The organism is Variovorax sp. J2P1-31, from assembly GCF_030317215.1.
Lineage (GTDB): Bacteria > Pseudomonadota > Gammaproteobacteria > Burkholderiales > Burkholderiaceae_C > Variovorax.
In genome coordinates this window covers 1-55,919 of sequence record NZ_JASZYA010000007.1, presented here as the reverse complement: position 1 = coordinate 55,919, position 55,919 = coordinate 1, and the positions used below count along the sequence as shown (strand labels likewise).

At 69.8% G+C, this 55,919-nt stretch carries 50 protein-coding genes and 1 riboswitch (1 of these 51 running past the window's edge); of the genes, 23 read left to right on the top strand and 27 right to left on the bottom strand.

Features of this window, described 5'->3' with window-relative positions; genetic code table 11:
* On the top strand, positions 1–1,015 hold the 3' portion of the coding sequence (gene lnt / locus QTI20_RS30630; RefSeq protein WP_286556384.1) for an apolipoprotein N-acyltransferase. It extends 563 nt beyond the left edge of the window; only the last 1,015 of its 1,578 coding nucleotides appear in the window; its start codon lies off the left edge, out of view; its stop codon occupies positions 1,013–1,015.
* 3 nt (positions 1,016–1,018) lie between these two features.
* Here lnt and QTI20_RS30625 read toward each other — a convergent pair whose 3' ends face one another.
* The 7 genes from QTI20_RS30625 to QTI20_RS30595 all read right to left on the bottom strand — a co-directional run bounded on the left by QTI20_RS30625 (position 1,019) and on the right by QTI20_RS30595 (position 8,073).
* On the bottom strand, positions 1,019–2,383 hold the full coding sequence (locus QTI20_RS30625; RefSeq protein ID WP_286556382.1) for an FAD-binding oxidoreductase: 1,365 nt from the start codon (positions 2,381–2,383) through the stop codon (positions 1,019–1,021).
* Positions 2,384–2,389: 6 nt separating this feature from the next.
* Positions 2,390–3,196, bottom strand: a complete 807-nt coding sequence (locus QTI20_RS30620; protein WP_286556380.1) for an ABC transporter permease — start codon at positions 3,194–3,196, stop codon at positions 2,390–2,392.
* Positions 3,193–4,011, bottom strand: a complete 819-nt coding sequence (locus tag QTI20_RS30615; RefSeq protein ID WP_286556378.1) for an ABC transporter ATP-binding protein — start codon at positions 4,009–4,011, stop codon at positions 3,193–3,195. Before QTI20_RS30615 ends, QTI20_RS30620 begins: the two co-directional genes overlap by 4 nt.
* Before the next feature lie 70 nt (positions 4,012–4,081).
* Positions 4,082–5,065, bottom strand: a complete 984-nt coding sequence (locus QTI20_RS30610) for an ABC transporter substrate-binding protein (RefSeq protein ID WP_286556377.1) — start codon at positions 5,063–5,065, stop codon at positions 4,082–4,084.
* 50 nt (positions 5,066–5,115) lie between these two features.
* Entirely contained in the window at positions 5,116–5,979 is an 864-nt protein-coding gene (locus QTI20_RS30605; RefSeq protein ID WP_286556375.1) for a creatininase family protein, read from the bottom strand.
* A 15-nt stretch (positions 5,980–5,994) separates the two neighbouring features.
* Positions 5,995–7,257 carry an amidohydrolase family protein gene (locus tag QTI20_RS30600; RefSeq protein WP_286556374.1) on the bottom strand — a complete coding sequence of 421 codons (1,263 nt, stop codon included), beginning with the start codon at positions 7,255–7,257 and terminating at the stop codon, positions 5,995–5,997.
* A gap of 138 nt (positions 7,258–7,395) precedes the next feature.
* Positions 7,396–8,073 carry a TetR/AcrR family transcriptional regulator gene (locus QTI20_RS30595; RefSeq protein ID WP_257624588.1) on the bottom strand — a complete coding sequence of 226 codons (678 nt, stop codon included), beginning with the start codon at positions 8,071–8,073 and terminating at the stop codon, positions 7,396–7,398.
* A gap of 149 nt (positions 8,074–8,222) precedes the next feature.
* On the opposite strand from QTI20_RS30595, the gene QTI20_RS30590 reads away from it, so the two are divergent.
* Positions 8,223–9,293, top strand: coding sequence for an asparaginase (locus QTI20_RS30590; protein WP_286556372.1), 1,071 nt, complete (start codon positions 8,223–8,225; stop codon positions 9,291–9,293).
* A gap of 15 nt (positions 9,294–9,308) precedes the next feature.
* Here QTI20_RS30590 and QTI20_RS30585 read toward each other — a convergent pair whose 3' ends face one another.
* On the bottom strand, positions 9,309–10,127 hold the full coding sequence (locus tag QTI20_RS30585; protein ID WP_286556370.1) for a phosphatase PAP2 family protein: 819 nt from the start codon (positions 10,125–10,127) through the stop codon (positions 9,309–9,311).
* Positions 10,128–10,280: 153 nt separating this feature from the next.
* Between QTI20_RS30585 and glyQ the strand changes: the two genes are divergently transcribed.
* From glyQ to QTI20_RS30555, 6 genes are all read left to right on the top strand, one after another.
* Positions 10,281–11,195 (top strand): glycine--tRNA ligase subunit alpha, encoded by a 915-nt coding sequence (gene glyQ, locus QTI20_RS30580; protein ID WP_286556368.1) that lies wholly within the window; start codon positions 10,281–10,283, stop codon positions 11,193–11,195.
* 9 nt (positions 11,196–11,204) lie between these two features.
* The gene (gene glyS, locus QTI20_RS30575; RefSeq protein ID WP_286556391.1) at positions 11,205–13,358 is read left to right on the top strand and encodes a glycine--tRNA ligase subunit beta; all 2,154 of its coding nucleotides are present in this window, start codon (positions 11,205–11,207) and stop codon (positions 13,356–13,358) included.
* Between the two features lie 25 nt (positions 13,359–13,383).
* Positions 13,384–13,716, top strand: a complete 333-nt coding sequence (locus QTI20_RS30570; RefSeq protein WP_286556366.1) for a hypothetical protein — start codon at positions 13,384–13,386, stop codon at positions 13,714–13,716.
* 48 nt (positions 13,717–13,764) lie between these two features.
* The gene (gmhB, locus tag QTI20_RS30565; protein ID WP_286556365.1) at positions 13,765–14,346 is read left to right on the top strand and encodes a D-glycero-beta-D-manno-heptose 1,7-bisphosphate 7-phosphatase; all 582 of its coding nucleotides are present in this window, start codon (positions 13,765–13,767) and stop codon (positions 14,344–14,346) included.
* Positions 14,346–15,080 (top strand): lysophospholipid acyltransferase family protein, encoded by a 735-nt coding sequence (locus tag QTI20_RS30560; RefSeq protein ID WP_286556364.1) that lies wholly within the window; start codon positions 14,346–14,348, stop codon positions 15,078–15,080. Before gmhB ends, QTI20_RS30560 begins: the two co-directional genes overlap by 1 nt.
* A gap of 110 nt (positions 15,081–15,190) precedes the next feature.
* Positions 15,191–16,153 (top strand): M48 family metallopeptidase, encoded by a 963-nt coding sequence (locus tag QTI20_RS30555; RefSeq protein ID WP_286556362.1) that lies wholly within the window; start codon positions 15,191–15,193, stop codon positions 16,151–16,153.
* Positions 16,154–16,169: 16 nt separating this feature from the next.
* Here QTI20_RS30555 and QTI20_RS30550 read toward each other — a convergent pair whose 3' ends face one another.
* From QTI20_RS30550 to QTI20_RS30535, 4 genes are all read right to left on the bottom strand, one after another.
* Positions 16,170–17,048, bottom strand: coding sequence for a carbohydrate ABC transporter permease (locus QTI20_RS30550; protein ID WP_183027460.1), 879 nt, complete (start codon positions 17,046–17,048; stop codon positions 16,170–16,172).
* The gene (locus tag QTI20_RS30545) at positions 17,045–17,953 is read right to left on the bottom strand and encodes a carbohydrate ABC transporter permease (RefSeq protein WP_503011462.1); all 909 of its coding nucleotides are present in this window, start codon (positions 17,951–17,953) and stop codon (positions 17,045–17,047) included. Before QTI20_RS30545 ends, QTI20_RS30550 begins: the two co-directional genes overlap by 4 nt.
* A 110-nt stretch (positions 17,954–18,063) precedes the next feature.
* Complete coding sequence (locus tag QTI20_RS30540; protein WP_286556360.1) at positions 18,064–19,392, bottom strand: ABC transporter substrate-binding protein; 1,329 nt, start codon at positions 19,390–19,392, stop codon at positions 18,064–18,066.
* Between the two features lie 59 nt (positions 19,393–19,451).
* Entirely contained in the window at positions 19,452–20,525 is a 1,074-nt protein-coding gene (locus QTI20_RS30535; protein ID WP_286556358.1) for an ABC transporter ATP-binding protein, read from the bottom strand.
* 170 nt (positions 20,526–20,695) lie between these two features.
* On the opposite strand from QTI20_RS30535, the gene QTI20_RS30530 reads away from it, so the two are divergent.
* The 4 genes from QTI20_RS30530 to QTI20_RS30515 all read left to right on the top strand — a co-directional run bounded on the left by QTI20_RS30530 (position 20,696) and on the right by QTI20_RS30515 (position 25,009).
* Positions 20,696–21,466 (top strand): FadR/GntR family transcriptional regulator, encoded by a 771-nt coding sequence (locus QTI20_RS30530; RefSeq protein ID WP_286556356.1) that lies wholly within the window; start codon positions 20,696–20,698, stop codon positions 21,464–21,466.
* Positions 21,467–21,482: 16 nt separating this feature from the next.
* Positions 21,483–22,499 (top strand): D-erythronate dehydrogenase, encoded by a 1,017-nt coding sequence (denD, locus tag QTI20_RS30525; RefSeq protein ID WP_286556354.1) that lies wholly within the window; start codon positions 21,483–21,485, stop codon positions 22,497–22,499.
* Between the two features lie 2 nt (positions 22,500–22,501).
* Positions 22,502–24,364, top strand: a complete 1,863-nt coding sequence (locus tag QTI20_RS30520) for an IlvD/Edd family dehydratase (protein ID WP_286556352.1) — start codon at positions 22,502–22,504, stop codon at positions 24,362–24,364.
* Positions 24,365–24,439: 75 nt separating this feature from the next.
* Positions 24,440–25,009, top strand: a complete 570-nt coding sequence (locus QTI20_RS30515) for a DUF4124 domain-containing protein (protein WP_286556351.1) — start codon at positions 24,440–24,442, stop codon at positions 25,007–25,009.
* On the opposite strand, the gene QTI20_RS30510 is transcribed toward QTI20_RS30515, so the two are convergent.
* From QTI20_RS30510 to QTI20_RS30500, 3 genes are read right to left on the bottom strand one after another with little or no spacing between them, the layout of a single operon-like run.
* Entirely contained in the window at positions 25,006–25,776 is a 771-nt protein-coding gene (locus QTI20_RS30510) for an SDR family oxidoreductase (RefSeq protein WP_183027455.1), read from the bottom strand. The two genes, QTI20_RS30515 and QTI20_RS30510, sit on opposite strands and share 4 nt — an antisense overlap.
* A 57-nt stretch (positions 25,777–25,833) precedes the next feature.
* Positions 25,834–27,162: a leucine-rich repeat-containing protein kinase family protein gene (locus QTI20_RS30505; protein WP_286556350.1), complete on the bottom strand. Its 1,329-nt coding sequence runs from the start codon at positions 27,160–27,162 to the stop codon at positions 25,834–25,836.
* A 33-nt stretch (positions 27,163–27,195) separates the two neighbouring features.
* Entirely contained in the window at positions 27,196–28,269 is a 1,074-nt protein-coding gene (locus QTI20_RS30500) for an MBL fold metallo-hydrolase (protein WP_286556348.1), read from the bottom strand.
* 120 nt (positions 28,270–28,389) lie between these two features.
* On the opposite strand from QTI20_RS30500, the gene QTI20_RS30495 reads away from it, so the two are divergent.
* From QTI20_RS30495 to QTI20_RS30455, 9 genes are all read left to right on the top strand, one after another.
* A complete protein-coding gene (locus QTI20_RS30495; protein ID WP_286556347.1) occupies positions 28,390–28,812 on the top strand; it encodes a MerR family transcriptional regulator in 423 nt (140 codons plus the stop codon).
* Between the two features lie 66 nt (positions 28,813–28,878).
* A complete protein-coding gene (gene can, locus QTI20_RS30490; protein ID WP_183027451.1) occupies positions 28,879–29,667 on the top strand; it encodes a carbonate dehydratase in 789 nt (262 codons plus the stop codon).
* Positions 29,648–31,468: a bifunctional isocitrate dehydrogenase kinase/phosphatase gene (gene aceK, locus QTI20_RS30485; protein ID WP_286556344.1), complete on the top strand. Its 1,821-nt coding sequence runs from the start codon at positions 29,648–29,650 to the stop codon at positions 31,466–31,468. The genes can and aceK overlap by 20 nt, the downstream gene beginning before the upstream one ends.
* 158 nt (positions 31,469–31,626) lie before the next feature.
* Complete coding sequence (locus QTI20_RS30480) at positions 31,627–32,811, top strand: acetyl-CoA C-acyltransferase (RefSeq protein ID WP_183027449.1); 1,185 nt, start codon at positions 31,627–31,629, stop codon at positions 32,809–32,811.
* Between the two features lie 29 nt (positions 32,812–32,840).
* Positions 32,841–34,082 carry a glutamate carboxypeptidase gene (locus QTI20_RS30475; RefSeq protein ID WP_353507305.1) on the top strand — a complete coding sequence of 414 codons (1,242 nt, stop codon included), beginning with the start codon at positions 32,841–32,843 and terminating at the stop codon, positions 34,080–34,082.
* A 37-nt stretch (positions 34,083–34,119) separates the two neighbouring features.
* The gene (locus QTI20_RS30470) at positions 34,120–35,250 is read left to right on the top strand and encodes an acyl-CoA dehydrogenase family protein (RefSeq protein ID WP_183027448.1); all 1,131 of its coding nucleotides are present in this window, start codon (positions 34,120–34,122) and stop codon (positions 35,248–35,250) included.
* Complete coding sequence (locus QTI20_RS30465; RefSeq protein ID WP_286556340.1) at positions 35,247–36,230, top strand: tripartite tricarboxylate transporter substrate-binding protein; 984 nt, start codon at positions 35,247–35,249, stop codon at positions 36,228–36,230. The genes QTI20_RS30470 and QTI20_RS30465 overlap by 4 nt, the downstream gene beginning before the upstream one ends.
* 47 nt (positions 36,231–36,277) lie before the next feature.
* Entirely contained in the window at positions 36,278–36,733 is a 456-nt protein-coding gene (locus QTI20_RS30460; RefSeq protein ID WP_286556339.1) for a YchJ family protein, read from the top strand.
* A 119-nt stretch (positions 36,734–36,852) separates the two neighbouring features.
* Positions 36,853–37,644, top strand: a complete 792-nt coding sequence (locus tag QTI20_RS30455; protein WP_286556338.1) for a DUF3047 domain-containing protein — start codon at positions 36,853–36,855, stop codon at positions 37,642–37,644.
* Positions 37,645–37,668: 24 nt separating this feature from the next.
* On the opposite strand, the gene QTI20_RS30450 is transcribed toward QTI20_RS30455, so the two are convergent.
* The 10 genes from QTI20_RS30450 to QTI20_RS30405 form a co-directional block, all read right to left on the bottom strand.
* Positions 37,669–38,544, bottom strand: a complete 876-nt coding sequence (locus QTI20_RS30450; protein ID WP_286556337.1) for a hypothetical protein — start codon at positions 38,542–38,544, stop codon at positions 37,669–37,671.
* A 100-nt stretch (positions 38,545–38,644) separates the two neighbouring features.
* Positions 38,645–39,430, bottom strand: coding sequence for an ethanolamine ammonia-lyase subunit EutC (eutC, locus tag QTI20_RS30445; RefSeq protein WP_286556333.1), 786 nt, complete (start codon positions 39,428–39,430; stop codon positions 38,645–38,647).
* Positions 39,427–40,833 carry an ethanolamine ammonia-lyase subunit EutB gene (locus QTI20_RS30440; protein WP_286556331.1) on the bottom strand — a complete coding sequence of 469 codons (1,407 nt, stop codon included), beginning with the start codon at positions 40,831–40,833 and terminating at the stop codon, positions 39,427–39,429. Before QTI20_RS30440 ends, eutC begins: the two co-directional genes overlap by 4 nt.
* 19 nt (positions 40,834–40,852) lie before the next feature.
* Positions 40,853–41,629, bottom strand: a complete 777-nt coding sequence (locus QTI20_RS30435) for a DeoR/GlpR family DNA-binding transcription regulator (RefSeq protein ID WP_286556329.1) — start codon at positions 41,627–41,629, stop codon at positions 40,853–40,855.
* Between the two features lie 22 nt (positions 41,630–41,651).
* Complete coding sequence (locus tag QTI20_RS30430) at positions 41,652–43,307, bottom strand: ABC transporter permease subunit (RefSeq protein WP_286556327.1); 1,656 nt, start codon at positions 43,305–43,307, stop codon at positions 41,652–41,654.
* Complete coding sequence (locus QTI20_RS30425; RefSeq protein WP_286556325.1) at positions 43,304–44,311, bottom strand: ABC transporter ATP-binding protein; 1,008 nt, start codon at positions 44,309–44,311, stop codon at positions 43,304–43,306. Before QTI20_RS30425 ends, QTI20_RS30430 begins: the two co-directional genes overlap by 4 nt.
* Positions 44,312–44,346: 35 nt before the next feature.
* The gene (locus QTI20_RS30420) at positions 44,347–46,470 is read right to left on the bottom strand and encodes a phosphocholine-specific phospholipase C (RefSeq protein WP_286556324.1); all 2,124 of its coding nucleotides are present in this window, start codon (positions 46,468–46,470) and stop codon (positions 44,347–44,349) included.
* 17 nt (positions 46,471–46,487) lie between these two features.
* Positions 46,488–46,796 (bottom strand): hypothetical protein, encoded by a 309-nt coding sequence (locus QTI20_RS30415; RefSeq protein ID WP_286556323.1) that lies wholly within the window; start codon positions 46,794–46,796, stop codon positions 46,488–46,490.
* Positions 46,793–48,877 (bottom strand): LamG domain-containing protein, encoded by a 2,085-nt coding sequence (locus QTI20_RS30410; RefSeq protein WP_286556322.1) that lies wholly within the window; start codon positions 48,875–48,877, stop codon positions 46,793–46,795. Before QTI20_RS30410 ends, QTI20_RS30415 begins: the two co-directional genes overlap by 4 nt.
* Positions 48,878–49,001: 124 nt before the next feature.
* Positions 49,002–50,024 (bottom strand): ABC transporter substrate-binding protein, encoded by a 1,023-nt coding sequence (locus QTI20_RS30405; protein WP_286556320.1) that lies wholly within the window; start codon positions 50,022–50,024, stop codon positions 49,002–49,004.
* Between the two features lie 195 nt (positions 50,025–50,219).
* On the opposite strand from QTI20_RS30405, the gene hisN reads away from it, so the two are divergent.
* Complete coding sequence (gene hisN, locus QTI20_RS30400; protein ID WP_286556318.1) at positions 50,220–51,026, top strand: histidinol-phosphatase; 807 nt, start codon at positions 50,220–50,222, stop codon at positions 51,024–51,026.
* Between the two features lie 60 nt (positions 51,027–51,086).
* On the opposite strand, the gene QTI20_RS30395 is transcribed toward hisN, so the two are convergent.
* Together QTI20_RS30395 and QTI20_RS30390 are read right to left on the bottom strand one after the other, a co-directional pair.
* Positions 51,087–53,276: a phosphocholine-specific phospholipase C gene (locus tag QTI20_RS30395; RefSeq protein WP_286556317.1), complete on the bottom strand. Its 2,190-nt coding sequence runs from the start codon at positions 53,274–53,276 to the stop codon at positions 51,087–51,089.
* A gap of 31 nt (positions 53,277–53,307) precedes the next feature.
* The gene (locus tag QTI20_RS30390) at positions 53,308–53,517 is read right to left on the bottom strand and encodes a hypothetical protein (protein WP_183027433.1); all 210 of its coding nucleotides are present in this window, start codon (positions 53,515–53,517) and stop codon (positions 53,308–53,310) included.
* Between the two features lie 197 nt (positions 53,518–53,714).
* Positions 53,715–53,823: riboswitch (TPP riboswitch) on the top strand.
* An 80-nt stretch (positions 53,824–53,903) separates the two neighbouring features.
* On the opposite strand from QTI20_RS30390, the gene thiC reads away from it, so the two are divergent.
* Positions 53,904–55,781 carry a phosphomethylpyrimidine synthase ThiC gene (thiC, locus tag QTI20_RS30385; RefSeq protein ID WP_286556316.1) on the top strand — a complete coding sequence of 626 codons (1,878 nt, stop codon included), beginning with the start codon at positions 53,904–53,906 and terminating at the stop codon, positions 55,779–55,781.
* The last annotated feature ends 138 nt before the right edge of the window (positions 55,782–55,919 follow it).

Genomic DNA, 55,919 nt, shown 5'->3' with positions numbered 1-55,919 from the left:
GGTGGCGCTGGCGGCGCTGCGGCGCGCGGTGCGTGGCCTCGAGTTCGGCGTGGCGCTGTTGCTGATGGCGCTGGTGTTCGCGCTGCCGCAACTGGTGCCCGCGCTGGGCGCCGACGTGCAGGGCGACAAGGGCGCGACCGGCAGGCTCGACGTGGCTTTGCTCCAGGGCAACATCCCGCAGGACGAGAAATTCATTCCCGGCGGCGGCATCGAGACCGCGCTGCGCTGGTACGGCGAGCAGCTGCGCGACGCCAAGGCCTCGCTGGTGGTGACGCCCGAGACCGCCCTGCCGCTGCTGCCGCGCCAGCTGCCGCCCGGCTACCTCGAGGCGATCCAGGCCCGCTACAGCCAGGGCCAGCAGGCGGCGATCGTCGGCCTGCCCATGAGCGACACGGCCGGCCCGGGCACCTACAGCAACGCGGTGCTGGGCTTCCAGCCGCAGGCCACGCAACCCTATGTCTACAGCAAGCACCACCTGGTGCCCTTCGGCGAGTTCATTCCCACGGGCTTCCGCTGGTTCATCGACATGATGCACATCCCGCTGGGCGACTTCGCGCGCGGCGGGCTCGGGCAGGCGCCCTTCCTCTGGCAGGGCCAGCGCATCGCGCCGAACATCTGCTACGAGGATCTGTTCGGCGACGAGATCGGCGCCAACTTCAAGGACGAGGCCACGGCCCCGACCATCCTGCTCAACGTGAGCAACATCGCATGGTTCGGCGACTCGGTGGCCATCGACCAGCACCTGTCGATCTCGCGCATGCGCGCGCTCGAATTCGCGCGGCCGATGGTGCGCGCCACCAACACCGGCGCCACGGTGGTGATCGATGCACAAGGTCGTGTCACGCACGAGTTGCCGCGGCTCACGCGCGGCGTGCTCGAGGCCAGCGTCGAAGGCCGGCGCGGGCTCACGCCCTATGCGCGCTGGGTCGCGCCCTTCGGCCTCTGGCCGCTGTGGATCCTCGCGCTGGGCACCGTGGCCGCGGCCTTCGTGCTGGGCCGCCGCCGCCCGCGCTGAACCTCAGGCGCCGGTCTTCACCGGCCAGTCGCGCAGCTTGCCGGGGTTGAGCAGGCCCAGCGGATCGAAGCGATGCTTGACCGCGATGACCTCGGCCGGTAGCGGGCCGCCGGCCTTGCCGTCTTCCACGATGTTCACGTGCGGGTTGTTGATGTGCACGTCGTGCGCGCGGTGGATGTCGATGATCTCGTTGAGCCGTTCCTCGGTGCGAAAGCGCACCAACTGCAGCCCGCTGCAGGTCATGAGCCCCGCCACGTTGCGGATGAACTCGGTGTGCATCATCACCTCTCCGCCCAGCAGCTTCTCCATCTCGAGGATCTGCTCGACATGCCGGCCGGGGATGAAGCCGCTCTGCAGGTAGGTCAGCGTCGGGTCGATCTTGAGCGCGTGCAGCGTGGTGTGGTTCCAGGTGAACTCCATCAGCGTGCGGTTGCTCTTCTGCACCTCGGCCGCGGTCTTGCGGTAGCTCACCGTGCCGCCGTGCGCCTCCACCAGCAGCAGCATCGCGGGCTCCGACGACTCGGCCACCAGCGACAGCACCGTGTGGCAGCCCTGGGGCAGGTGCGCGGCCAGCTGCGCCAGGTGGTCGGCGATCGGCGCCGCGAAGAAGGAGACGCCGCGCTTCACGATGCCCGGCGCGTTGGCCAGCTTGTCGGCGAAGTTCAGCGCGCGCTCGAAGTCGTCGAAGGTCACGAGCGTCTCGAGCCACGGATGCGCGGGCGCCAGCGCGAATTCCAGTTCGAGCACCAGGCCGTTGGTGCCCCACAGGTGGTGCATGCGCATCGCCTCGGCGCCGCGCAGCTCGATCATCTGCGGCTCGGCCTCGATGGTCATCGCGCGCAGGCCGAGCACGTTGCCCGGCGCGCTCAGCGGCCCGTGGTTGATCGAGCCCACGCCGCCGAAGCCGCCGCCGAACAGGCCGCCCAGCGTGGCGCTGCGGTAGGTCGAGGGCACGCAGCGCAGTTCCTGGCCGGTGGCCTTGGTCTTCTTCTCCAGCTCGCCCAGGCGGATGCCGGCCTGCGCGCGCACCACGCCTGGCTGCACCCAGAGGCAGGCGTTGTAGCCGGTCATGTCGAGCACCACGCCGCCCGCCAGCGGCGTGGTCTGGCCGTAGTTGCCGGTGCCGCTGCCGCGGATGGTGATCGGCACGCCGCGGCGCGCGCAGGCGCCGACCACCGCGCGGATCTCGTCCTCGGTGCGCGGGCGCACCACCACGTCGGCGCGCTTGCCCTCGAGCTGGCGCACCAGCACCGGGCTGAACCAGGAGAAGTCCTGCGACAGCCGCGTGACGCGGCCTTCGTCGGTGATCCATTCGAGGTCGGGGAGTTCGAGCAGCAACTGCTCGATGGCGGAGGCGGGAGCGTTCATGGTCATTCAGTCCTGGGAAAGTTCGCTCGCGTGCCACGAGCCCAGCGCCAGCTTCGAGAGCCAGGCCATGAGCACGAAGAGCGCGACGCCGGTGAGGGAAATCAGCAGCAGGGCCGCGAACATGCGCGGGATGTTCAGCTGGAAGCCCGCCTGCAGGATCTGGTAGGCCAGGCCCGCGCCCGCGCCGCCCGTGCCCGCGACGAATTCGGCCACCACCGCGCCGATCAGCGCGAGGCCGCTGGAGATGCGCAGGCCGCCGAAGAAGTAGGGCAGCGCGCTCGGGATGCGCAGCCGCACCAGCTGCTGCCAGCGCGTGGCGCGGTTGAGCTTGAAGTAGCTCTGCAGGTCGGGGTCGATGCTGCGCAGGCCCAGCGTGGTGTTGGCGATGATCGGGAACAGCGCCACCAGCGCGGCGCACACGGTCATGGCCGCCACCGGGTTCTTGACCCAGATGATGATCAGCGGCGCCACCGCCACGATGGGCGTGACCTGCAGCAGCACCGCATAGGGAAAGAGCGCGGTCTCGATGCGCTTGCTCTGCACGAACAGGAAGGAGATCAGCACGCCCGCCACCGTGGCCAGCCCGAAGGACAGCAGCGTGATCTTGAGCGTGACCAGCAGCGCGTTGCCCAGCGGCACCCAGTCGGTGATCAGCGTCTGCAGCATCAGCCAGGGCGAGGGCACGAGGTAGGGCGGCAGCTCCATCGCCACCACCATCCACTGCCACAGCGCGACGAGCACCACGCCGATCAGCACCGGGTAGAGCACGCGCTGCACGCGCGGCTGGTTCAGCCAGGGGGTCCGGGCCTTCATCGCGCGGCCTCCTCTTCGAAGCTGCTGGCGCGCAGCAGGCTGTCCTGCAGCTGCTTGGCGTGGCGCGCGAACCCGGGCGTGACCATGAAGTCGGCGCTGCGCGGATAGGGTTCGTCGATCTGGAACTGCTCCACCACGCGGCCCGGCCGCGCGGCCATCATCACCACGCGGCTCGAGAGGAACACCGCCTCGTGGATCGAGTGGGTGACGAAGATCACCGTGAGCTTCTTCTTGCGCCAGAGCTCGAGCAGGTCGGCGTCGAGCTTGTGGCGCGTGATCTCGTCGAGCGCGCCGAAGGGCTCGTCCATCAGCAGCAGGTCGGGCTGCGTGACCAGCCCGCGCGCGATCGACACGCGCATCTGCATGCCGCCCGAGAGCGCGCGCGGCAGCGCGTCGGCGAACTTCTCCAGGCCCACCAGCGCCAGCGATTCCATCACGCGGGCGTCGGCCTCCTTGCGCGGCACGCCGGCCAGGTCCAGCGGCAGCCGCACGTTGGTGCGCACGCTGGCCCAGGGCATCAGCGTGGGCGACTGGAACACGAAGGACATCTTGTGCGGGCAGTCGTGCAGCTGGGCCACCGGCCGGCGCCACACCAGCAGGCGCCCGTCGCTGGGCTCGAGCATGCCGGCCACCATCTTGAGCAGCGTGCTCTTGCCGCAGCCCGAGGGGCCAAGCAGCGTGACGAACTCGCCCTCGGCGATCGACAGGTCCACCGGCAGCAGCGCCTGCGTGCCGTTGGGGTAGGTCTTCTCGGCCGAGAGGATCTCGACGGCGGGCACCGCGGGAGCGAGCGCCTGGGGTTCGATGCGATTCATGCCAAAGGCCTTTCGAGCACGGCCGCCACGCGCGGCCGTCGGGTGTCAGGGCTGAACGAGGTCCAGGCGATCAGGGCAGGACCTTCAGGTCCTTGACGAACTCGGTCGTGTAGGTCTTGGCCACATCCACCTTGGCCGGGTCGAGCAGCTTGGCGCTCACCAGGAAGTCGTAGCTGGCCTTGGCGCGTGCATCGGTGATCACGCCGATGCCCTGCTTGGCCGCGTCGCCGCCGGTGATCATTCCCAGCTCCTTCAACTTCGCGACGCTGTAGGCCAGCTGTTCGTCGGTCATGTTGGGGTTGTCCTTCTTGATCAGCGCGTTGGCGGGCGCGGGATCGGCGAGGTAGCTCTTCCAGCCTTCGGCCGAAGCCTTGACGAAGGCCGCGACCTGCTTGCTGCGCTCCTTCACCGTCTTGTCCATGCACGACACCGTGACCGCGTACGAGGGATAGCCGTGGTCGCTGAACATCAGCACCGTGCTCTTCACGCCGGCCTTCTGGATCGCGTAGGGCTCCGAGGTCAGGTAGCCCTGCTGCGCGGCGTTCTTGTCGGCCACGAAGGGCTGGATGTTGAAGGTGTAGGGCCGGGCCTGTTCGTCGGTGAAGCCGAATTTGGCCTTGAGCCAGGGCCAGTAGCCGCGGTTGGCCTGCGCGCCGATCAAGAGGGTCTTGCCCTTGAGGTCCTCGAACTTCTTCACGTCCTCGTGCGCGATCAGCACCTGCGGGTCCTTCTGCATGAAGGCCGCGACGTTGACCACCGGCACGCCGCCTTCGCGCACCTGCATCATCTGGATGTCGCTCGAACCCATGATGCAGTCGGCCTGGCCGGCCGCCATCATCTGCGTGATGTTGACCTGCGGGCCGCCCATCTTGATGGTCACGTCCAGGCCGTGCTTCTTGTAGAGGCCCTGGGCCACGGCCTGGTAGAAGCCGCCGTGCTCGGCCTGCGCGTACCAGTTGGTCATGTAGGTGAACTTATCGTCGGCCTGCGCGGACGCGGCGGCGAACAGGGCGATGGCGGCGGCGCCGACCAGGGAAGGTGCGAGAGAGCGCATGGCGTGGACCTCTTTTTTGAAGATGAAGGGGAAGAAAAAGGAGCGCCGCTTCAGGCCGGCGTGAAGCTCTGCTGGATGAAACCCTGCTGGTGGCCGCGCTCCCAGGTGGCTTCCTCGCGCACGATCCACTGCAGCGCATGCAGCTCGGTCAGCGCCTGGGCCCAGCTGTCGGACAGCGTGTCGAGGATCGCGTGGCCCTGTTCGCGCGTGGCGGTGGTGGGGTCGCCGATCACGCCGCTGGGGCCGAAGTCGCGCGCGGTCCAGGCGCAGGCCGGGCGGCCGTCGGCGGACAGCAGCTTGATCGGGAAGGGCGGCGGGAAGTTGGCGACCGCGCGCTCCATGTGCACGGTGTCGGGCGCGAGCGCGAGCATCAGCGCGGTCTCGGAATGGCCGGCGTGCATCGCGAGCTTCTTCTCCTGCTCGCCGACCTGCTGGCTGGCCGCGCTCGGCAGGCGCGACACGCCGTGCGGCACCACCACGAAGTCGCCATGGCGCAGCCGCAGCTCGCGCGCCGCCATCTCCAGCACCTGCGGCTGGCCGCCGTGGCCGTTGGCGAACAGCAGCTTGCGAAAGCCCGAGCGGTAGACCGACTCGCCGATCTCGATCACGGTCGAGAGCAGCGTGGTGCCGGTCAGGGTCATGGTGCCGGGGAAGTGCAGGTGCTCTTCCGACTTGCCGTAGGTGAGGGTGGGCAGCGCGAAGGCGCGCACCTCGGCCGGCAGCTTCTCCAGCGCCTTGCCCATCACGCCCGAGCTGATCACGCTGTCGACCGAGCACGGCAGGTGCGGGCCGTGCTGCTCGATGGCGCCGCAGGGCAGCACGATGACGGTGTTCTCGCGGTCGGGCAGCGCGGCGATTTCGGTCCAGCTCAGGTAGGGCAGGAAGCGGTGGGGCGGGATGTAGCCGTGGAGCATGGGAATTCCTGTTCGTCAGGTCGGGAGAAAAGGCGTGGCGTCGCCGTGCGTCACATGGCCGTCGCGCAGCACCACGCGGTTCGCGCTGCGCGAGGGCCAGCCGTGGCGGTCGGCGTCGGTGAAGAGCACCAGGTCGGCGCGTTCGCCGACCAGCGTGGGGCGCGCGGGCGCCGGGCCGCGCCGCAGCCAGTCGGCGCGGCACAGCGCCTGCGACCAGGTGTCGAAGGGCGCGTCGAGCTGCGCCACCAGCGCGGCCGTGCCCAGCGCCTCGACCGGGTCGAAGCTGCCGAGCCGGCAGAAGGGGTCCTGCACGTTGTCGCTGGCGAACAGCAGCGGGATGCCGCGGGCCTGGGCTTCCTTCACCAGCGTGAGGCCGCGCAGCCGCGGGGTGCGGCCGGTGACCGCGTCCTGCAGCAGCAGGTTGGTGGCGGGCAGCGACACCACCGTGATCGGTGCGCGCGCCACGGCGTCGAGCGTGGCGAAAGCCTGCGCCTCGGGCTGGACCGCGAGCGCGCAGATGTGGCCGCAGACCACGCGGCCCTCGTAGCCGATTTCGCGCAGGAGGCGTGCGGTGGTCTGCAGGCCCACCGCCGCGGCATTGAGTTCCTCGTCGACGTGCAGGTCGACGTCCAGGTCGCAGGCCTGCGCGGCGACCAGCAGGTTGCGCAGCGCGTTCTCGCTCCAGTTGGTCGAATGCACGAAGCCGCCCAGCAGCGCGTGCGGGCCCGTGGCCTTGACCTGCTGCGCGAGCCGCAGCGCCTGCGCCGCGTCCTCGAACAGCGGCAGCTTGATCAGCGCCACCTGCTCGAGCCGCACCTTGCCGGCCCAGTCCTGCGCCAGCTCGGCCATCACCGGCCAGGCCATGGGCACCGAGTCGGGCTCCCACCAGTCGACATGGGTGCGCACATGGGTGGTGCCGCATGCCCAGGCCCACTGCAGGCCGCGGGCGGCGCGCTCGCGCACGTCCTCGGGCGTCCAGTGCGCGCGGTCGGCGAGCATCGCGTCGATGGCGCCCAGCAGGCCGGGCTGCACCGCCTTCATGCGCGGCAAGGTGAAGGCCTTGTCGAGATGCGTGTGGGCATCGACGAAGCCGGGCAGGGCCAGCCGGCCGCCGAGGTCCCAGGCCGAAGGCGATGGCGCGGCCGGCTGCACCGAGCGCACGCGGCCGCCCTCGATCGCCACGCCGGCCAGCACCGGCACGCCGTCGTGCCGGGGCCAGTCGCCGGCCAGCAGCCAGCGGGGCAGACGCACATTGTTCAGGAGGACCGGCTCGCGCATTTGAAGTTTGACCGCTTAATCAGAGTAAGTGGTCAGGTTATGCAAGCGACGTGCCAGCGCAGGCGCACCGGCATGGGGCGCCTGGGTCGTTCAGCGGGGAATCAACGGGGGATCAGCGGGCGCGGTGCCCGCGTGGCATCAGCTCTTGATATCGCAGCCGTGCAGCACGAAGGCGACGAGCTCGCGCGCGATCGGCTCGCGGTCGATGGGCGCGTCGGGCGGCAGGCCGAGCATCACGCGGGTCTGGATCGCGTAGTCGGCGTAGCTCTGGGTCATGGCCCAGATGTGCATCAGCAGGATGCGCGCGTCGAGCGGGCGCATCTGGCCGCGCGCGATCCAGCCGTTGATCACGTCGACCTTCTTCTGCGTCCAGGCCCGCGCGTTGGGCCAGTAGCGGTCGAGGTTGCGCCCGCCGTCGAGGATCTCGCGCGTGAAGATGCGCGACATCTCGGGGCTGTCGATGGCGTGGTCGAGCTTCTTGCGGATGTAGTCGCCCAGCACCGTGGCCGGGTCGCTCGCGTCGCCGAAGGAGAACACCACCTTCCAGGCGTGCAGCACCTGCATCAGCAGTTCCTCGTAGAGCTCTTCCTTGCCCACGATGTAGTAGTGCAGCTGGGGCTTGGTCAGGCCCGCGCGCGCCGCGATGGCCTGGGTCGAGGTGCCCTTGAGCCCGTGCAGGCTGAATTCCGCCACCGCCGCGGTGCGGATCGCCGCCATGATGCGTTCGCGCCCCGGCCGCGCGCGCGACAGCGGGCCCTCGGGCGCGGGCATTTCCGGGGCGGTCGAGAGCGAGGGGGCGGCGGATTCGGTGGTCATGGCAAAGGGACGCGGCGTGCGTCCGGCCGATGGTAATCCTTGGCGCATGACCGCATGCCATGGCGGCATGGACCGCCGAAGCAAGCGGGCACGGTTCCTGTATCTTCCTCGCCGCTTCGCCAAGATTCATCACCACCCAAGGAGTTTCCATGTACCTCTCCCCCCGTTTCCGCGCCTTCGCGGCCGGTGCCGCACTGCTGGCCGCCAGCGCGCTGGCGCAGGCGCAGCAGGCCTTGCCCAATGTGGTGATCCTGGCCACCGGCGGCACCATCGCCGGGGCCGGCGCCTCGGCCGTCAACAGCGCCACCTATGCGGCCGCCAAGGTGGGTGTCGAGAAGCTCATCGCCGGCCTGCCCGAACTGACGAAGATCGCCAACGTCAAGGGCGAGCAGGTGTTCCAGGTGGCGTCCGAAAGCCTCACCGACGACAACCTGCTGACGCTGGCCAGGCGCGTCTCGGCGCTGTCCAAGCAGAGCGACGTCGACGGCATCGTCATCACCCATGGCACCGACACGCTGGAGGAAACCGCCTTCTTCCTGACGCTGACCGTGCACACCGCCAAGCCGATCATCGTGGTCGGCTCGATGCGCCCGGGCACCGCGCTGTCGGCCGACGGCGCGCTCAACCTCTACAACGCGGTCAGCGTCGCGGGCAGCAAGGACGCGATGGGCAAGGGCGTGCTCGTGACCATGAACGACGAGATCCAGAGCGGTCGCGACGTGAGCAAGTCCATCAACATCAAGACCGAGGCCTTCAAGAGCCAGTGGGGCCCGCTGGGCATGGTGGTCGAGGGCAGGAACTACTGGTTCCGCGCGCCGGTCAAGCGCCACACGATGCAGTCGGAGTTCGACATCGACGCCATCACCGCACTGCCGCCGGTCGAGATCGCCATGGGCTACGAAGGCGTGTCCTCGACGGCCATCGACGCGCTGGGCAAGAGCGGCATCAAGGCGCTGATCCACGGCGGCACCGGCAACGGCTCGGTGGCCAACCGCATCGTGCCCAACCTGCAGAAGGTGCGCGCCGATGGCGTGATCGTGATCCGCAGCTCGCGCGTGCCCGACGGCTTCGTGCTGCGCAACGCCGAGCAGCCCGACGACAAGTACGACTGGGTGGTGGCGCATGACCTGCGCCCGCAGAAGGCCCGCATCCTGGCGATGGTCGCGCTGACCAAGACCAGCGACACCAAGGAACTGCAGCGGATCTTCTGGGAGTACTGATCCGCAAGCCGCCCGCTACACCGCGCGCTTCAGGCTGCGGTGGCGGGCGAACTCGATGCTCGCGATGCACACCGCGAGCCAGGCCCCGCCCGAGCACAGGCCGGCGATCACGTCGCTCGGGAAGTGCGCGCGCAGGAAGACGCGGCTGCAGGCCACCGTGACCACGATCACCGAGGCCGCCACCACCGTCGGCACGCGCCAGCCCGACGGCAGCATGCGAAAGCCCAGGTAGCCCAGCATGCCGTACATCACCATCGAGCCCGAGCTGTGGCCGCTCGGGAAGCTGTAGCCCGACACCTGCACGAAGCCGGCCTCGTGCACCGGGCGGGCGCGCTCGAAGATGTCCTTGAGCACATGGTTGAGCAGCGCGATGCCGCCGGTCGCCGCCACCCAGCCGGCGGCGAAGCCCCGGTGGCCGCGCAGCCACAGCCACAGCGCCACCGCCACCGACAGCGGCGCCCCGAACCAGGGATCGGCCAGGTGCGTGAGCTGCGCGAACACGGCGCGCACGCCGGGCGGCGTGTGGGCGCCGACGGCGCTGCTCATGGCGTCGTCGAACACGCCCATCGGCCGGCCCTGGCCCAGTTCCTCCGCCACCTCGGCGAAGCCCCAGGCCAGCAGCAGCACCAGCGCCAGGCCCAGCGCGAGCCCGGCGAACAGGCGCCGGGGCTGCGGCTCGCCGGTCCCCACGGACCGATGCCGCCAATGCTCGACGGCCCAGGCCGCGCCGCCGGCCACGACGGCGACCCCCACCAGCAGCACCAGGAAGCCGGGCCAGGCATGCGCGCCCAGCAGTTCTCCGAGGGCGGCGATGTCGGCGTGGTCGTTGGGCATGGGTCGGGAGAGGAGGGGAGGCGAGGGGGGCATCGAGCATAGCGGCCGGGGGCGTCTTCTCCCTTCGATGACCCCGCACCGGCCCCACCCTAAAATAGCCGGTTCGTTGCGCCACGGGGTTCTCCCGCTGGGCGGCCGCCATCACGCAGAGCCATGCTGACCTTCCAACAAATCATCCTCAAACTGCAGTCGTACTGGGCCGAACAGGGCTGCGCACTGCTGCAGCCCTACGACATGGAAGTGGGTGCGGGCACCTCGCACACCGCCACCTTCCTGCGCGCCCTCGGCCCCGAGCCCTGGAAGGCCGCCTACGTGCAGCCCAGCCGCCGCCCCAAGGACGGCCGCTACGGCGAGAACCCAAACCGCCTGCAGCACTACTACCAGTACCAGGTGGTGCTCAAGCCCGCGCCCTCGAACATCCTCGAGCTGTACCTGGGCTCGCTCGAAGCCCTGGGCTTCGACCTGAAGAAGAACGACATCCGTTTCGTCGAGGACGACTGGGAGAACCCCACGCTCGGCGCCTGGGGCCTGGGCTGGGAGGTCTGGCTCAACGGCATGGAGGTCACGCAGTTCACCTACTTCCAGCAGGTGGGCGGCATCGACTGCAAGCCCATCACCGGCGAGATCACCTACGGCCTGGAGCGCCTGGCCATGTACCTGCAGGGCGTGGACAACGTCTACAACCTGAGCTGGACCGACGGCCTGAGCTACGGCGACGTCTACAAGCAGAACGAGGTCGAACAGTCGACCTACAACTTCGAGCACAGCGACGCCGACTTCCTGTTCTCGGCCTTCGCGGCGCACGAGAAGCAGGCCAAGCACCTGATCGAGGCGCAGCTCGCGCTGCCGGCCTACGAGCAGGTGCTCAAGGCCGCGCACAGTTTCAACCTGCTCGACGCGCGCGGCGCGATCAGCGTGACCGAGCGCGCGGCCTACATCGGCCGCATCCGCAACCTCGCGCGCGCCGTGGCGCAGAGCTACTACGAGAGCCGTGAACGCCTGGGCTTCCCGATGGCGCCGCCCGAGTGGGTGGCGCAGATGACGCCGGCAACGAAGAAAGCAGCCTGAGCGATGACGATGACCCCCACCAAGAACCTGCTGGTCGAACTGTTCGTTGAAGAACTCCCGCCCAAGGCACTGAAGAAACTGGGCGATGCCTTCGCCGGCGTGCTGCGCGACCAGCTGGTCGCCCAGGGGCTGGCCTCGGCCGAGAGCGTGCTCACGGCCTTCGCGTCCCCGCGCCGGCTCGCCGCGCACCTCACGGGCGTGCAGGCGCAGGCCGCCGACAAGGCCGTCTCGCAGAAGCTGATGCCGGTGAGCGTCGGCCTCGATGCCTCGGGCAACGCCACGCCGGCCCTGCTCAAGCGCCTGGGCGCGCTGGGCGCCGACGCCTCCGCCGTGCCCTCGCTCAAGCGCGCGCCCGACGGCAAGGCCGAGGCCCTGTTCTACGAAAGCACCGCCAAGGGCGCCACGCTGGCCGACGGGCTGCAGAAGGCACTGGCCGAAGCCATCGCCAAGCTGCCGATCCCCAAGGTCATGAGCTACCAGCTCGAGAGCGGCTGCGAACTGCCGGGCTGGAGCAGCGTGAGCTTCGTGCGCCCCGCGCACGGCCTGGTCGCGCTGCACGGCACCGAGGTGGTGGCGATCGAAGCCCTGGGCCTCCAGGCCGGCCGTGACACGCATGGCCACCGCTTCGAAGCCCGGGTCGACCCGGTGGTGCTGCGCGACGCCGACAGCTACGCGCCGCAGCTGGCCGACGAGGGCGCGGTGATCGCGTCCTTCGACGCCCGCCGCGCCGAGATCGTGCGCCAGCTGGCCGCGGCGGCTGCCAAGGTCGGCGGTGGCGCCAAGCCCATCCACGACGACGCGCTGCTGGACGAAGTCACGGCCCTGGTCGAACGCCCCAACGTGCTGGTCTGCGAATTCGAGCGCGAGTTCCTCGAGGTGCCGCAGGAATGCCTGATCCTCACGATGAAGGCCAACCAGAAGTACTTCCCGCTGCTCGACGCGGCCGACAAGCTGACCCACCAGTTCCTGGTGGTGAGCAACATCTCGCCCGACGACGCCAGCGCCGTGATCGGCGGCAACGAGCGCGTGGTGCGCCCGCGCCTGGCCGACGCCAAGTTCTTCTTCGACCAGGACCGCAAGAAGTCGCTCGCTTCGCGCGTCGAATCGCTGGCCAAGGTGGTCTATCACAACAAACTGGGCACGCAGGGCGAACGCGTGGAGCGCGTGATGCGCATCGCGCAGGCCATCGCCACGCAGCTTGCCGAATCGACCGGCGACACCGGCCTGGCCGCCAAGACCGTGCAGGCCGCGCAGCTGGCCAAGGCCGACCTGGTGACCGACATGGTGGGCGAGTTCCCCGAGCTGCAAGGCACGATGGGCCGCTACTACGCGCTGCACGACGGCCTCGACGCCGCGGTGGCCGACGCCATCGAGGATCACTACAAGCCGCGCTTCGCCGGCGACACGCTGCCGCGCAACGCGGTCGGCACCGTGGTCGCGATGGCCGACAAGCTCGAGACCCTGGTCGGCATGTTCGGCATCGGCAACCTGCCCACCGGCGACCGCGATCCCTTCGCGCTGCGCCGCCATGCGCTGGGCGTGCTGCGCATGCTGATCGAGGCCAAGTTGCCGCTGCAGCTGCGCGAGGTGCTGGCCCAGGCCTTCGCCGCCTTCAGCGCCCCGCTGGCCGGCGGCGCCGCGCTGACCGACCCCACCGATGCGCTCGAATCCTTCATCTTCGACCGCCTCGCCGGCAGCCTGCGCGAGCAGGGCGCCAGCGCGCAGGAGGTCGATGCGGTGCTGGCCTCGCGCCCGCAGCGCCTGGCCGAAGTGCCCGCGCTGCTGGCGGCCGTGCGCGCCTTCGCGGTGCTGCCCGAAGCGCCCGCGCTGGCCGCGGCCAACAAGCGCATCGGCAACATCCTCAAGAAGTCGCCCGAGGCCGATGCCCACGTGAGCGAGCTGCTGCTGCAGGAGCCGGCCGAGAAGGCGCTCTACGAAGCGATGCAGCAGACCGTGCCCGCGGCCGACGCGCAGTTCGCCGCCGGCGACTACACCGCCTCGCTGCAGACCCTGGCGGCGCTGCGCGCACCGGTCGACGACTTCTTCGACGGCGTGATGGTGAACGCCGAGCAGGTCGACCTGCGGCTGAACCGCCTGGGCCTGCTGATGCTGCTGCATGCGGCGATGAACCGCGTGGCGCAACTCGAGCGGCTGGCGGCCTGAGGCACCGCGCTCGATAATTCGATCCATGAACCGGCAACAGCAGATCGACTCGTTCCTGCTGCAGGCGCATCGCCTCGCAGTCGCGCGGCTGCGTGCCGATCCGTCGCGGATCGCGGAACTGGCGCACACGCTGTCGCAGTGGCGCGTGCGCGCAGGTGCGACGCGCTCGGATCCGTACTGGGACGAGTGGCAGACCCTGTTCGACGCCGGCATCGACGCCATCGAGAGCGGCGCCTGCGGCGTCGACGACCATGCGGCTGCGCTGCGCAACGTATCACCGGTGGGCGTTCTGATCAGCGCGACCGAACGCAGCCAGCTGTTGCAGGCCGCCCGCAGGAGCGGCGATGCAGCGCAGTGAAGTCGAGCACGCCCTGCGTGCGGCTGCCGCCATCGCCCAGGACACCCCATGAAACTCGTCATCCTCGACCGCAACGGCAGCATCAACGTGCACCGCGACGACTTCGTCAAGAGCGAGGTCGAGTGGACGCCGCTGCCGAACGCGCTGGAAGCCATCGCCCGGCTCAACCATGCGGGTTGGCATGTGGTGATCGCCTCGAACCAGTCGGGCCTGGGCCGCGGCCTGTTCGACGTGGCCTCGCTCAACGCCATGCACGCCAAGATGCACAAGATGCTGGCCGCGGTGGGCGGGCGCGTGGACGCGGTCTTCTACTGCCCGCACAGCCCCGACGAGGACTGCGGCTGCCGCAAGCCGCAGCCCGGCCTGTTCCGCCAGATCGGCGAGCGTTACGGCATCGACCTCGCGGGCGTGCCGACCGCCGGCGACAGCCTGCGCGACCTGCAGGCCGGTGCCGCCGCGGGCTGCGAGCCGCACCTGCTGCTCACCGGCATGGGCGCGGCCTGCCGCAACGTCGACCCGCTGCCGCCCGAGTACCCGCCCGACACGCGCGTCCACGAAGACCTGGGCGCTTTCGTTGAATTCCTGCTGGCGCGCGAAGCGCTGCAGGCCACATTGCAGGTGGCTGTCTGATGGCCTTGATTCGTTCGGTGATCCACATGCTGTGGATGCTGGTCACGGTGATCCCCTGGGGCATCATCATGTGCGTCGCGTCGCTGTGGCGCCGCGGCGAGCCGCTCTACTGGATGGCCGAGCGCTGGCTCGGCTGGGCCATCGGCGGCGCGCGCCTGATACTGGGCATCCGCACGCGCGTGAGCGGCATGGAGAACCTGCCGCAGGAAAAGCGCGCGGGCGCGGTGCTGCTGGTCAAGCACCAGTCCACGCTCGAGACCTTCCTCATGCCCACGCTGATGCCGCATCCGCTGGCCTACGTGTTCAAGAAGGAGCTGATATACGTGCCCTTCTTCGGCTGGGCCATGGCACGGCTGGACATGATCCACATCGACCGCAGCCAGAAGGCCAAGGCTTTCAACAAGGTGGTGGCGCAGGGCAAGGACCTGCTCGCGCAGGGCATCTGGATCATCATGTTCCCCGAAGGCACGCGCATCCCGCGCGGCCAGAAGGGCACCTACAAGAGCGGCGGCACGCGGCTCGCGGTCGAGACCGGCGCGCCGGTGATCCCGATCGCCGTGACCTCGGCCAAGGTCTGGCCGCGCAAGGCCTTCATCAAGCGCCCGGGCGTGGTCGACGTGTCGATCGGTCCCGCGATCCCCAGCGTGGGCCGCAAGCCCGACGAGCTGATGCGCGAGGTCGAGGCCTGGATCGAAGCCGAGATGCGCCGGCTCGACCCCGAGGCTTACGCATGATGGCTCACCCCCAGTCTTCGCGCACTTCGTGTCGCTACGCCAACCCCCTCACCGGGGGCAACACCGGCGGCCCGGCAAAGCCGGTTCCGCGGTGTTTCTGGATGAGATAAATGTCGGGACTGCTGCAGTTCACGATGGACCTGTTCGAGGGGTTGGGCAGCGAGTTCGCGCGGCCCGAGCCGCCTCCGAAGAAGCGGGTGCGCAAGGCCGCGCCGCCCGCGCCACCGGTCGTGACGCCGCCACCCGAAGAAGTCCTCGACGCCGGCCCTTCGCTGCCCGCGATCCCGCTGCGCGACACGCTGGAGCTCGCCCGCTTCGTGCATCCGCAGGCCACGCGCGAAGCGGTGCTGGGTTCGGCCCGCGTGGCCTACGAATTCCAGCGCGGCAAGCGCAAGACCATCGGCTTCGTGGTCGGCGCCGAAGGGCTGTCGGTGCGTGCGCCGCGCTGGGTCGCGCTGCGCGACGTCGATGCCGCGGTGCAGGAAAAAGCCGACTGGATCCTGCGCAAGCTGGTCGAAACGCAGCAGCGCCACGCGCGCGTCGAGGCCACGCGCATCGAATGGCAGGACGGCGCGGTCTTTCCCTTCCTGGGCGAGACGGTCGCGATCCGGCTCGATCCGAAACATGCCTTCATCGGCGTCGGCGGCGCGCTCGACGAGGCGGCCGACGGCACGGGCGCGCCGCGCGCCTTGCGGCTGGCCGTGGCGCAGAACGCCGAGCCCTCGCAGATCCGCGATGCCGCGCAGGCCTGGCTCATGCGGCAGGCGCGCAAGCTCTTCATCGAGCGGCTGGACCATTTCGCGCCGCGGCTGGGCGTGCGCTGGCAGAAGCTCACGCTGTCGAACGCGGCCACGCGCTGGGGCAGCGCCAGCATCGACGGCTCGATCCGCCTCAACTGGCGGCTGATCCATTTCGGCCTGCCGGTGATCGACTACGTGGTGGCGCACGAACTGGCCCACCTGCGCGTGATGGACCATTCGCACCGCTTCTGGGAAACGGTCGAGAGCGTGGTGCCGGACTATGGCGCGCTGCGCCAGCAGTTGAAAGACCAGCCCATACCGAAGTGGAACTGACGGGCGCGCGGCGCCGTCATTCCTTCACCGAGCCGGTCATCCCCGACACGTAGTACTCGACGAAGAAGGAGTAGATGAAGGCCACGGGCAGCGAGCCCAGCAGCGCCCCCGCCATCAGCGGGCCCCACTGGTAGACGTCGCCCTGCACCAGCTCGGTCACCACGCCCACGGGCAGGGTCTTCATCTCGGAGGAGGAGATGAAGGTCAGCGCGTAGATGAACTCGTTCCACGACAGCGTGAAGGCGAAGATGCCGGCCGAGATCAGGCCCGGCACGGCCAGCGGCAGCACGATCTTGACCAGAATCTGCCAGCGGTTGGCGCCGTCGATCAGCGCGCACTCCTCGAGCTCGGCCGGGATCGATCGGAAGTAGCCCATCAGCAGCCAGGTGCAGAAGGGGATCAGGAAGGTCGGGTAGGTCAGGATCAGCGCCCAGCGCGAGTCGAACAGGCCGAGGTTGAACACCACGTTGGCCAGCGGGATGAACAGGATCGAGGGCGGCACCATGTAGGCCAGGAAGATCGACAGGCCCACCTGCTTGGAGCCCTTGAAGCGCAGCCGCTCGATCGCGTAGGCCGCGAACACCGAGACCGCCAGCGAGACGAAGGTCGACACCACCGACACCAGCACCGTGTTCCAGAGCCACTGCGGGTAGGAGGTCTCGAACAGCAGTTTGTAGAAGTGCGACAGCGTGGGCTGGATCACCCAGAAGGGATTGCCCTCGCGCGACAGCAGTTCCGCATCGGGCTTCACCGAGGTGATGGCCATCCAGTAGAAGGGGAACAGCAGCACCACCAGGAAGGCGAACAGCGGCAGGTAGACCAGCACCGCCTTGCGGCGGGTCGAGTCCAGGAAGCTCATGCCGACGGTGTCGGACTGGGCGGTGTTGCTGCTCATTTGTCGGTGCCCCCTTGTTGCCATGCGCGCCGTTGCAGGCCGAAGAAACTGAACATCACGCAGGCCAGCAGGAAGGGCACCATCGCGATCGCGATGGCCGCGCCTTCGCCCAGGGCACCGCCCGAGATCGCGCGCTGGAAGGACAGCGTGGCCATCAGGTGCGTGGCGTTGAGCGGGCCGCCGCGGGTGATCACGTAGATCAGCTGGAAGTCGGTAAAAGTGAACAGCACCGAGAAGGTCATGACCACCGCGATGATGGGCGTGAGCAGCGGCATCGTCACATGGCGGAACTGCTGCCAGGGCGTCGCGCCGTCGATGGCCGAGGCCTCGTAGTACGAGGGCGAGATGGTCTGCAGCCCGGCCAAGAGCGTGATCGCCACGAAGGGCACGCCGCGCCACACGTTGGCGATGATCACCGCGATGCGCGCGTTCCACTCCGAGCCGAGGAAGTCGATGTAGGTGTCGATCAGTCCCATCTTCACCAGCGCCCAACTGATGATCGAGAACTGCGAGTCGTAGATCCACCAGAAGGCGATCGCCGACAGCGCGGTCGGCACGATGTAGGGCAGCAGGATGACCGCGCGGAAGAAGGTCTTGAAGCGGATGTTCTTGTTCAGCAGGATCGCCAGCCACAGGCCCAGCAGGAACTTGAACACGCTGGCCACGAAGGTGTAGAACAGCGTGTTGAACAGCGCCAGCCGCGTGACCGCGTCGCCCCACAGGTACTCGTAGTTCTCCAGCCCGATCCACTGGCCCGGCCGCCCGACCTTGGCATCGGTGAAGCCCAGGTAGGTGCCCAGCCCGAGCGGATAGGTGAGGAAGACCAGCAACAGCAGGGCGGCCGGCAGCATGAACATGAAGCCGAGCGCATTGCGACTGTTCTGCATTCTCTGGATCAGCGTCATGAGACCCTCAATGGACAGAGCCGCGTGAGACGGCTCTTTTCAAGAAATGCGCGGAACCGGCGTTGCCGGCCCGCGAGGCCCCAGGCACTGCCGGAGGCGAGGGGAGCTCTTTAGAGCTTGTAGTAGCGCTCGGCGCGTTTTTGCGCGCGCTCTGCCGCTTCCTTCGGCGTCTTCGATCCGCTCGCGGCTTCGGCCACCATGTTCGGAATGATGAAGTCGGCCGCGGCGCCGGCCGAGGCATAGCCCAGCTTGCCGTCGTAGCCGGCCGGGCGCAGGTTCTTCACCGAGTCGCGGTAGGGCAGGTTCTTCGGGTCCGAGCTCCAGATCGCGCTGTTCTCGTAGTAGCGCAGGGGTTGCGCCACGTAACCGCCGCCGCCCTGCAGCCAGGGGTCGAACTGCTCCTTCTCCATCATGAAGCGCAGGAACTCCTTGGCCGCCTGCGGGTACTTGGTGTACTTCATGATCATCTGGTTGAAGAACAGGTGCGACTCGGTGGGCACGCCCACCGGGCCGATCGGGAACACCGCGTGGTTGATGTCGGCCGCCATCTCCTTGAGCTTGGGGTCGGGCGAGTTCTTGGCCGCGTAGTAGATCGAGATGCCGTTGTTGGTGACGCTGAGCTGGCCGTCGAGGAAGGCCTTGTTGTTGTTCGGGTCCAGCCACGACAGCGTGCCCGGGATGAAGCTGGCGTAGAGCTCCTTGCCGTACTCCAGGGCCTTGATGGTCTCGGGGCTGTCGATCACCACCTTGTTGCTCTTGTCGACCAGCTTGCCGCCGTGCGACCAGATCAGCCAGTTGCACCAGGTGCTGTCGCCGGTCGCATTGCCCAGCGCCATGCCGCCCGGCGTGCCCTTCTCCTTCAGCGCCTTGTAGAGCTTGAGGAAGTCGTCGGTGGTCTTGGGGAAGGTGGCGAAGCCGGCCGCCTTGACCATGCTCTCGCGGTAGACGATCAGCGAGCCCGAGGCGCCCAGCGGCAGGCCCAGCCAGCGCTTGCCGTCGGGGCGCATGAAGGTCTCGCCCGCCGGGTACCAGCCGCCGTACTTCTTGCCCAGGTACTCGGCCAGGTCGGTCACGTCGAGCAGCTTGTCGGGGTAGAGGTTGGCATCGTCGTTGGTCGACAGGATGATGTCCGGGCCCGCGCCGGTGTTGGCGGCCACCGCGGCCTTGGGGCGCACGTCTTCCCAGCCCTCGTTGTCCACGCGCACCTCGATGCCGGTGGTTTCGGTGAACTTCTTGACGTTGGCCATGTAGGCATCGATGTCGCCCTGCACGAAGCGGCTCCAGCGCAGCACGCGCAGCTTGGCCCCCTTTTCCGGCTTGAAGCTCAGCGTCTGGGCCTGCGCGAACGGCGCGAACAGCGCCGTGCCGGTGCCGATGGTCGCGGCGGCGGCGACGCCGGCCGAACCCTCGAGAAACTTGCGGCGATTGAAATCACTCATGGATGTCTCCTTCGTTGTAGGTAAGCGAACCGGGGGGCTGGAAAGGGGAGGGGCGTGCTTCAGGCCGCGAGGCGCTGGCCGCTCGCGGCATCGAACAGGTGCGCGCGCTCCAGGTCGGGCTGCAGGTGGATGGTGCTGCCGGGCGCGAAGTCGTGCCGCTCGCGGAACACGGCCGACAGCTCGGCGCCCTCGTGGCGGCATGCCACGAAGGTGTCCATGCCGGTGGGTTCCATCACCACCACGCGCGAGGGGATGCCGCCGCTGGCGGCCAGCGTCAGGTGCTCGGGCCGGGTGCCGTACACCACCGGCTGGCCGTCGGCGCCGCCGGCCTGCAGCGGGGCCTGGAGCAGGGTGCCGTCGTGGAGTTCGACATGGGCCGCGCCCGCGCCGCGGCGCAGCGTGCCGGGCAGGAAGTTCATCGAGGGCGAGCCGATGAAGCCCGCCACGAACTGGTTGGCCGGATGGTCGTAGAGCTCGAGCGGGCTGCCGGTCTGCTCGATGCGGCCGTCGCGCATGACCACGATCTTGTCGCCCATGGTCATGGCCTCGATCTGGTCGTGCGTGACGTAGATCGAGGTGGTCTTCAGGCGCTGGTGCAGCTCCTTGATCTCGCTGCGCATCGCGACGCGCAGCTTGGCGTCGAGGTTCGACAGCGGTTCGTCGAACAAGAAGACCTGCGGGTCGCGCACGATCGCGCGGCCCATGGCCACGCGCTGGCGCTGGCCGCCGGAGAGCTGGCGCGGGTAGCGGTCGAGCAGCGGCACCAGCGCGAGGATCTCGGCCGCGCGCTTGACCTTGGTCTCGATGGTGGCCTTGTCGGCCTTGGCCAGGGCCAGCGAGAAGGCCATGTTGTCGCGCACCGTCATGTGCGGGTACAGCGCGTAGTTCTGGAACACCATCGCGATGTCGCGCTCTTTCGGCGGCAGGTCGTTCACGCGCCGCTCGCCGATGCGGATCTCGCCGCCGTGGATCTCCTCCAGCCCCGCGATCATGCGCAGCAAGGTGGACTTGCCGCAGCCCGAAGGCCCCACCAGCACCGTGAACGAGCCGTCCGGGATATCGATGTCGACGCCATGCAGGATGGCCACATCGCCGAAGCTCTTCCTGACCGCCTGAATCGTGACACTGGCCATGCAAGGAGTCCTCAAGATCGCAAAGAAGGGCGCGACGCGGAGACCTCCGCATCGCAGCCAGCGCAGTATCGACACTGCCTCCATGCTCCGGTATCAGGGCAAACCGGTAGGAGAAAACCCCTGTAGATTTGTATGATCACCTGATAACTGTGCTTCACACCTCCGCTGCCGTGCAGGCCCTCTCCCCCTCCGAACCCATCCGCCGCGTGGCCGATCGCCTGTCCGATCGCCTGGCGTCGCGCCTGGGCTCGCAGATCGAGTCCGGTGCCTTGCGCCCGGGCGAGCGGCTGCCGACCGAGCAGCAGCTGGCCACCGAGCACGGCGTGTCGCGCACCGTGGTGCGCGAGGCCGTGCACCAGCTCAAGTCGCGCGCGCTGGTGGTGTCGCGCCAGGGCTCGGGCGTGTTCGTCGCGCAGGCGCCGCTCAACCAGCCGCTGGCCTTCGATCCCGCGGTGCTGGGCTCGGTCCAGGCCGTGGTGCACGTGGTCGAGGTGCGGCGGGTGCTCGAGGGCGAGATCGCCGCACTGGCGGCCGAGCGCGCCACCCGCAGCCAGATCGCGGCGCTGCGGCGCGCGCTCAAGGCCATCGACACCGCGGTCGCGGCCGGCCAGGACGGCGTGGCCGAGGACCTGGCCTTCCACCGCGTGATCGGCGAGGCCACCGGCAACCCGCAGTTCCGGCTGCTGCTGGGCTTTCTCGAGCAGTACCTGCGCGAAGGCATGCGCATCACGCGCGGCAACGAGGCGCGCCGGCTCGACTTCATGCAGGCGGTGCAGCTGGAGCACCGCGCGATGGTCGAGGCCATCGCCGCGCGCGACCCGGACCGTGCGCGGCGCTGCGCCACCGAACACATTCTTTCCGGCGAACGCCGGCTGGTCGAGGGCGGCGTGATCGCCGGCCGCCGCCAGGCAGCGCCGAAATCACGAACGAGCAAACCCTGAACATGAAGGAGACACCATGAAACTGATGATCACCGGCGGCGGCGGCTTTCTGGGCGCCCGCCTGGCGCGCACCCTGCTCGCGCGCGGCACGCTCGCGGGCCAGCGCATCGAGCGCATCGTGCTGACCGACATCGCGCCGCCCCCGGCCGACCTGCTGGCCGACGCGCGCGTCGAGGCCCGCACCGGCCCGCTGCTCACGCAGACCGAGGCGCTCAAGACCGAGGCCTTCGACGGCGTGTTCCACCTGGCCTCGGCGGTGTCGGGCGAGTGCGAGGCCGACTTCGACCTGGGCCTGCGCTCCAACCTCGACAGCACGCGCGCGCTGCTCGATGCGCTGCGCGCCAACTTCAACACCGGCGGCAAGCTCACGCGCTTCGTGTTCTCGAGCTCGGTGGCGGTGTTCGGACCCGACCCGGCCATCCCCTTCCCCAAGCTGGTGGCCGACGACACGCTGCCCACGCCGCAGACCTCCTACGGCACGCAGAAGCTGATCTGCGAGCACCTGATCGCCGACTACACGCGCAAGGGCTACATCGACGGCCGCGCCGCGCGGCTCATGACCGTGACCGTGCGCCCGGGCAAGCCCAACGGCGCGGCCTCGTCCTTCTTCAGCGGCATCATCCGCGAGCCGCTGGCGGGCGTGGAATCGATCTGCCCGGTGTCGCCCGAGGTCTCGCACCCGATGGCCTCGCCCACGCGCACCGTCGAAGGGCTGATCGCGGTCTACGAGGCGACGCGCGAGGCCTTCGTGGGCCGCACCGCGCTCAACCTGCCGGGGCTCAACGTGCGCGTGGCCGACATGCTCGACGCGCTGGAGGAGGTGGCCGGTCCCAAGGTGCGCGCGCTGGTGCGCTTCGAGCGCGACGAACGCGTGGCGAACATCGTGGCCAACTGGCCCAGCGGCGCGACCGCGGTGCGGGCGGCGGGGCTGGGCCTGCACCCGCACGACAACTTCGCCGACATCATCCGGCTCTACATCGAAGATTGCAAAGCGCTGCCCAATGCAGCCCAAACCCTGAAAGGCATGTCCTGAAAATGAGCAACAAGAACCCCACGGCGAAACCGGCGTCGAAGAGCGCGGCAGCGACGAAGAAGAAGTCCGCGGCAAAGAAGGCGGCACCGCAGCAGCTGCGTTCGCAGGCCTGGTTCGACAACCCCGCCAACACCGACATGACCGCGCTCTACATCGAGCGCACCATGAACTTCGGCCTGGGCCTCGAGGAACTGCAGTCGGGCCGCCCGATCATCGGTATCGCCCAGACCGGCTCCGACATCGCGCCCTGCAACCGCCACCACCTGGTGCTGGCCGAGCGCACGCGCGAAGGCATCCGCGACGCGGGCGGCATCGCCTTCGAGTTCCCGATCCACCCGATCCAGGAAACCTGCAAGCGGCCCACGGCCTCGCTGGACCGCAACCTGCAGTACCTCTCGCTGGTCGAGATCCTCTACGGCTACCCGATCGACGGCGTGGTGCTCACCACCGGCTGCGACAAGACCACGCCAGCCCAGCTGATGGCGGCCGCCACGGTCGACATCCCGGCCATCGCGCTCAACTCGGGCCCGATGCTCAACGGCTGGTACAAGGGCGAGCGCACCGGCTCGGGCACCATCGTGTGGAAGGCGCGCGAGCTGCTGGCCGCGGGCGAGATCGACGACAAGGGCTTCCTCAAGCTGGTGGCCTCGTCGGCCCCCTCGACCGGCCACTGCAACACCATGGGCACGGCCTCGACCATGAACTCGCTGGCCGAGGCGCTGGGCATGACGCTGCCGGGCAGCGCGGCCATTCCCGCGCCCTACCGCGACCGCCAGGAGATGGCCTACATGACGGGCCGGCGCATCGTCGAGATGGTGCGCGAGAACCTCAAGCCCTCAGACATCATGACCCGCGCGGCCTTCGAGAACGCGATCGTCGTGAACTCGGCCATCGGCGGCTCGACCAATGCGCCGATCCACCTGAACGCCATCGCGCGCCACATCGGCGTCGAGCTGCACACGGCCGACTGGGAGAAGCACGGCTACAAGATCCCGCTGCTGGTCAACCTGCAGCCGGCCGGCGAGTACCTGGGCGAGGACTACTACCGCGCGGGCGGCGTGCCGGCCGTGGTGGCCGAGCTGATCGCCAAGGACCTGATCCAGCCCGCGCTCACGGTCAACGGCAAGACGCTGGTCGAGAACTGCCAGGGCCGCTTCACCGAGGACCGGAAGGTGATCTTCCCCTATGCCAAGCCGATGAAGAAGAACGCCGGCTTCCTCAACTTCAAGGGCAACCTGTTCGATTCCGCGATCATGAAGACCAGTGTGATCGGCCCCGAGTTCCACCAGCGCTACCTCGAGAACCCGGCCGACCCGATGGCCTTCGAAGGCACGGCCGTGGTGTTCGACGGCCCCGAGGACTACCACGCGCGCATCGACGATCCGAAGATGAAGATCGACGAACACAGCGTGCTGTTCATGCGCGGCGTGGGCCCGGTGGGCTACCCCGGCGCGGCCGAGGTGGTGAACATGCGCGCGCCCAGCTACCTGCTCAAGAAGGGCATCACCGCGCTGCCCTGCATCGGCGACGGCCGCCAGTCGGGCACTTCGGGCTCGCCCTCGATCCTCAATGCCTCGCCCGAGGCGGCCACGGGCGGCGCGCTGGCGCTGCTCAAGACCGGCGACCGCGTGCGCATCGACCTGAAGAAGCGCACCGCCAACATGCTGGTGTCGGACGAGGAGCTGGCCCAGCGCCGCGCCAAGCTCGACGCCGCGGGCGGCTACGCCTATCCGCCGAGCCAGACGCCGTGGCAGGAGATCCAGCGCGGCGTGGTCGGCGAGCTGTCGGAGGGCATGGTGCTCAAGCCGGCGGTGAAGTACCAGAAGATCCACGCCACCTACGGCATCCCGCGCGACAACCATTAGTCGCGCAGCACCGGCGATCCGTGGTCAGAATGGAGGGTGCGGCCGCGCCGCATCCCGCCTTTCCCTGGGGTCGCCATGAAACGTCTTCTCGCGCTCTGTCTTCTGTCGATCGGCCTCGCTGCGCCGGCGGCCGCGCAGGTCATGCGCTGCGTCGACGCGGCCGGCCGGGTGAGCTACACCGACGCCGCCTGCCCCGCCGAGACGCGGCGCGCCGAGACGGTGCAGGGCATCGAGGCCACCGAGCGCCGCAGCGAACCCGAGGGCGCGCGCCGGCAGGAGCAGCTCGACAGCGTGGAACGCGCGAGCCGGCTGCAGCGCGAGACGGTCGAGGCGGCCATGCCGCCCGCGGCACCGCCGGGCGGGCCGATCGTGCTCGACCGGCGCGGCGACGAATCGCGCGCCGTCGAGCGCGAACGGGAGCGTGAAAGGGAACGGGCCGCAGCCGAGGCCTGGTATCCGCCCGTCGTGGTCCCGTCGCGGCCGCAGCGGCCACAGGACATGCGCCCGCGCATCCGCAACTGCGGCCCCTCGGGCTGCAACGACACCCAGGGCAACCACTACGACAACACCGGCAAGCTCGACCGCTACACGCGGCCCGACGGCCGGACCTGCCGGCCCGTGGGCACGACGGTCGTCTGCAATTAGCGCGTGTACATCACGCCGCCGTCGACCACCAGCGTCGCGCCCATCACGTAGTCGCCCGCGCGCGAAGCCAGGTAGATGGCCGCGCCCGCCATGTCCTCGGGCGTGCCGATGCGGCCGGCCGGGATGCGGGCCTTGACCTCGTCGCCGTGGTCGCGCGCGTCCTTGTTCATGTCCGAGGCGAAGGCGCCGGGGGCGATCGCGCTCACCGCGATGCGCTCGGGCGCCAGGTGCAGCGCCATCCGGCGCGTGAGGTGCACCAGGCCGGCCTTGCTGGCCGCGTAGGAGTAGGTTTCCTGCGGGTTCACCGACAGGCCGTCGATCGAGGCGATGTGGATCACCTTGGCCAGGTGGTCGGTGGCGGCCTTCTTGAGCATGGGCGTGAGCGCCTGGGTCAGGAAGAAGGGCGCCTTGAGGTTGAGGTCGACCACCTTGTCCCAGCCGCTTTCGGGGAATTCCGCATAGGGCGCGCCCCAGGCCGCGCCGGCGTTGTTGACCAGGATGTCGAGCGAGTCCTCGTGCTTGGCATAGGCCGCGACCAGCGCGTGCGCGCCTTCCACGGTCGACACGTCGCCCGGCAGCGAGATGCAGGTGCCCAGGGCCGACAGCTCCTTGGCGGTCTGGTCGCAGGCCGCGGCCTTGCGCGCCGAGATGTAGACGCGGGCGCCCTGGGCGAGGAAGCCCTCGGCGATCATGCGGCCGATGCCGCGCGAGCCGCCGGTGATGAGCGCGCTGCGGCCTTGCAGGGAAAAGAGTTGGCGGGTGTCCATGCGATGTCTCCTGAAAACGTCGATCACGCCGTCGAGCGGCGGCGGTGCAGCTTAGTGTCAGCGCGCGGCGGGCGCCGTCGCCAAGGTGCCAGCCAGGGCGCGCGCGATCTCGTCGAAGGACGGGCGCGCGGCCGGCGCGGGCTGCAGGCAGCGCGCGGCCACCGCGGCCAGGGGCGCGAGCAGCGGGGCCGCCGGATCGCTGTGGTGAAGCAGTTCCTCGGCCAGGCAGCCGAAGGCGCGGGCCTCGAGGCCTTGCAGCGCATCCGCGTCGTCGGAGAGAAACGAAGCGGCCCCCAGATCGCCCAGCCGCGCCTCGCCGTCGGCGCGCCAGAGGATGTTGTGGCCGTACAGGTCGCCATGCAGCAGGCCGCGCGCATGCAGGTCGGCCACGGCCCCGGCGATGCCGCGCGCCAGCCGCAGCGCGGCCTCGGGCGCGAAGCGCGTGCCCACGGCGTAGACGTCGCGGGTGCAGCTGTCGAAGCTGGGCGGGCCGGCCAGCACGGCGAAGCTCGTGTCGGCCCAGGGCATCACCAGGCCTTCGGTTCCGTCCGGATGACCGCTCAGCCGGCCCTCGGCGCCGATCCGGTGGGGATGCGGTCCGGCCGCCAGGCTCGCGGCCAGTTCGCTCTGGGGCGCGCCGTCGCTGGTGAGCGCGCCCTTGAACAGCTTGAGCGCGACCTGGCGCGCGCCGCCCGGCGCCTCGGTCCAGGTCGCGCGATGGATCAGGCCCGAGGCGCCTTCGCCCACCACCTCATGCACCTCGAGTGCCCGCCAGCCGATGGCCGGCAGCGGCGGCGCGGCCAGCACCGCGGCCTCGCGCACCGCGTTCAGCGGGTTGCCACCGAAGGCCAGCCAGCTCAAGCGCGGCATCCGCGTCAGCCAGGGCGGCAGGGTGTCGAAGCGGTTGGCCGCGATGCGCAGCAGTTCGAGCCGCTCGCAGCCCGCCAGCGTGGCCGGCAGGGCCCGCAGCCGGTTGCCGGCCAGCATGAGCTTCTGCAGCCGGTGGCGCTGGCCGAGCGCATCGGGCAGCTCTTCGATCGCGTTGTCGCTCAGGATCAGCCAGCGCAGCCGCGGCGGCAGGGAAGAAGCCGGCACTTCGGCGATGCGGTTGGCCTTGAAGCCGACCATCTCCAGCTGCGCGCAGCGGCCCAGGCTTTCGGGCAGCACGGTGAAGCGGTTGTCCGAGCAGAAGAGCACGCGCAGCCGGTGCAGCCGGTGCAGGTCGTCGGGCAGCGCGTCCAGCGCATTGCCCGAGAGGTCGAGGATTTCCAGCGTGTCGGCCAGCGCGAAGACCTCGCGCGGGAATTCGGTGAGGCCTTCGCGCAGCGCGAGCCGTGTGGCGCCGCGGCGCTGGCCGTCGCGCAGGCGGGAGAGGGTGTCGTTCATGCAGCGCCGAGCATGCCACGGCGCCGCTGCGGATCAGGCGGTCGACGCCAGGCGGAAGCGGTAGATGCCGTCGGCGTCCCGCGTGCGGCGCAGCTGGCCTTCGTGCCACAGCAGGTGCAGGTGCGCGATGGTCTCGCCCATGGCGAAGGTCAGCTGGTGCAGGTCGAGCTCGCGCTTGAACATGATGGGCACGCCGTCGGCCGCGCTCAGCGCGCGTTCGCCGCAGCCGGCCAGCAGCTCGGCCAGGCGGTCGCGGTGGTGCTCCTCGAGCTGCTCGACGCGCCGGTGCACGCCGGTGAAGGGCTTGCCGTGCGAGGGCAGCGCCAGCACGTCGGCCGGCAGCGCGCGGAAGCGCGCGATGCTGTCGAGGAACAGGCGCAGCGAGTTCGCCTCGGGCTCGTCGGCCTGCACGCTCACGTTGGTCGAGATGCGCGGCAGCATCATGTCGCCGCCGATCAGCAGGTTGAGCGCCTCGCAGTACAGCGCGATGTGCTCGAAGGAATGGCCGTAGCCGCTGATGCAGCGCCAGGCCTGCCCGCCGATGGTGACGGTGCCGCCGTCCATCAGCCGCACGTAGCTGGGCGGCAGGCCGGGCACCATGTTGCGGTAGTAGTCGGCGCGCGAGCGGATCTTCTGCACCGCCTCGGGGTCGACCAGGCCGTGCGAGGCGAAGAAGCTGGCCGCCACGTCGCCGCCGGCCGCGTTGTCCATGCCGTGGGGGCTGGTGAGGTTGCGCGCCACGTAGTAGTCGGTGGCGCTCATCCACAGCGCCACCTGCCAGCGCTCACAGAGCCACTGCGCGAGCCCCACGTGGTCGGGGTGCATGTGGGTCACGATCACGCGCAGGATCGGCAGGCCTTCGAGTTGCGTCTCGAACACCTGCTCCCATTGCGCCTTGGCCTCGTCGCGCGCGATGCAGCAGTCCACCACGGTCCAGCCTTCGACGCCGTCGAGCGTGTCGCGCATCAGCCAGAGGTTGATGTGGTCGAGCGCGAAGGGCAGGCTCATGCGGATCCAGCGCACGCCGGGCGCGACCTCGACGGTGTCGCCGGGCGCCGGCAGCCGGTCGCCGAGGGGGTAGTGGAGTTCGCGTTCGAGGAGGTTCATGTAAGATTGACGTTGACGTAAACGTCACGTAGTGGGCCTTCATTGTAGGCAGTGGGGCGCCGATGCGCTGTCGCCACCGTGATGTCCCGTGTTTCCGCTCCTTCTCCGCCACAGGCGTCCATGCCCTCATCGACCTATTCCATCAGCGAGCTGGCCCAGGAATTCGATCTCACCACGCGTGCGATCCGTTTCTACGAGGACAAGGGCCTGCTGGCGCCCGAGCGTTCGGGCGCGGGCGGGCTGCAGCGGGTCTACAGCGCGCGCGACCGCACGCGTCTCGCGCTCACGCTGCGCGCCAAGCGGCTGGGCCTGAGCCTGGACGAGGCCAGGGACATCCTCGACATCTACGACAGCCCGCGCGACACGGTGGTGCAATTGCAGAAGTTCCTCGACGTGCTGGGCGTGCACCGCGGCCAGCTCGAGGCGCAGCTGGCCGAGTTGCAGGCCAACCTCGCCGAGGTGCGCGACCAGGAGCAGCAGGCCCGTGACACGCTGGCGCGGGCACAGAAGCCGGCCAAACCCGCGAAGACGCGGCTGCGATGACCCTGGCCCGCCCCGCGAACGATGTCCCGCAACCCTTCCAAGATACCCGTCACCGACAATACGACCATGCCTGAAAACAACCGCGACGACTCCCTCGACGATCTGTTTGCCCACAACCGCGCCTGGTCCGCCCAGATGGAGCGCGACCGCCCCGGATTCTTCACCGGGCTGGTGAAGCAGCAGACACCCAAGTACATGTGGATCGGCTGCTCCGACAGCCGCGTGCCCGCCAACCAGATCACCGGCCTCGAGCCCGGCGAAGTGTTCGTGCACCGCAACGTGGCCAACATCGTGGTGCACTCCGACCTCAACGCGCTGTCGGCGATCCAGTTCGCCGTCGAGCACCTGAAGGTCGAGCACATCATGGTGGTCGGCCACTACGGCTGCGCCGGCGTCAAGGCCGCGCTCAGCGGCGCGCGCATCGGCCTGGCCGACAACTGGATCCGCCACATCCAGGACGTGCGCGACCGCCACATCGTGATGCTCGAGAGCCTGCCCGAGGAAGTGCGCGCCGATGCGCTGTGCGAACTCAACGTGGCCGAGCAGGTGGTCAACGTGGCCGTGAGCACCGTGATGGTCGACGCCTGGAGCCGCGGCCAGAAGGTGCGCATCCACGGCTGGAGCTTCGGCGTGCACGACGGCCTGCTGCAGGACCTGGAGCTCAGCGTCAATGGCACCAAGCCGCTGGACGCGATCTACAAGGCCGCGGTGCAGCGCATCCGCTACAAGTGGAGCAAGCCCGGCGAGGCGCTGAAGATCGTGCCGCGTCCCCGGGCCGAGGAGCCGGCGCGGGCCCCGATCCCCACGAGCACGGACCTGGACGGCGCGCCCGACCATGTTCCCCCAACGGCTTGATTCGCCGCTGGCCTACGACATCGCGAAGGCGCTGCTCGATGGCTTCAACCGGCACTACCGCCTGTTCCGTGGGGAATCGGCGCGTGCCAAGCACCGTTTCGAGACCGCCGACTGGCATGGCCAGCAGCGGGCCCAGCGCGAGCGCATCGAGTTCTACGACCTGCGCGTGGGAGAGGCCGTGGCCCGGCTCGAGAAGGAGTTCAAGGCCGGCGAGCAGCCGATGGCGGTGTGGCACCAGGTCAAGCTGCACTACATCGGCCTGCTGGTCGACCACCACCAGCCCGAGCTGGCCGAGAGCTTCTTCAACTCGGTGACCACCAAGATCCTGCACCGCGCCTACTTCCAGAACGACTTCATCTTCGTGCGCCCGGCGCTCAGCACCGAGTACATCGAGCCGCGCGGCGCGCCGACCTACCGCCCCTACTACCCGGCCCACGACACGCTGGCCCCGACCGTCGAGCGCATGCTCGAGGACTTCGCGCTGCAGGGCCGCTTCGCCAACCGGGCGCGCGATGCCGAGCGCGTCGCGGCCGCGGTGCGCGGTCGCTTCCACCAGGTCAAGCTGCGCGCCAACTTCCAGCTGCAGGTGCTGTCGGGCCTGTTCTTCCGCAACAAGGGCGCCTACGTGGTGGGCAAGATCATCAACGGCTACGTCGAGCTGCCCTTCGCGCTGCCGATCCTGCACGACGACCAGGGCCGCTTCCATGTCGATGCGGTGCTGTTCGGCGAGGACGAGCTGCAGATGCTGTTCAGCTTCGCGCGCGCCTACTTCATGGTCGACATGGAGGTGCCCTCGGCCTGGGTGCAGTTCCTGCGCTCGCTGATGCCGCGCAAGCCGCGCGCCGAGATCTACAACGCGCTGGGCCTGGCCAAGCAGGGCAAGACGCTGTTCTACCGCGACTTCCTCTCGCACCTGAACTTCAGCAGCGACCGCTTCCGCATCGCGCCCGGCATCAAGGGCATGGTGATGCTGGTGTTCGACCTGCCGTCCTTCCCCTACGTGTTCAAGCTCATCAAGGACTTCTTCCCGGAGCCCAAGGACACCACGCGCGAGCAGGTCAAGGCCAAGTACCAGCTGGTCAAGCAGCACGACCGCGTGGGCCGCATGGCCGACACGCTCGAGTACAGCGACGTGGGCTTTCCCTTCGACCGCTTCGAGCCCGCGCTGGTCGAGGAGATCCGCCGCTTCGCGCCCAGCCAGCTCGAGATCGGCGACCGCGACGGCAACGGCGAGATGGAGATCGTGCTGCGGCACGTCTACATCGAGCGCCGCATGATCCCGCTCAACCTCTACCTGCAGGAGACCTTCGACCTGCTCGCGCATCCCGAGAGCGAGGCCCAGGCCAGGCGCGCGAAGGAACAGCTGGTGCATGCGGTGGTCGAGTACGGCAACGCGATCAAGGACATGGTGGCGGCCAACATCTTCCCGGGCGACATGCTGTGGAAGAACTTCGGCGTCACGCGCAACGGCAAGGTCGTGTTCTACGACTACGACGAGATCGAGTACCTGACCGACTGCAACTTCCGCTGCGTGCCCGCGCCGCGCAACGAGGAAGACGAGATGAGCGGCGAAGTCTGGTACGCGGTCGGCCCCAAGGACGTGTTCCCCGAGACCTTCGCCCCCTTCCTGCTGGGCAACGACGCGGTGCGCGAGGCCTTCATGGCGCACCATGCCGACCTGCTCGAGGCCGACTTCTGGCAACAGCACCAGCAGCGCATCCGCGCCGGCCAGATGCTCGACGTGTTTCCCTACGACGCGGCGCAGCGCTTTGCGTATGAAGGGAGTGCGACACATTTCTGAACACCCAACCGCCGGACGCAGAAGACGCAGAGATTTCGCAGAGAACGCAAAAGAAAAGCATCAAGGATCTGGATCCTTCTTGCGACCTCTGCCAAACCTTCGCGTCCTCCGCGTCCGGAGACCCGATTCTTTTTCCCCCTACCTCCAAGGAGACCCTCATGTCCGAATCCATCGTCATCGTCGGCGCCGCCCGCACCCCCATGGGCGCGTTCCAGGGCGACTTCTCTTCCCTGTCGGCCCATGACCTGGGCGGCGCCGCGATCAAGGCGGCCGTCGAGCGCGCGGGCATCGACCCCGCCGTGGTCGGCGAGGTGCTGTTCGGCAACTGCCTGATGGCGGGTCAGGGCCAGGCGCCGGCGCGCCAGGCGGCCTACAAGGGCGGCCTGCCCGACGCAGCGGGCGCGGTCACGCTCAGCAAGATGTGCGGCTCGGCCATGAAGGCCGCGATGCTGTCGCACGACATGCTGCTGGCCGGCACGCACGACGTCATGGTGGCGGGCGGCATGGAGAGCATGACCAACGCGCCCTACCTGATGCTCAAGGGCCGCGGCGGCTACCGCATGGGCCACGACCGGATCTTCGACCACATGATGCTCGACGGCCTGGAAGACGCCTACCAGCCGGGCCGTTCGATGGGCACCTTCGGCGAAGACTGCGCCGCCAAGTACAGCTTCACGCGCGAGCAGCAGGACGCCTTCGCGACCGCCAGCGTCGAGCGCGCCAAGCAGGCCACGGCCGACGGCCTGTTCAAGACCGAGATCACGCCCGTGACGGTCAAGGGCCGCGGCGGCGAGACCGTGATCTCCATCGACGAAGGCCCGGGCAAGGTCAAGCTCGACAAGATCCCCACGCTCAAGCCCGCCTTCAAGAAGGACGGCGGCACCATCACCGCGGCCTCGAGCTCGTCGATCAACGACGGCGCCGCCGCGCTGGTCATGACCACCGCCTCGCAGGCGCAGAAGCTGGGCGCGAAGCCCATCGCCCGGATCGTCGGCCACGCCACCCACGCGCAGCAGCCCGAGTGGTTCTCGACCGCGCCGGTGGGCGCCGTCGCCAAGCTGTTCAAGAAGATCGGCTGGAGCGTCAAGGACGTCGACCTGTGGGAAGTCAACGAGGCCTTCGCGGTGGTGCCGATGGCGCTGATGAAGGAACTGGGCGTGGCGCACGACATCGTCAACGTGCACGGCGGCGCCTGCGCGCTGGGCCACCCGATCGGCGCCAGCGGCGCGCGCATCATGGTCACGCTGATCCACGCGCTGCAGTCGCGCGGCCTCAAGCGCGGCGTGGCGACGCTGTGCATCGGCGGCGGCGAAGGCACGGCCGTGGCGCTGGAACTCCTGTGAGCGCATCCCTTCGTGGACGGCGCACCGGGTTGCGCCAGACGATGCTCGCCCTGTGCCTGGCGGCGCTGCTGCCGGCGGCCGGCGCGCAGAAGCGCGACAACGTGCTGTTCGATGCGGCCACGGCCGAGCAGCCGGCGGTCGTGAAGACGCTGGAGCGGCTGGTCAACATCGAGAGCGGCACCGGCGACGCCGAGGGCATCGCGGCCGCGGGCAGGCTGCTGGAGGACGAGCTCAAGGCGCTGGGCTTCAGCGTCACCCGCCACAAGGCGGTGGCGCCCGCGGTGGGCGACAACATCGTGGGCAAGCTGCGCGGCCGGCTCGACGGCCGGGCCGGCAAGCACCTGCTGCTGATCTCGCACATGGACACGGTCTACCCGCGCGGCATGCTGGCGCGCGCGCCCTTCCGCATCGAGGGCAACAAGGCCTACGGCCCGGGCATCGCCGACGACAAGGGCGGCAGCGCGGTGATCCTGCATGCGCTGAAGCTGCTCACCACCTACGGCTTCCGCGACTTCGGCAGCCTCACGGTGCTGTTCAACGTCGACGAGGAGAAGGGCTCCTTCGGCTCGCGCGACCTGATCCAGAGCGAGGCCCGCGCGGCCGACTACGTGCTGTCCTTCGAGCCCACCAATGCCGAGCGCGAGAGCTTCTACCTCGGCACCTCGGGCATCGCCTACGTGCAGGCCGACATCAAGGGCAAGGCCTCGCATGCGGGCGCGGCGCCCGAGCTGGGCGTCAACGCGCTGGTCGAGGCGTCCGACCTGGTGCTGCGCACCCAGGACATCGACGACAAGGCGCGCGGCCTGCGCTTCAACTGGACCGTGGCCAAGGCCGGCACGGTGTCGAACATCATCCCCGACAGCGCCACCCTCAATGCCGACGTGCGCTACGCGCGCAACGAGGACCTCGAGGCCGCGCTCAAGCTGCTGGAAGAACGCGCCCAGGCGCGCAAGCTGCCGGAGGCCGAGGTCAAGCTGACCGTCACGCGCGGCCGGCCGGCCTTCAATGCCGGCGCCGAGGGCCGCAAGCTGATCGACAAGGCCAGCACCTTCTACCGCGAGGCCGGCGGCCAGCTCGAGGTCGACGAGCGCAGCGGCGGCGGCACCGACGCGGCCTATGCGGGCCTGTCGGGCAAGCCGGTGATCGAGGGCCTGGGCCTGCCGGGCTTCGGCTACCACAGCGACAAGGCCGAGTACGTGCTGGTCGACGCGATCCCGCGCCGGCTCTACATGACGGCGCGGCTGATCATGGACCTGGGCCAGGGCAAGTAAGGCCCGAGACACCACAAGAGAAACGAAGGAGACCCGCATGCTGCTCACCACCGACCAGGAAGCGATCCGCGACGCGGTTCGCGATTTCTGCCAGACCGAGATCTGGCCGCACGCCCCGCGCTGGGACCGCGAACACCACTTCCCCAAGGAGGTGCACCAGGGCCTGGCGGCGCTGGGCGCCTACGGCATCTGCGTGCCCGAGGAAGACGGCGGGGCCGGCCTCGACTACCTCACGCTGGCGCTGGTGCTCGAAGAGATCGCGGCCGGCGACGGCGGCACCAGCACCGCGATCAGCGTGACCAACTGCCCGGTCAACGCGATCCTGATGCGCTACGGCAATGCCGAGCAGAAGAAGCAGTGGCTCTGGCCGCTGGCGCAGGGCCGGATGCTGGGCGCCTTCTGCCTGACCGAGCCGCAGGCCGGCAGCGACGCCTCCAGCCTGCGCACCACCGCGCGCAAGGACGGCGACGCCTACGTGATCGACGGCGTCAAGCAGTTCATCACCAGCGGCAAGAACGGCCAGGTCGCGATCGTGATCGCGGTCACCGACAAGGCCGCGGGCAAGCGCGGCATGAGCGCCTTCATCGTGCCCACCGACGCGCCGGGCTACAGCGTGGCGCGGCTGGAGGAGAAGCTGGGCCAGCACAGCAGCGACACCGCGCTGATCAACTTCGACGGTTGCCGCATCCCGCGCGAGAACCTGATCGGCGCCGAGGGCGAGGGCTACAAGATCGCGCTGGGCGCGCTCGAGGGCGGCCGCATCGGCATCGCGGCGCAGAGCGTGGGCATGGCGCGCAGCGCCTTCGACGTGGCGCTGGCCTATGCCAAGGAGCGCCAGGCCTTCGGCGGCAGCATCTTCGAGCAGCAGGCCGTGGGCTTCCGCCTGGCCGAGTGCGCGACCCAGCTCGAGGCCGCGCGCCAGCTGATCTGGCATGCGGCCGCGCTGCGCGACGCGGGCCGGCCCTGCCTCAAGGAGGCGGCGATGGCCAAGCTGTTCGCCAGCGAGATGGCCGAGAAGGTCTGCAGCGCCGCGATCCAGACGCTGGGCGGCTACGGCTATGTCAACGACTTTCCGCTGGAGCGCATCTACCGCGACGTGCGGGTCTGCCAGATCTACGAAGGCACCTCGGACATCCAGAAGCTGCTGATCCAGCGCGCGCTGGCGTGAAACGCCGCCAGCTGCTGGCCACGGGTGCCGCGCTGGCCGCGGCACCCTGGGCCCATGCGCAGGCCGACCCGCTGCGCATCGTCGTGCCCTTCCCGAGCGGCGGGCGCACCGGCTACCTGGCCGAGACCTTCGCCGCCGCGCTGCGCCGTGTGCGGACCGGGCCGGTGGCGGTCGCGTACCGCCAGGGCGAGGTCACGGCCGAGATCCGGGCTTTTGCAGAGGGCACACCCGATGCCCGCACGCTGCTGCTCGCGGGCGTGCGGCTGCCGCGCCGGGGCACGCCCCTGGCGCCGCCCGACGACGACAACCGCCTGATGGACAGCCTGGCGCCGGTGACGCTGGTGGCGCGCGATCCGATGGTGCTGCTGATGAACCCGGCGCGTGCCGACGCGCTGCGCATCCGCGACACCGCGCAGCTGCTGCGCCACCTGCGCGCCCATCCCGGCCAGCTCACCATCGCCACCGGCGTCGACGGCAGCATCGACCACATGGCGACCGAGCTGTTCAAGAGCATGACCCGCACCTACCTCACGCGGCTGCCGGCGAACGGGCTCACGCCCGACCTGCGGGGCGTGGCCGCCGGCCGGATCGACCTGCTGTTCGCCGAACTGAGCGCCGCCATCGACAGCGTGCGCGACGGCGCCTTCCGTGTGCTCGGCATCGCCTGCGGCGCCGGCGATCCGCAGCCCACGCCGCGCACGCTGGGCATGCCGAAAGGCCCGGTGACGCTGCAGCAGGCCGACCGCTCGCTGGCGCGCTTCGAGGCCTACAGCTACTACTCGCTGTTCGCGCCGCCCGGCACGCCCGAGGACCTCACGGCGCCGCTGCAACAGGCCGCCACCGAGGCGCTGGCGCTGCCCGAGGTGCGGCGCGAACTGCTGGAACACAGCGCCATCCCGGGCGGGCAGACGCGTGCGGGCTACCTGCGGCTCGAGGACGCCGAGGCCGAGCGCTGGCGCGTCGGGCAGGCGCGATGGTGAGCGCCCTCGCCGAGGCCGCGGCGGATGGTGTTCCAATGGAGCCCGTCATGAGCAGCAGCCCGATCATTCCCCCCGCCGGCCCTTGCCCCTGTGGTCGCACCGACCGCCGGGACAAGCCCTTCGCCTTCGCGCTGTGCTGCGGCCGCTATCTCGACGACTTCGAGCAGACCCCCGCGCCCGACGCCGAGTCGCTGATGCGCTCGCGCTATGCGGCCTTCGTGCTGCAGCGCGCCGCGTACCTGCTGGCGACCTGGCACCCGACGACGCGGCCGGCCACGGTCGATTTCGAAGCCGGCGTGAAGTGGCTGGGCCTGGACGTGCGCTCGCGCTCGGTGCTCGACGCCGACCACGCCGAGGTCGAGTTCGTCGCCCGCCAGCGCGATGCCGGCGGCGTCGCCACGCGGCTGCACGAGCGCAGCCGCTTCATGCGCGAGGTCGAGCCCGCCGTGGGCGAGCAGGCCGAGCGCCAGCGCTGGTACTACGTCGACGGCGAGCCGCGCTAGCAGGCGCGGACTGTCCACGGCGCGCGAACGCAACGATTCGTTGCCGCGTCACACGTCCGGGCCTTGAACGCGGCACACTGTGCGGCTGTTCGGCAACCCCCTGGCGGAAGGCGCTCCCGATGACTCCGTTACGTCGTTCCTGCATGGCGGCCCTGGCGCTGCTGTCGTGTCTGTCGGTCCTGCCCACGGCGCAGGCGCAGGGCGCGCCGGCGCCGATCCTCACGCCTTTCACCGTCACCTCGACCGGGCAGGCGCCCGCGCCGTGGCGTTTCAGCACGCTGCCCCACAAGAACGCCACGCGCTTCGCGGTGGAGCGCCAGGACGGCCGTGCCGTGCTGCGCGTCGAGACCGACGACGCCTACGGCAACCTGGTGCATCCGGTGCACGTCACGCTCGACGACGGCGCCACGCTGGCCTGGCGCTGGCGGGTCGATCGCTTCGTCGAGGGGGCCGACCTGCGCACCCGCGCGGGCGACGACGGTGCCGCCAAGCTCTGCGTGTTCTTCGCGCTGCCGACAGACCGCCTGCCCTTCGGCGAACGCGCCCGCCTGGCGCTGGCGCGCAGCGCCACGGGGGAGGACGTGCCGAGCGAAACGCTGTGCTACGTGTGGGACGAGAAGGAGGCGCGCAACACCGCGCTGGTCAACGCGTTCACCCAGCGCATCCGGATGCTGGTGCTGGAATCCGGCCCCGCCGCCGCCGGCCCCTGGCGCAGCGAGCGGCGCAACCTGCTGGCCGACTACCAGCGGGCCTTCGGCGCGGAGGCCGGCGGGCTGCAGCCCGACGTGGTGGGCGTGGCGGTCTCGGCCGATGCCGACAACACCGGCGGCCACGGCCTGGCCTACTTCGCCGACCTCGACCTGCGCGGCACGCAGGCCGGACCGTCGATGCAGACGGTGCACGGCCCCTGAACCGTCAGGGCCTGTTCACAGCCCCTAGCGGGCGATGGTCTTGCCCGTGGCCACGTCGGTCACCTTGCCGTCGACCAGGCTGATGCGGTAGATCTCGCGCGTCACGTTGCCGGCGAAGGCCAGCTCGACGATCGACACGTCGCGGAAGGTGGTGGCGATGCCCTCGGGCAGTACGGCGTTGAACTTGGCCGCTTCCTGGTTCATCGCCGCCTGCACCGCGGGCGTGAAGGGCGCCATGCTGTAGACCAGCGTGTTGTGCGGGTTGTGCGAACGCAGTTCCTTGCCGTCCTTGACCACGTTCACCCCGCTCACGCCCACGGTCTTCACCAGCTCGCGGCCGGCCTCGCCCATCTTGGCGTAGACCGGTCCGGTCACGCGCGGCAGCGGGCCGTCGCGCAGCGGGGCCATGGCGGCGGTGGTCAGGGTGTTGTAGGCCATCAGCGCCTCGAAGCCGGGACCGGTCTTGACGACGCCCAGGTCCAGCCACCAGGGGCGGCCCGCGTCCTTGGCGGCCTCGGTCGTGTAGAAGGTCTTGAGCGTCAGCGCGATCGGCGCGGGCGGCTTGGGCAGCGCCTTGAGCATCTTCAGCGGCGTGCCGGGGTCGGCGCTGTGGATGTGCACCACCGTCACGTGCGGGATGTTGAAGTTCTGCGCTTCGGCCTGCAGGCCCAGGCGCACCAGGTCCTGGCGCAGCACCGGGTACACGCGGGCGTCGAGCACCTCGTTCACTTCCTTGGGCAGCCGGTAGACCACGCCGTAGGTGGCGGTGTGGGCGCGGAATTCGGGCTGGCCGATGGCGCTGTTGTCGATGGCGGGCGCCGACGGACCGGGGGCGCTGCAGGCCGTGAGGAACGAACCGAAGACGACGGCGAGGGCCAGGGGCCGGAGGGTGCGGATCATTGGGAAAACTCCATTTTCAAAGACGCGGCGGCTGGTGGCCACCGACGAGGCGAGGCCCTGCGCAGGCGGATTCCTGCGCAGGCGTTGGGAACGGGGGACGTCAGGCGGGCAGCGAAGGCGAGGCGGGCGGGGCCGCGATCGCGGCATCGTCGCTGCGGTCCTTGAGCTGCACGCCGGTGAGCTGCAGGCGCTTGGCTTCGCGGGCCAGCCACCAGAAGCGGCGGGCGGCGGTTTCGGGGTCCAGGCCCTCGGGCCGGATGTTCGAGATGCAGTTGCGCTCGGCGTCGTGGCGGCCGACCGCGGGTCGCCAGGTCAGGTACAGGCCCAGGCTGTCGGGCGAGCTCAGGCCGGGGCGCTCGCCGATCAGCATCGCCACCAGTTGCGCGCCGAGCAGCGCGCCGGCCTCGTCGGCCAGGGCCACGCGCGCCTGCCGCGCGATCACCACCGGGCCGAGGCGCCAGTCGGCCGGCGCGTGCGTGCGCAGCGCGGCGATCAGCGCGCGTGCGTTGCGCTCGACCGCCAGCGAGGAGAGACCGTCGCCCACCACCAGCAGCAGGTCGCAACCGGCCACCGGGCTCGGGCCCGCGGCCGCGCGCAGCGCCTGCACGCTCGCATCGTCGAGGCGCCGTCCCAGGTCGGGCCGCAGCAGGTAGGCCGCGCGATCGGGGGCGGCGCTGTGGACGGGCACGCTGGCCAGCCCGTCGCCGGCCAACGCCTGCGCGAGCGCGTCGACGTCGAGCGCCGCATGCACCGCGTCGCGCGCCTGTGCGTGGGCGAAGCCGAAGCGCAACAGCTCGCCCGTGGGCATGCTGGCGCCGCTGCGGCCCAAAGCCAGCCGGGCCGCGGTGTAGGCGCGCAGGTCGTCCCAGGGATCGGCATCGGTCATGGCGTGCCTCCGTCGCCGATGCGCAATTGGCGCATCTGCTGCAGCGCCGGGTGCTGCGCCGTCAACGGCCGCATGCGGCCACTCGCATCGCTCAGCTGCATCGCCTGCAGCCAGGCCTCGAACTCGGGGGCGCGCTTCAGGCCCAGCACCTCTCGCAGGTAGAGCGCGTCGTGGAAGGAGGTGCTCTGGTAGTTGAGCATGATGTCGTCGGCGCCCGGCACGCCCATCAGGAAGGTCAGGCCGGCCGTGCCCAGCAGCGTCATGAGCGCGTCCATGTCGTCGGAGTCGGCCTCGGCATGGTTGGTGTAGCAGACGTCGCAGCCCAGCGGCAGGCCCATGAGCTTGCCGCAGAAGTGGTCCTCCAGGCCGGCGCGGATGATCTGCTTGCCGTCGTACAGGTACTCGGGCCCGATGAAGCCGACGACGGTGTTCACCAGCAGCGGCCGGAACGCGCGCGCCACCGCATAGGCGCGCGCCTCGCAGGTCTGCTGGTCGACGCCGTGGTGCGCATCGGCCGACAGCGCGCTGCCCTGGCCGGTCTCGAAATACATCACGTTGTCGCCCAGCGGGCCGCGTCGCAGCGACAGCGCGGCCTCGTGCGCCTCGCGCAGCAGCGCCAGGTCGATGCCGAAGCTGGTGTTGGCCTTCTGGGTGCCGGCCACCGACTGGAACACCAGGTCGACCGGCGCGCCCTGCTCGATCATCTGCAGGGTGTTGGTCACATGCGTGAGCACGCAGGACTGCGTCGGGATGCCCAGCTTGGCGATCAGCTCGTCGAGCATGTGCACCAGCCGCGTGAGCGCGGGCAGGCCGTCGGTCGCGGGGTTGATGCCGATCACCGCATCGCCCGCGCCGTAGAGCAGGCCGTCGACCATCGAGGCCGCGATGCCGCGCAGGTCGTCGGTCGGGTGGTTGGGCTGCAGCCGCACCGCCAGGTGGCCGGGCAGGCCGAGGGTGTTGCGAAAACGCGTGACCACGCGGCACTTGCGCGCCACCAGGATCAGGTCCTGCTGGCGCATCAGCTTGCTCACCGCGGCCGCCATCTCGGGCGTGATGCCGGGCGCCACGTGGGCCAGCATGGCGCTGTCGGCCGCCTCGGACAGCAGCCAGTCGCGAAAGTCGCCGACCGTGAGGTGCGCGATCGGCGCGAAGGCCGCGGCGTCGTGCGTGTCGACGATCAGCCGCGTGACCTCGTCGCTTTCGTAGGGCACCAGCAGTTCCTCGAGGAAGCGCCGCAGCGGCACCTCGGCCAGGCACATGCGCGCCGCCATGCGCTCCACCGCCGTGGCCGCCGCCAGCCCGGCGAGCACGTCGCCCGAGCGCGCCGGCGTGGCCTTGGCCATCAGCGTGCGCAGGTCGGCGAAGGCCCAGGTGGCGGTGCCGAGGGTGTGGCGGTAGGGCATGGCGCGGGTCCGTGGGGGCTCAGGCGACGATCACGCGTTCGCAGGCCTTGCGCAGGCCGGCCAGCGCCGCCACGCCGCGCGCCTTGGCGTCGGTCACGATGACGTCGATGTCGGCGCAGCGCGCATAGGTCACGCGGCTGGCCACGCCGATCTTGCTGTGGTCGGCCAGGATCACCAGCTGCTGCGCCTGCTCGGCCATGGCGCGCGCCACCGCGGCCTCGTGGTGCTCGAAGCTCATCGCGCCGTGCTTGGCGTGCAGGCCCACGGGCGACATCAGCGCCACGTCGACCCGGAAGCGGCGGATGTCCTCCAGCGTGCCGTCGCCGTGCGTGGCCTGCGTGCCCACGTCGATGCCGCCGCCCAGCAGGCGCACCGCGTTGTGCGAGCTGCGGCCCTCGTCGGCACCGGCCAGCTTGAGCGCGATGTTGAGCGAGTTGGTGATCACCGTCATGCCGCTGAGCATGGCGATCTCCTCGGCCAGGATCGCGGTGGTGCTGCCGGCGTCGAGGAACAGCGTCTGGCCCGGGCGCAGCAGGCCCACCGCGGCCTTGGCGATGGCGCGCTTCTCCTTCTGGCGCGCCACCAGCCGCACGGCCAGCGGCGCCTCGGGCTCGGGGCCGGTGGCCACGGCACCGCCGTGCACGCGGCGCAGCTCGCCCGTGCCTTCGAGCTCGAGCAGGTCGCGCCGCACGGTCTCGCGCGAGACCGAGAGGTCCTGCACGATGCGCTCGACGCTCACGCGCGAGAAGGTGGCCAGCAGGTTGCGGATGCGCAGGAATCGTTCTTCTTGAAGCATGGTGGACAAAACGGTACGGGTTTCAGTGGGCGGCCGGCACGGGGCGGCGCGTGAGCAGGTGCAGCAGCAGCGCCATCGCGCCGACCACCGCCATGATGCAGGTGGAGAAGGCCGCGGCCTGGGAGGTGAAGCCGGCCTCGTCGAGCCGCATCACCGTGACCGCGCTCAGCGTGAGCGAGGGCGTGATCAGGAAGATCACGGCCGACAGCGTGACCATCGAGCGCATGAACAGGAACACCGCGATGGCCAGCAGCGTGGTGCGCAGCGCGGGCCAGTAGACGTCGGCCAGCACGCGCGCCACGCCGCCGCCCAGCACCGTGGTGGCGTCTTCGAGGGCGACGGGGACGGTGCGCATGCCCGTCATCATGCTCACAAATCCCTGCGTGTGGTGGTGGTAGTAGTTGCACATCGCCAGCAGCACCGCGCTGCCGTAGAGCAGGCCCCAGGGCATGGCGGCCGAATTGAAGGTGAAGACATAGGCCAGGCCCAGCACCAGGCCGGGCACGGCCACCGGCAGCGCGCTCAGCAGCCGCGCCGCGTTGGCGGTGCGCCCGGGCAGCCGCTGCACGCCGAAGGCCAGCAGGAACAGCAGCAGCGTGCCCACCACCGCGGCGATCAGCGAGACCAGGATCGAGGTCCACAGCGGCGCGTAGCCGCCCGCGATCTGGATGTCGTAGTGCTTGAGCGTGAGGTCGAGCCGGTAGGGCCAGAGCCGGATGAAGCTCGCCACCACCACCGTCAGCACCACCGCGTAGATCGCGCCCACGATCAGCAGCGAAGCCGCGAAGAAGGCGCCGTCGCGGGCCGGCCGGGGCTTGGGCACCGGCGGCTGGGCCGATTCGGCGCCCAGGCCGGCCTGGCGCTGCGCCGCCAGGTGCTCGATGGCCACCGACAGCGCGGCCGGCACCAGCAGCACGATGCCGATCACCGCGCCCATGCCGAACTTCATCTGGCCGCTGACCTGGTTGTAGATCTCGGTGGCCAGCACCTGGAAGTTGCCGCCGATCACCACCGCGTTGCCGAAGTCGGTGATGGTCAAGGTGAACACCACGAAGCCCGCGCTCAGCACGCCGTAGCGCACGCCCGGCAGCGTGATGTCGACGAACTGCCGCCAGGGCGTGGCGCCCAGCACCTCGGCCGCGTCGTACTGGCGCGCGTCGCCGTGGCGCAGCGCGGTGCGCAGGATCAGCACCGCCTGCGGCAGCGCGTAGAGCACGTCGGCGATCAGCAGGCCCCAGAAGCCGTAGATCTCGGGCCGCACGCCCAGCGCCTTGCCCACCACGCCGTTGCGTCCCAGCAGGAAGATCAGGCCCAGGCCCAGCACCAGCGAGGGTGCGAGCACCGGCAGCGACATGCCGATGGCGGTGAAGCGGCGCCCGGGCATGCAGGTGCGCTCGATGCCGAAGGCCACCACGAAGGCCAGCAGCAGCGTGACCACCGTGGTCGCGCCGCCCAGCAGCAGGCTGTTGCCCAGCGCGCGCCAGACGCCGGGCGTGTCCCACAGGGCCGCGTAGTTGCCCAGTCCGATGCCGCCACTGGCGCCGTCCTGCACCAGGCTGCGCCAGGCGATGGCCAGCATCGGCAGGCCGAAGAACAGCAGCAGCCCGGCCAGCGGCAGCCACAGGCAGGCGCGCAGCAGCCAGCGGTCGGCGACGTGCAGGGGCAGCGAGGGCGTCATGCGCGCACCCAGCTGCAGTCGGCCGCGCCGACCGCGAGGAAGACGCTCTGGCCCGGCTGCAGCGGGACCGCGCTCGAGGTCTCGGCCAGCAGGTCATGCTCGTTCCAGCGCAGCCGCACGCGCTGGATGCTGCCCAGGAAGGAGATGTCCGTGACCTGGCCCACCGCTTCCGAGGCGGCGCCGAGCCGGATGCGCTCGGGCCGCACGCACAGCAGCGCCTCGGCCTCGGCGAGGCCCGCGGGCAGCGGCGGCAGCGCCGGCACCCACTGGCGCGCCAGCGCGGGCGGCAACAGGTTGCTGTGGCCCATGAAGTCGGCCACGAAGCGGGTGCGCGGGCGCAGGTAGAGCTCCTGCGGCGCGCCCTGCTGTTCGATGCGGCCGTGGTTCATGCAGACGATGGTGTCGGCCATCGACATGGCTTCCTCCTGGTCGTGCGTGACCATCAGCGTGGGGATGCCCAGGCTGCGCTGCACCTCGCGCAGCTCGCCACGCAGGTCGGCGCGCACCCGCGCGTCGAGCGCCGACAGCGGCTCGTCGAGCAGCAGCAGCGAGGGGTTGACGGCCAGCGCGCGCGCGATCGCCACGCGCTGCTGCTGGCCGCCCGAGAGCTGGCCCGGAAAGCGCGCGCCGAAGGCCGGCAGCTTGACCATGTCGAGCAGCGCGGCCACGCGCTTGTCGATGGCGGCCGCGTTCTCGCCGCGGATGCGCAGGCCGTAGCCCACGTTCTGCGCCACCGTCATGTGGGGGAACAGCGAATAGGACTGGAACACGATGCCGAAGCCGCGCTCGCGCGCCGGCATCCGCGCCAGGTCGCGGCCGTGGAGCGACACGCTGCCGCCATCGGCGGCCATCAGGCCCGCGATGATGCGCAGCAGCGTGGTCTTGCCGCAGCCGCTCGGGCCCAGCAGGCAGACGAATTCGGCGCCCCCCACGTCGAGTTCGATGCGCTCCAGCGCGGGCTGGCCGCCGAAGCTTTTGTGGAGGTTCCTGATCTGCAGTGCCATCTTGTTGCTGTTCCTTCTTGAGCTTGCGGGGCGCCTCAGGCCGGCGTGGACAGGCCCATCGCGGGGTCGCTGATGCCGTCGGCGCCGGTCTCCACCCGGCCCGCGAAGCGGCGCAGGTAGAGGTCGCCGTCGTCGACGTTGGCGCTCACGACGAAGTCGTACCACTGCCGGCTGTAGCTCAGGTCCCAGCGCTGCTGCACGAGCTGGCCGGGCGCCAGCGTGAAGGTCCAGGGGCCGTCGGTGCGGTAGGCGGCGGGCGCGATGCGCACGGTGCAGGCGATGTTGCCGAGGTTCTGCAGTTCGAGGTAGACCTCGCCGTTGGCCGTGTCGTAGCAGACGCGGGTCTCGGGCAGGCCGACGCCACCCGCCAGCCTGGCGGGCAGCTTGCCGCGGAAGCGCCGGAAGAAGCCGTTGGGGCCGAACACCGACAGGTCGTAGCCGCCGTCCCTGGCCACCGCCCAGCTGTCGTTGAGCATCTTGCCGGCCTCGACCGTGTAGCGGCGCGGCACCGCGTTGAGCGCGAGGTGGTTGTAGACATGGAACACCGCGCCGGCCTTGCCGGTGTTGCTGAACACCAGCCAGAACTGCTGGCGCTCCACGTCGGGCCGGCCGCTGGTGTGCAGCTCGTAGGGCAGGGCGCGCGAGTGGCGCACGCCGGAGGCCTGCACCGGCAGGCTGCCGGTGCCCGGCGCGGGTGCCGTCGGCGTCGGCAGCAGCAGCTGCTTCGCGATGGCCGCATCGGCCTCGGCGCTGGTGATCACCGGCAGCGCGGGCATCGCCGCATTGGGCGTGGCGAAGTTGAAGCAGGACAGCAGGTCGCTGCTGACCGCGCGGCGCCAGGCGCTGATGTTGGGCTCGACCACGCCGAAGCGGACTTCGAGGAAGCGGATCACCGAGGTGTGGTCGGCGACCTGGGAGTCGACCCAGCCGCCGCGGCTCCAGGGCGACACCACGTACATCGGCACGCGCCAGCCCATGCCGTAGGGCGAGCCGCGGTAGGGCGCCTTGAGCTCGTTGCGCTCGCCCAGCGTCGACACCGTGCTCTGGCCGGCCTGCGTGCCGTCGTCGTTGAGCGAGGGGATGGCGGGCGGCGGCATGTGGTCGAAATAGCCGTCGTTCTCGTCGAACATGACGAACAGCACGGTCTTGCTCCAGACCGCCGGGTCGGCCGTGAGCGCGTCCAGCACGCGCGAGGTGTATTCGGCACCCCACAGCGGCGACGAGGGGCCGGGGTGTTCGGAGTACTTGGCCGGCGCCACGATCCAGCTGACCTGCGGCAGCGTGCCGCCGGTCACGTCGGCGCGCAGGTCGTCCAGCGAGCGGGTCGACAGCGCGCGGGCCTTGAGCGAGGCCTGGGCCGCGTTCGGCGTGGCGGTGTAGTAGGCGTTGCGGTAGTTGGTGAAGCCTTCGAGCGGGTTGTCGGTGTAGTTGTCCGCCATGTCCTGGTAGACCTGCCAGCGGATGCCCGCGGCCTCCAGCCGCTCGGGGTAGGTGGTCCAGCTGTAGCCCGGCGCGTTGGCGAGGTCGTCGTTGGTGTTGTCGATGGCCGGACCGCCGCCCTGGCCCAGCGGGTCGTTGGTGCCGGTCCAGAGGAACAGCCGGTTCGAGTTGGTGCCGGTGAGTTCGCTGCAGTGGTAGGCATCGCACACCGTGAAGGCGTTGGCCAGCGCGAACTGGAAAGGCATGTCGCTTTCCTTGTAGTGGCCCAGGGCGCGCGCCGTCTTGGCCGCCACCCACTGGTTCATGCGCCCGCCGTTCCAGGCTTGCTGGCCGTCGGCCCAGCTGTGGGCCATGCCGGTGGTGCGCTGCGCGCTGGTGAGGGTGGTGTCGTAGTGGAAGGGCAGGCAGGTCGCGCTGCCGCTGGTGGCCGGCTGGTTCCAGACCGGCTGGCCGTTGGCCAGCGGCACCGGGAAGCGGTCGCCGAAGCCGCGCACGCCGCGCAGCGTGCCGAAGTAGTGGTCGAAGGAGCGGTTCTCCTGCATCAGGATCACCACGTGCTGCACGTCGTTGATGGTGCCGGTGTCCTGCGCGGCGGGGATGGCCAGCGCGCGCCGGATGCTGGGCGGCAGCAGGCCCATCGCGGCCGCGGCGCCGGCCGTGCCGGTGGCGGCGCGCAGGAAGCCGCGGCGGCTTGGCGAATGGTCGTCGTTCTTCTTCATGGACGGATCTCGGGAACTCAGGGCGCGCAGCGCACCGATGCGGGGCGCCGGGGCGGGGTGGAAGGGTCTTGCGGCGTTTCGCCCGGCGGCGTCAGTGCGTCGGCGGGCGGGCCGGCGGTGGCCGGGTCGTTGGGCGTGACCACCACCAGCGGCGTGTCGCCGCCAGGTTTGTTGTCGCCCGTGGCCGGGCCGGCGGGCGCGGCGCCGCCGCTGCCACCGCCGCAGGCGGCCAGCGCGCCGGCGAGCGCCGCGGTCGAGAGCCACCGCCAGGCGGCGGGGCGCGAAGGCAGGGCGGTGCCGGGCGTCTGCATGCGGGCCTCCGTCATGGCAGCAGCGTGGTGATCGACTTGCCCGAGCGCGCGATCGAGGTGATCTCGGCCGGTGTCAGCGCGCGGTTCCAGCTGCCGAATTCGCTGTAGTCGAAGCGGCCGCCGATGGTGTTGCTGGCGTTGCCGTTGCGGTAGTTCGGGCCGTAGCCGCCGTCGCCGTCCTCGTTGAGCGAGAAGCCCTTGTTGAGGCCGTTGAGCGCCGCCACGTAGTCGGCCGTCAGCGTGCCGGAGCTGCTCTGCATGCCCAGCACCGGGTCGAACACGTAGTAGGTGGCCTTGAGGGTCGGGATGTCGACCGTCATCGCGGCGTAGACCCAGGTGTTGGCGCTGAAATTCAGGTCCTTGTCGCCCAGGCGCGCGCCGCCCTTGCCGATGTTGAAGCGGATGGCGCTGCCGTACTGCCCCAGCGCGATGCCGGGGTTGGAACCGCTGCCCCAGTCCTTGTTCGACACGATCGGCATGCCCGAGCGCGTGGCGTCGGAGCGGAACCAGAAGCCGAAGCTGAAGGAGGTGCTGGTGCTGGTGACCTTGGCGGTGGGAATGCGCAGGCCGCCGTCGCAGGATGCGCAGACCGTCGGGCCGGCGTAGTTGGTCGAGGCCAGCGCGCGGCCCGTGCCCTTGAAGGGCGCATCGCCGGCGGCGGTGTAGACCGGCGCGGCAGCCGTGACCCAGGGCGTGAAGACCGTGCCGGCGTCGATGCCGTCGGCCAGCGTGCCCTGCAGCGCGAACAGGTGCGTGAGACCGTCGCGCAGGCTGGCGAGCAGCTCGATCGGCGGCTCCGGCTTCTTGTAGTCCAGCGTGGCGCGCAGCGAGGTCGGCACGCTGCCCGCCACCACCGTGTAGTTGTAGGTGTAGAAGCCGCTGGCCGCGGGCTTCATCGCCGTGTCCTCGTAACGGGTGGCGTTGGCGGGCAGCGTGGCCAGCACTTCGCCGTCGCGCAGCACCGTGAGCGCTGCGGGCGGCGTCGGCAGGGTCCAGCCCAGCACCACGCCGCTGCGGGCCTCGTTGGTCGCGGCCTGGAGCTGCCGCACCGCCGACGGGCCCACCAGCGGGCTGCCGTCGATGGCGTAGGCCTTGGCGGCGGGGCGGGCCGACAGGTGGGTCAGCAGCGTGGGTGCGATGTCGGTCGCGGCCGCGTAGGCGTACCAGGGCGTGATCGCCGTCGGCAGGGTCGTGGGCGCGGTGAGCGCGAGGTTGGCGGGGCGGTCGAGCGCCACGAAGGTGGCGAGGTTCGACGGCACCGGAATGCCGTCGGCGACGCCGGTGGCGCCCAGGCCGTGGGTGCCCGCGACGATCACCAGCCAGTCCTCCTCGGGGTGCGCCTGGCGGCGGCTGGCCAGCGTGGCGCGCACGGCGGCCAGGCGGCGGTCCAGCGTGGCCAGCGCGTTCTGGTAGTCGCTGCCGTAGCCCGCGACATCGGCGACCTGCGCCGGGCCCTGGAAGTCGGCCACCACCAGTGCGTAGTCGCCGGAAGCGATGGCGGCCGAGGTCTCGCTGCCCACGCAGGCGTCGTCGCCGGCGCAATCCTTGGCCAGGTCGAGGTAGCCCGCCGCGCGGTCGGCGCGCAGCAGCTGCGGCAGGCCGCCCCAGCTGGCGATGGTGGCGGTGCGGGCACCGGCCTGCACCGCCTTGAGCTGCTTGAACACCGTGTCGGCGCTGAAGGCCTGGCCTTCGTAGTTGGAGCGGATCTCGTGGCGGTCGGCCCAGGTGCCGGTCAGCAGCGTGGCCCAGCCCGGTCCGGCGGTCGCCTGCTGCTGCGTGGCGCGGCCCATGACGCCGCCGGTGTAGGCCGGCAGCAGCGTGCCCAGGCCTTGCAGCGTCGGCATGCGCGTCGCGGCCAGCGCCTGCTGCAGGGCTTCATATTGCACGCCGTCGACGCCGATCAGCAATGCCTTGCTGACGGGCGCCGGCGTGGGTGGCGGCGCCGGGGGATCGACCGGTGTCACGGGCGGCGCGGGCGGCTGGTCGGGCGTGCCGGTGTTGCCGCCACCGCCGCCACAGGCGGCCAGCAGCAGGGCCAGGCTCAGGCCGATCGCGGCGCGGCCGAGGCGGGCGTGGGTTGGAGGTTGTTCTCTCACGGGAAGGCTCCGTCGACGACAGGAAAGACAGGCGCGTCGGCGGCTCGGTGCCGCGTGCGCCGGGAAATCGGGAAAAGGGAAGAGAAGGCGGTCGCACCCGGGGACCGCCGCGGCGGGTGGCCGCTCAGCGGCCGATGTTCTTGGTCCAGGCCGAGAGGATCGCGTCGCGGTCCTTGGCCGATTGCGCGAAGTCCATCTTGTAGAGCACGGTGCTCAGGTCGGCCGGCAGGCCCGCGGCCTTGGCGGCCTTGGATTGCGGCGCGCCCGGGATCGTGACCATTTCCTTGTACTTGGTGTAGAGCGCGGTGGCGCCGGGCGACAGCGTCCAGTCGAGGAAGCGCTGCGCGTCGGCCTTGTTGCGCGCCTTGGCCATCAGGCCCGAGGCCTCGAGCTCGTAGCCCGCGCCGTCGCTCGGGATCACCATCTTCACGGGATAGCCTTCCTCCACCGACTGCATCGCGGCGAAGGCCAGCGAGGTGCCGATGGCGAACTCGCCGGCGCGCGCGGCCTTGCAGGGGCGCGAACCCGACTTGATGTACTGCGCCACGTTGCCGTCGAGCGTCTTCAGGAACTTCCAGCCTTCGTCGCTGCCCTTCGATTGCAGCAGCGCCGCGATCTGCAGGTAGCCGGTGCCCGAGGACACCGGGTTGGGCATCACGACCTCGCCCTTGTAGACGGGGTTGCTCAGGTCCTTCCAGCTGGTGGGCATGGGCAGGTTCTTGGCCTTGAGGACTTCGGTGTTGACGCAGAAGGCGCCCACGTAGCCGGTGGTGGTGAACCACTTGCCGTCGGCGGCCTTGTTGGCGGACGCCAGCTTCTCGCTGCCCTTGGCCGCATAGGGCTCGAGCAGCGCGGTGATGCGCGGGTCGAGCATGTTGGTCAGCGCCCAGCCCCAGATCACGTCGTGCTGCGGGTTGGCCGACTCGGCCAGGATGCGCGCACCCAGGTCGCCGGTCGACAGGCGCAGCACCTTCACGTCGACATCGGGCATGTCCTTCTTGGCGGCCGCGACATAGTCCTTGATCTCGTCTTCCTCGAGCGCCGAGTAGACGGTGATGGTGCCGGCGTGCGCGGCGGCGGCCAGCAGGGCGGCGGCGAGCACGGTGGTGGTGCGGAAGCGGGAAGCGAAGGAAGCGATGGTGGACATGGAGGGCTCCAGAGTGCAGTGATCGGAAATGGGGCGGAACGGATCGCGGTGCTTCACCAACATTGGGCGAATAATTGCGTTTGTGCGATTACTGGGAATTTGCAAGAATCTCCACAAGCACCATTCATGCCACGATATTGATCGATGCGTATGACAACTCCTTGACAACCTTTCCGCTTCTGCCGAGACCTTTCCATGGCTTCCACGTCCCCTGCTTCTCCGATCGATTTCCCCGCGCTGGCCGGCCAGCTGGCGGACCTGGCGGCCGCGCATTCGCTACGCACTTTCCGTACCGCCCTGGAGGTCGACCTCAAGGCCGATGCCAGCCCGGTCACCATCGCCGACCGCGCGGCCGAGGCCGCGATGCGCGCGCGGCTCGAGGCCGAAGTGCCCACGCACGGCATCCTGGGCGAGGAGCATGGGCGCGTGCGCATCGATGCCGAGCATGTGTGGGTGCTCGACCCCATCGACGGCACCAAGAGCTTCATCACCGGCTCGCCGCTGTGGGGCACGCTGATCGCCTTGGTGCATGGCGGACGCGTCGAGCTCGGCCTGATCGACATGCCGGTGCTGGGCGAACGCTGGATCGGCCAGGCCGGCCGCGGGGCCCGCTGCAACGGGCGCGCGGTGCATGCCAGCGGCTGCACCACGCTGGCGCGGGCGCGCATCGTCACCACCTCGCCCGATGCCTTCGCGGCCGACGAATGGGCCGCCTACGACGCGCTCAGCAAGGCCTGCGCGATGCGCCGCTTCGGCGGCGACTGCTACGGCTATGCGCAGCTCGCGGGCGGCCACGTCGACCTGGTGGCCGAATGCCAGCTGCAGCCCTACGACTACATGGCGCTGGTGGGTGTGGTGGAAGGCGCGGGCGGGGTGATCACCGACTGGCGCGGGCGCGCGCTGTACACCGGCTCCGACGGCCGCGTGCTGGCGGCCGCCACGCCGGCGCTGCATGCGCAGGCGCTGGCGCTGTTGGCCGGCGTGCCCGACAGCGCCGCCTGAAACGGCAACGGCCCGCGCTGGGCGGGCCGTCTTTTCTTTGTCTTCTTCAGCGCGTGGCGATCAGAGGCTGTTCAGGCCCATCGCCGGGTCGCTCACCGAATGCTGGCCGGTTTCCACACGGCCCGCGAAGCGCCGGTAGTAGGCCGGGTCGGCATCGCAGGTCACGGCGAAGTCGTACCAGCGTCCGCTGCCGGCCAGTTCCCAGTGCTGCTCGACCGTGGCGCCGCCCGCCACGGTGGCGGTCCAGGGGCCGTCCTCGCGGTAGGCCTTGGCCTGGATGCTGAACTTCACGGCGTTCTTGCCCGTGTTGTTCATGCTCAGGTAGACGTTGCCGTTGGCGATGTCGTAGCAGACGCGCACTTCGGGAATGGCCGCGTTGGCCGCGCGCAGCGGGTTCAGGTCGCCCTTGAAGTGGCGATGGAAGCCGTTGGGGCCCAGCACCCAGAGGTCGTAGAGGCCGTTGTCGCTCGCGGTGCTCCAGGCGTCGTCCAGCGTCTTGCCGGCCTCCACCATGTAGCGGCGCGGCAGCCGGTCGAGGTGCAGCTTGTCGTAGACATGGAACACCGCGCCGGCCTTGCCGGTGTTGGCGAACAGCAGCCGCGCGTTGCCGCTCAGCGCATCGGCGCGTGCGCTCACGTGCAGTTCGTAGGGCAGGGCGCGCGAGGGGCGGGTGCCCCGGGCCTGGACCGGCAGTTGCGGATTGGCCGGCGGCACGATCTGCGGCAGCGCCTGCTGCTGCGCGCGCAGCGTGTCGGCGTCGCTCTTGCTCTTGCGGCCGGCCAGCGTGGGCAGCACTTCGCTGTTGGGCGTCTTGAAGTTGAAGGCGCTGGTCAGGTCGCCGCACACCGCACGCCGGAACGGGCTGATGTTGGGTTCCTTGACGCCGAAGCGCGCTTCCAGGAAACGCACCACCGAGGTGTGGTCGAAGGCCTGCGAGTTGACCCAGCCGCCGCGGCTCCAGGGCGAGACCACGTACATCGGCACGCGCACGCCCGGGCCGTAGACGCGGCCGTCGGGCTTGGGCTGGTCGGTGGTGCCGGGGGGCGCGGGGTGCGTGAAGCGCTCGAAGTCGATGTCGGCCGCGGGCAGCGTGGTCTTGCCGGCGGCGCTGCCGTCGGGGTTGAGCGAAGGTGCGGCGGGCGAGGGCACGTGGTCGAAGTAGCCGTCGTTCTCGTCGAAGTTGATCAGCAGCACCGTCTTGCTCCAGACCTCGGGCACGGCGGTGAGCGCGTCCAGCACCTGCTGGGTGTACCAGGCGCCCTGCACCGGGCTCGAGGGGCCGGGGTGCTCGGAGTAGGTCGCCGGTGCGACGATCCACGACACCTGCGGCAGCTTGCGGTTCTTGACGTCCTGGCGGAAGGTCTCGAGGAAGCCGCCGTCGGGCATGGTGTTGGCGATGCCCTTGTAGAGCGGGTTGCCGGTGTTGTCGCTGGCCGGGTCGTAGGCGGGCGAGACCACGTTGTCGTCGGAGCTCACCGGCTTGCCCGAGGCGACGTTGGCCTGGCGGTACTGTTTGAAGCCGGCCAGCGAGTTGTCGGTGTAGTTGTCCGGCATGTTCTGGTAGACCATCCAGCTGACCTTGGCCTCTTCCAGCCGCTCGGGATAGGTCTTCCACTGGTAGCCGGTGGCCGGGCTGTCCATGCCGTCCCACTCGTTGTTGACCACGGCCACGTTGGCGCCGGTCGGGCCGTTGGTGCCGCTCCAGAGGAACAGGCGGTTGGAGTTGGTGCCGGTGTGCATCGCGCAGTGGTAGGCGTCGCACAGCGTGAAGGCGTTGGCCAGCGAGAACTGGAAGGGCAGCTCGGCTTCCATGAAGTAGCCCATCGAGGGCACGTTCTTGTAGCGCGGCCACTGGTTCATGCGGCCACCGTCCCAGGCGTCCTGGCCGTTGCTCCACGAGTGCGGCGTGCCGCTCACGCGCTGGGCGTTGCCCTGCGTGCCGTCGAGGTGGTAGGGCAGGATGGGCTTGCCGTTGGCATCGCTCTGCTGCCAGACGTTGAGGCCCTTGGCCAGCGGCACGGTGAAGCGGTCGCCGAAGCCGCGCACGCCCATCAGGGTGCCGAAGTAGTGGTCGAAGGAGCGGTTCTCCTGCATCAGGATCACGACGTGCTCGACGTCCATGATGGTGCCGGTGACGTTGTTCGCCTCGATGGCGAGCGCGCGGCGGATGCTGGGCGGGAAGGCGGCCAGCGTGGCGGCGGCCATGCCGGTGGTGGCGGTGCTGCGCAGGAAGTTGCGGCGTGAGGTCATGGTGTGGTGCCTTGTTTTCTGGACGAGGGGTTCAGGGCGCGCAGCGCATCTCGGGCTTGACGGTGGGGTCCGTCGGCGTGCCGGGGTCGGTCGGCGTGGTCGGCGTCGTGGTGGGCGGTGTCGGCGTGCTGCCACCGCTGCCGCCACCGCAGGCGGCGAGCACGCCGGTCAGCAGTGCGATCGCGGCAGCGGCCGCCAGCCGCCGGGCGGGGGCACGCAGGAAAGAGGGCGTGGAGGTCATCGAGGGTTTCCTGAAATTGAAGGAATGGGGAACCGGGCGTTGAGGCGCATCCATGGAGTTGCAACAAAATCCACAACTACCATTTGCGCCGCAATCTTCTGCCCCGTTCGTGACAGGCGATTGACACCGTGGCGTGGTCGCGCGTTGTTGCAAATGCACCGAGGGCATTGCGGTGGCGGCGATGCGCTCCTAGAATCCACCCCGCTCCGGGGCGCACGTGCAACGTGCTGAGATGGCGATCCCTATCGCCGATCCCGCGAACTTGAACCGGTTAGTACCGGCGTAAGAAGAGCTGCAGTTCCCTGATCCACAGGTCCCTTTTTTCTCGAGGGCCGTGGGTCCGTCGAGCGATTGCGGAGCACCCATTCAAACCAGGAGTGCCCCTCATGAACGCCATCGACAACTTCGCCTCGCTGCTCACGCTCACACGCGAGCCCTTTCCCGCCTCGACCAAGACCTTCATCACCGGCAGCCGGCCCGACCTGCGCGTGCCGGTGCGCGACGTCGCGCTGAGCAACGGCGAGTGCGTGTCGCTTTACGACACCTCGGGCCCCTACACCGACGCCACGGTCGACATCGACGTGCGCCGCGGCCTGCCCGACCTGCGCGGCGCCTGGATCGCCGAGCGCGGCGACACCGAAGGCTACGAGGGCCGCGTGCGCGTGGCGCTCGACGATGGCGGCAAGGGCGAGGAGAGCGAGCGCATCGCGCAGCTGCGCGCCGACGCGGCCGCGCTGCAGCGCGCACCGCGCCGCGCGAAGAGCGGTGCCAACGTCACGCAGATGCACTACGCGCGCCGCGGCATCGTGACGCCCGAGATGGAGTACGTGGCGCTGCGCGAGAACGGCAAGCGCGAGTGGATGGCCGAGTACTTGGCGCACGAGGAACGCGCCAAGCGCGTGGCCGGCAACCCGATGGGCGCGCGCATCCCGAAGATCATCACGCCCGAGTTCGTGCGCGACGAGGTGGCGCGCGGCCGCGCGATCATTCCCGCGAACATCAACCACCCCGAGGTCGAGCCGATGGCCATCGGGCGCAACTTCAAGGTCAAGATCAACGCCAACATCGGCAACTCGGCCGTGACCTCGAGCATCGAGGAAGAGGTGGAGAAGCTGGTGTGGGCCATCCGCTGGGGCGCCGACAACGTGATGGACCTGTCGACCGGCAAGAACATCCACACCACGCGCGACTGGATCGTGCGCAACAGCCCGGTGCCCATCGGCACCGTGCCGATCTACCAGGCGCTGGAGAAGGTGGGCGGCGTGGCCGAGGACCTGACCTGGGCGATCTTCCGCGACACGCTGATCGAGCAGGCCGAGCAGGGCATCGACTACTTCACCATCCACGCGGGCGTGCGCCTGCCTTTTATCCACCTCACGGCCGACCGCATGACCGGCATCGTCTCGCGCGGCGGCTCGATCATGGCCAAGTGGTGCATCGCGCACCACAAGGAGAGCTTCCTGTACGAGCACTTCGAGGACATCTGCGACATCATGAAGGCCTACGACGTGAGCTTCTCGCTGGGCGACGGCCTGCGGCCGGGCTCGGGCGCCGACGCGAACGACGAGGCGCAGTTCGCCGAGCTGCGCACCTTGGGCGAGCTCACGCAGGTGGCCTGGAAGCACGACGTGCAGACCATGATCGAAGGCCCGGGCCATGTGCCGATGCACATGATCCAGGCCAACATGGACGAGCAGCTCAAGCACTGCCACGAGGCGCCCTTCTACACGCTGGGCCCGCTGACCATCGACATCGCGCCCGGGTATGACCACATCTCCAGCGCCATCGGCGCGGCCATGATCGGCTGGGCCGGAACCGCGATGCTCTGCTACGTGACGCCCAAGGAGCACCTGGGCCTGCCGGACCGCGACGACGTGAAGCAGGGGATCATCGCGTACAAGATCGCGGCGCATGCGGCCGACGTGGCCAAGGGGCATCCGGGGGCGCGCTCGCGCGACGATGCGCTGAGCAAGGCGCGCTTCGAATTCCGCTGGCAGGACCAGTTCAACCTCGGGCTCGATCCGGACACCGCGCGCGAATTCCATGACGAGACGCTGCCGAAGGATTCGAGCAAGGTGGCGCACTTCTGTTCGATGTGCGGGCCGAAGTTTTGTTCGATGAAGATCACGCAGGAGGTGAGGGAGTACGCGGCTGCCAAAGGCGTTGCGGAGGCTGAGGCTTTGCGGGAGGGGATGGTGGAGAAGTCGGAGGAGTTTGCGGCGGGGGGTGGGGAGATCTATATCCCGATTCGTTCTGTGGGCTGATTTCGGCGGTGTGCCTTGTTTGCGGGCGGGGCCGGGACTCGCCCCGGCGGGCGACTCACTTTTCTTTGCTTCGCCAAAGAAAAGTAAGCAAAAGAAAGGCGACCCCACCGTCTGCGACCCTTCCGCTTCGCTCCAGGG

Bases quoted from the DNA above. Each gene is read 5' to 3' on its own strand.
- QTI20_RS30610 (WP_286556377.1), bottom strand. From the start codon at position 5,065: ATGCGCTCTCTCGCACCTTCCCTGGTCGGCGCCGCCGCCATCGCCCTG.
- QTI20_RS30455 (WP_286556338.1), top strand. From the start codon at position 36,853: ATGACTCCGTTACGTCGTTCCTGCATGGCGGCCCTGGCGCTGCTGTCG.
- aceK (WP_286556344.1), top strand. From the start codon at position 29,648: ATGTTCCCCCAACGGCTTGATTCGCCGCTGGCCTACGACATCGCGAAG.
- QTI20_RS30505 (WP_286556350.1), bottom strand. From the start codon at position 27,162: ATGAACGACACCCTCTCCCGCCTGCGCGACGGCCAGCGCCGCGGCGCC.
- QTI20_RS30420 (WP_286556324.1), bottom strand. From the start codon at position 46,470: ATGAAGAAGAACGACGACCATTCGCCAAGCCGCCGCGGCTTCCTGCGC.
- QTI20_RS30425 (WP_286556325.1), bottom strand. From the start codon at position 44,311: ATGGCACTGCAGATCAGGAACCTCCACAAAAGCTTCGGCGGCCAGCCC.
- QTI20_RS30590 (WP_286556372.1), top strand. From the start codon at position 8,223: ATGTACCTCTCCCCCCGTTTCCGCGCCTTCGCGGCCGGTGCCGCACTG.
- QTI20_RS30500 (WP_286556348.1), bottom strand. From the start codon at position 28,269: ATGAACCTCCTCGAACGCGAACTCCACTACCCCCTCGGCGACCGGCTG.
- eutC (WP_286556333.1), bottom strand. From the start codon at position 39,430: ATGACCGATGCCGATCCCTGGGACGACCTGCGCGCCTACACCGCGGCC.
- QTI20_RS30510 (WP_183027455.1), bottom strand. From the start codon at position 25,776: ATGGACACCCGCCAACTCTTTTCCCTGCAAGGCCGCAGCGCGCTCATC.
- QTI20_RS30595 (WP_257624588.1), bottom strand. From the start codon at position 8,073: ATGACCACCGAATCCGCCGCCCCCTCGCTCTCGACCGCCCCGGAAATG.
- QTI20_RS30440 (WP_286556331.1), bottom strand. From the start codon at position 40,833: ATGCCCTACCGCCACACCCTCGGCACCGCCACCTGGGCCTTCGCCGAC.
- QTI20_RS30520 (WP_286556352.1), top strand. From the start codon at position 22,502: ATGAGCAACAAGAACCCCACGGCGAAACCGGCGTCGAAGAGCGCGGCA.
- QTI20_RS30450 (WP_286556337.1), bottom strand. From the start codon at position 38,544: ATGATCCGCACCCTCCGGCCCCTGGCCCTCGCCGTCGTCTTCGGTTCG.
- QTI20_RS30395 (WP_286556317.1), bottom strand. From the start codon at position 53,276: ATGACCTCACGCCGCAACTTCCTGCGCAGCACCGCCACCACCGGCATG.
- QTI20_RS30495 (WP_286556347.1), top strand. From the start codon at position 28,390: ATGCCCTCATCGACCTATTCCATCAGCGAGCTGGCCCAGGAATTCGAT.
- QTI20_RS30515 (WP_286556351.1), top strand. From the start codon at position 24,440: ATGAAACGTCTTCTCGCGCTCTGTCTTCTGTCGATCGGCCTCGCTGCG.
- QTI20_RS30570 (WP_286556366.1), top strand. From the start codon at position 13,384: ATGAACCGGCAACAGCAGATCGACTCGTTCCTGCTGCAGGCGCATCGC.
- QTI20_RS30550 (WP_183027460.1), bottom strand. From the start codon at position 17,048: ATGAGCAGCAACACCGCCCAGTCCGACACCGTCGGCATGAGCTTCCTG.
- QTI20_RS30480 (WP_183027449.1), top strand. From the start codon at position 31,627: ATGTCCGAATCCATCGTCATCGTCGGCGCCGCCCGCACCCCCATGGGC.
- QTI20_RS30460 (WP_286556339.1), top strand. From the start codon at position 36,278: ATGAGCAGCAGCCCGATCATTCCCCCCGCCGGCCCTTGCCCCTGTGGT.
- QTI20_RS30415 (WP_286556323.1), bottom strand. From the start codon at position 46,796: ATGACGGAGGCCCGCATGCAGACGCCCGGCACCGCCCTGCCTTCGCGC.
- QTI20_RS30545 (WP_503011462.1), bottom strand. From the start codon at position 17,953: ATGACGCTGATCCAGAGAATGCAGAACAGTCGCAATGCGCTCGGCTTC.
- QTI20_RS30605 (WP_286556375.1), bottom strand. From the start codon at position 5,979: ATGCTCCACGGCTACATCCCGCCCCACCGCTTCCTGCCCTACCTGAGC.
- can (WP_183027451.1), top strand. From the start codon at position 28,879: ATGCCTGAAAACAACCGCGACGACTCCCTCGACGATCTGTTTGCCCAC.
- QTI20_RS30535 (WP_286556358.1), bottom strand. From the start codon at position 20,525: ATGGCCAGTGTCACGATTCAGGCGGTCAGGAAGAGCTTCGGCGATGTG.
- QTI20_RS30540 (WP_286556360.1), bottom strand. From the start codon at position 19,392: ATGAGTGATTTCAATCGCCGCAAGTTTCTCGAGGGTTCGGCCGGCGTC.
- QTI20_RS30435 (WP_286556329.1), bottom strand. From the start codon at position 41,629: ATGCTTCAAGAAGAACGATTCCTGCGCATCCGCAACCTGCTGGCCACC.
- QTI20_RS30625 (WP_286556382.1), bottom strand. From the start codon at position 2,383: ATGAACGCTCCCGCCTCCGCCATCGAGCAGTTGCTGCTCGAACTCCCC.
- QTI20_RS30405 (WP_286556320.1), bottom strand. From the start codon at position 50,024: ATGTCCACCATCGCTTCCTTCGCTTCCCGCTTCCGCACCACCACCGTG.
- QTI20_RS30560 (WP_286556364.1), top strand. From the start codon at position 14,346: ATGGCCTTGATTCGTTCGGTGATCCACATGCTGTGGATGCTGGTCACG.
- QTI20_RS30585 (WP_286556370.1), bottom strand. From the start codon at position 10,127: ATGCCCAACGACCACGCCGACATCGCCGCCCTCGGAGAACTGCTGGGC.
- QTI20_RS30555 (WP_286556362.1), top strand. From the start codon at position 15,191: ATGTCGGGACTGCTGCAGTTCACGATGGACCTGTTCGAGGGGTTGGGC.
- QTI20_RS30600 (WP_286556374.1), bottom strand. From the start codon at position 7,257: ATGCGCGAGCCGGTCCTCCTGAACAATGTGCGTCTGCCCCGCTGGCTG.
- gmhB (WP_286556365.1), top strand. From the start codon at position 13,765: ATGAAACTCGTCATCCTCGACCGCAACGGCAGCATCAACGTGCACCGC.
- QTI20_RS30620 (WP_286556380.1), bottom strand. From the start codon at position 3,196: ATGAAGGCCCGGACCCCCTGGCTGAACCAGCCGCGCGTGCAGCGCGTG.
- denD (WP_286556354.1), top strand. From the start codon at position 21,483: ATGAAACTGATGATCACCGGCGGCGGCGGCTTTCTGGGCGCCCGCCTG.
- QTI20_RS30430 (WP_286556327.1), bottom strand. From the start codon at position 43,307: ATGACGCCCTCGCTGCCCCTGCACGTCGCCGACCGCTGGCTGCTGCGC.
- QTI20_RS30470 (WP_183027448.1), top strand. From the start codon at position 34,120: ATGCTGCTCACCACCGACCAGGAAGCGATCCGCGACGCGGTTCGCGAT.
- hisN (WP_286556318.1), top strand. From the start codon at position 50,220: ATGGCTTCCACGTCCCCTGCTTCTCCGATCGATTTCCCCGCGCTGGCC.
- thiC (WP_286556316.1), top strand. From the start codon at position 53,904: ATGAACGCCATCGACAACTTCGCCTCGCTGCTCACGCTCACACGCGAG.
- QTI20_RS30390 (WP_183027433.1), bottom strand. From the start codon at position 53,517: ATGACCTCCACGCCCTCTTTCCTGCGTGCCCCCGCCCGGCGGCTGGCG.
- glyS (WP_286556391.1), top strand. From the start codon at position 11,205: ATGACCCCCACCAAGAACCTGCTGGTCGAACTGTTCGTTGAAGAACTC.
- QTI20_RS30615 (WP_286556378.1), bottom strand. From the start codon at position 4,011: ATGAATCGCATCGAACCCCAGGCGCTCGCTCCCGCGGTGCCCGCCGTC.
- glyQ (WP_286556368.1), top strand. From the start codon at position 10,281: ATGCTGACCTTCCAACAAATCATCCTCAAACTGCAGTCGTACTGGGCC.